This is a genomic window from Gottschalkia purinilytica (assembly GCF_001190785.1).
GTDB classification, from domain to species: domain Bacteria; phylum Bacillota; class Clostridia; order Tissierellales; family Gottschalkiaceae; genus Gottschalkia_A; species Gottschalkia_A purinilytica.
This window is the reverse complement of sequence record NZ_LGSS01000018.1, coordinates 1-57671: the sequence shown is the minus strand read 5'-3', so window position 1 is coordinate 57671 and position 57671 is coordinate 1. Positions and strand designations below refer to the sequence as shown.

Genomic DNA, 57671 nt, shown 5'->3' with positions numbered 1-57671 from the left:
TTTCCATAACTTCTTTTTCAATATATTTGCTGTTTGTAAATAAGTATAATGCAAGAGGTTTTGGATTTTCATTTATCTTTTCTACAATGTCCCTTATTTCTTCATATTCTATTACAGGTAGTATAGGTCCAAATATTTCATCTCTCATTATTTTATCTTCCCAACTTATATTATTAATAATAGTTGGCTCTATAAAAAGTTGTTCTTTTATATGGTTACCACCAATATATATATTCCCATCATTTAAGTTACTTAATAGTCTATCAAAATGTTTTTCATTAACTATTCTACAAAAATCATTACTATTTAAAGGATTCTCTCCATAAAATTTCTTAATATACTCTTTCATATTACTTAAAAGTTCTTCCTTTATACTCTTATGAACTAAGAGATAATCAGGGGCTACACATGTTTGTCCAGCATTTAAGAATTTCCCCCATACTATCCTCTTTGCTGCAATATCTATATTTGCGTCTTTATACACTATGCATGGACTCTTTCCACCTAGCTCTAACGTAATAGGAGTAAGGTTTTTAGAAGCTGATTCCATGACAACTTTACCTACTTTTACACTCCCAGTAAAAAATATATAGTCAAATTTCTCAGAAAGAAGAGATTGGTTTACTTCTCTCCCCCCTTCTATAACAGCTACGAATTCCTCCTTAAAACAGTCCTTTACAATTCTAGATACAACACTTGATGTATTTGGAGAATAAGCTGATGGTTTTATAATAGCACAGTTTCCTCCTGCTATTGATCCAACAAGTGGCAATATAGATAATTGAAAAGGATAGTTCCATGGAGATATTATAAGTGATACTCCATAGGGTTCAGAAACTGTATAACTTGATGATATAGCATGTATAAAAGGTGTCTTTACTTTTTTAGGTTTCATCCACCGTTTTAGATTCTTCATTATATAATTTATCTCTTCTATTACCATATATATTTCCGTTTCATATGCTTCAAATGGATGTTTATTTAAGTCTTCTTTTAATGCTTTTAATATCTCTTCTTCTCTTTCTAGTATACATTTTTTTAGTAATTTTAATTTCTCCATACGAAATTTAAGCTTCTTGGTTTCCCCATTATAGAAAAACTTCCTTTGTTTTTCTATAATGGATTTTATATTCGACATATTATTCTCTCCTAATATAGAAGTTTTTATTGTTTTGTTCGTTTATATATTATTTTATCATTATATCGGTTTTTTTTGTGTATATTAAAGCTATTTTATAAATATTAATATATCTTTTATATTAAAAGACTTTAAAGCTACAATCCTTATCATATTTTTTCTTCTTAAATTATTTGAATATTGCTATTTAACCATCATTTATTGTCTATAAAAAACTGTATATTAAATATATATTATTTTTTAGTTTACCTATAGTTATATTATGGTAACCTTCTAGCTAATATGGAATATACTGATATTGCTAGTATATCACTAGTTACTTTTAAAAAGTGAGGTGATTGTATTGACCGTTAGTATTGATAGAATTATTTCTCATACCTCTTGTAAGATAGGTGATACAATAACATATATTACAAAGGTAACTGTTTCTTCTGGTAATATCGTATATAATCTATCATTTAAAGACGAATTTCCATCTTCTAATCAAGAATACGTTTCAACAAGTGCTACTGTAGATGGATTGCCAGCATTAGCTACAGTATCAAATGGAACTATAACTTTTCCAACTATGCCTAACATTACAGCAACACATTCAGATGTCACTGTAACTTTTTCTTATAGTGTAACTATAGTATCTACTAAACAAATACCACCTTATACTGAAATTCAAACATCTAATGGTACTGCTAGCTGGCAAAACACACTTTCTGGAACTATTAACTCACTATCTAAATCTATTGATGTAAATGTAGTAGTTCCTTTTTTAACAGGTATAAAAGAACAAAGAAATGTAACTAACGATGGGATATTTACTACATCTGATATTAGCTATAACACAAATGACACAATAGAATATAAAATTTCTATTAAAAATGAGGGAGCGTCTCCTGCTTTTAATATAATATTAACAGACAAATTAAACACACTTTTATCCTTTGACATTGAATCTTCATCTGCTAGTATTGGATCGGTTGTAGAATCATCAGGTGTTGTTAAATGGTCTATTCCTATTTTGAATGAAGGAATAACAGCTAATTTAACTTTCAGAGTAACAGCTTCATCAGATGTAGCTTCTAATAACCTAATTTCTAATATAGCGAGTTGTATTTATAGTTCAAATAACAATGATTTGTTAGATGAAACTTACAATTTTGACCTAAATACTATCAACTTAATAGCTCATAATTTAACTATGACTGAAACTGAATCTATTGTTGAAAATAATATAGACTCTAGTACTGCAATAGCTAATACTAATGATACTGATACTAATAATACTGATGATACTAATATAGAAAGTACGTCTACTAAAACTTATGAATCTAACAATCCAGATCTTAATTTGTATACAACAAGTCCTAATCTTGACACTATAAATGTAATTCCTATTGAGTTTACGAAAAGTGCATCTATTAATACAGCTGCTATAGGTTCTACAATAACTTATACTTTAACATTAAATATACCAAGTGGATTAGAAGTATATAACTTAAAAATAATTGAGGTCATTCCTCCACGCCAACAATATGAAGACGGTAGTTGGAGTCCTGGCACTCCTATTATTTCAGGTAATATACTAACTTTTGATGTAGGTGATGGTCCATTTACAGGTCCCTTAACTTTAACTTATACTTTTAATACTATAGTTACAAGTGGACTTACTGTATTCCCTTATATTGAAACTCAAAAAAACATTGCAAATATTCAATGGGATTTAACTCCTTCTGGGCCTAGTTCTTCCATAACATCTACCTCTGTAGATGTTAATGTAGCATCACCTCATATAACATCTTTAAAAGAGCAAAGAAATGTAACTAAAGGTGGTAGTTTTACTACAGGCCCTTTGTCTGATACGTCAAATGACGATATAATTGAATATAGAATTACTCTAAATAATGATGGTGAAAATACAGCTTATAACATTATTACAACTGATATAATAGATAATAATTTAGAATATATTGGATTAGTAGCTCCTATTCCACCAGGTTCTGTAGTTTCATCGGTTCCTCTTGGTACTCCTGATGGTACAATAACTTGGACCGAATCTACTTTGGATGCAGGTTCTTCTATATCTCTGACATTTCAAGTTAAAGTTCTTACAGATCCATCATCAGGAACAGATATAACAAATCAATCTTCTACTATATATGATACTAATGATGTTAACCCTCTAACTCTTGGTCCTATTTTAACTAACAAATTAAGCTTTAATTATGGAATTCCTTTAATAAGTAAAACTGCTGATGATTATTCTCCAATTGTTGGATCTATTGTAACTTATACAGTATCTATAAGTATACCTGAGAATAGTATAGCCTATAATGTTCAAGCATCTGATGTACTACCAGCAAATCAAAGTTATTTACCAGATTCATTAACTAGAAATAATATTCCTATACCTTCATCAACTTTATCCTTCCCCTTCGAAGGAACTATAGATGCAAGTAGCGGTACTGTAACCATAGTCTATACATTCCAAACTATAGTAGAAGATGCTACTTTACCTGAAGAACAACAGATTAATACTTCAACTGTTATTTGGGATATTGATCCATCTGGAACTCAGGGCATACCACAAACATCTAGTATAACTTTATTTGCGACACAACTTATTCTTGATTTATTAAAAGAACAAAGAAACTATACAGAAGATCCTTTAGGTTCATTTGTCAATACAGATATTCAAGTAAAACCTGGAGATATAATTCAATATAGATTTATAGCTAGTAATACTGATTCAACAACTACCTCATATAATGTAATAGTTGATGATCCAATAAATCCATTACTTCAATTTGATTCTATTTATTCTATTGATCAAGGTTCTCTTATTGTTGACTCATCATATTTAACATGGTATGTAGGTGATATTCCACCAAATACTAGCTATTCTGCCATTGTATCTTTTAGAGTTCTTTCTGGCGCTCCAGGAAACATTATCTCAAATAACTCAGCTGGATCGTTTTCTACGGTAAATGATTCACCTATAATATACGGTCCAATATCTTTTAACCATATGTATGCAATATTGTCCTCTAATAATATAATAAATCCTATAGATAATTCGAAGCATAAAAGATCAAGTGGGAGAAAAGCTTTACGATGTTTATGTTCAGAACATACAGAAGAAAATACAAATAAATGTTTATGTTCAGAACACATAGAAAAAAATACAAATAAATGTTTATGCTCAGAACACATAGAAGAAAGTACAAATAAAGATACAGATTTTTGGGATCCTCCTATTACTAAGTCTACTTGCATACTCACAAATAAAATATATTCTCAATGCCAAAAGAGAATTTGTTTTGCAGACTTGAAAATAGAGCTTCCTGCAGGATATGTTGTAGATAGTATTAAGTTTTCCACAGGAGTTATAGTTGAAGATAGTTTAGTAATAACCCCTATACCAAATAGACCTAACTTTAATAGAATAAGGTTTAGCATATCAGTACCTTATACTGCAATACTTTCTAGTGATTATAATCCTAATGTGGTTTCAAAAGGGGTATTACCTCTGTATGATATAGATACTGTTTTATTTATGCCAAACCCTAGAGATGAAATTAACTTTATTATAGATCTAAATACCAAATCTTTATTATTATTGCTTGACAAGAACACAGGTATATTTTCTGTAGGAATATTTAACGTGATATCTGCTGTGTTAAAAGTTCAACTTTTTATTCCTGAGTATGGATTTTGTCCAGAACCTAATGAATGTGAAGAATTTCCAGCAACTAGTGCATATGATCTATTTGAAGAAATTGATTCTAGCGAGGCTCTTAAAAATCTATATCCAAAATAAAATATATAATGAAAAAGAAAAGTGCTTTATCTATGTGATAAGCACTTTTCCCTTATTAGTAAATACACAAAGTTATTAATTATCAATTTAATCATTAAACAGATAATAATATACACGATGAAATTTAATAGAATTTAATTTCATTACTAAATATTATAAATAAAATCATATATACATCTAAATATAGCTTGATATCAACTATATAATTAAATATTAAGTTACTTATTTATATTTTTTTAAATGGTTGCTATTACTCAATTGGGATTTTCAGCTAATCACATTATTGACAGCCTAAAGATAAGTTTTATTGATTTGAAACATTTTCAAAAGACTTGGTTTGTAAATAAATTTTTCCTGTTCCTGTAAAAGTAGCCATAATGGTAAAATCATTCATTACCTCAATATCAATATTAAGATTTTCTTCAAACATCGTGACTTTACTAATATCAACTTTTAACTCTTGACCAGAGCTAAGTTCAATCTCTTCTAAATTATCTCTTACATTTATAAAAGCTAACCCTTTGCCACTAAGCTTATTCATCATAATACCTTCTTTAGAAAAATAACCTTTTCCTAACCTTTTAAATAAATACATTGAAGAATCTACATTAGACTGTAAAAATAAAAGTGCATTTTTTTGGACTATTATATTTGTTTCAGTATTTATTTCTACAGGTATTATTTTACCAGGTATTGATGATTCAAAACATATTTGTTCTCCATCATCATAAGATGTAAATTCCCATTTTTCCATCATATCTCCGAGAACCATTGTCTTTATACCACTGAGAAAGTCTCCCTCTAAATCATCATAACTCATTATATTTTCACTCATCCACTTTACAGACTTGGTCTCTGTATATACACTTTCACCCTTATTCAGTTTGGCTATTACATATGGCAAACTACCTTCTAAGATTTCGTATTGCATACTTTTCCCCCCTTAAGTTAGGGTATATTTAATTCCCTACGTATTATAATTATATTACTTTTTTTTGGATAATGAAACAGGTTAATAAAACTTTTTTATAGTTGCAAAAAATATATTTAATATTTTAATAATAGCTTCCTTTTTTAAGCAAAAAATAACAATGTTATATAGTTACTTTTATGCTTTATTTTTGGCAACTCCTTAGAATACCAAGACTATGGATTTAAATCCGACGACAATTAATAAATTAATCTAAATATATTGTCATGATTTGTATTAATAACAACTAAATAATAGTTTGATATTTGTTAACGTTAATGTTATTATATTAATGTTATATTAATTGTTAATATATTATCAATTAATAGCTATATTAAAATAGGAGATTGTGAGATGAAAAGAAAAAGCACGATTATATGCATTTTATCCATTTCAGTATTTATACTAATGGGATGCTTAAGTAGTAGTTTGCATGCGAATACAAAGTTTAACATATTGTATTCAGAAGTTATAGGATTCAATAAAGAAGATCGTATTCTCCAATCTATTCCACAAAATGAAATACTCTTTACAAACAATGAAAATTATAAAGAATTCACTCGTAAATATTTTAATTCAAGTGAATTGCTTATTTCTAATACTAATATAGATGAAAATAAAGCAGTGTTATTTATACAAATACCGTCTTCTTATTCGCAAATTAATGTATACAGAATACACGATGTGGATATAAAGAACAATACTTTAACAGTTACCTTAAAAAAAGATGCAAAAATAGGTCTTGATCCCTTTTTTAAGTCTAAAGAAACATTCAGATGGGTTTCATTAGTGGAAATAGATAAAGAGCAAATATCTAAAAATATGAAAATAATAGTTAATAAAGAAAGTTAAAGCCTATATCATATAATATTGAGTTTATGATATAGGCTTTAGCTTTTAATTAAGACCCACTCACAGGTAAAAATGAAGCTATGTTATTTGCAAAGTTACTCATAGGCATGGATTGTAAGTAAACTTTTCCTGGCCCAGTAAGAGTAGTTAAAAATAATCCTTCCCCACCAAAAAATATATTTTTAAATCCTTTAACAGTCTCTACGTCCATGTGAACCCCTTCTTCAAACATTACGACATGTCCAGTATCAACTTTTATTTTTTGTCCAGGTTGGAGATTTACTTCTTTTAAAGATCCATCTATTTCAAGAAAAACTATGCCATCTCCACTAAACCTTTGCATTATAAATCCTTCTCCACCAAAGAATCCTGTTCCTAATCTTTTTTGAAAATATATAGAAAAGTCTACTCCAGACTCTGCGAACAAGAATGCTCTTTTTTGTACTATTATACTCTTTCCCCCACTAAGATCTACTGGTAAGATACTCCCTGGAAATGATGATACAAATCCTATTTCTTCTCCTTCACCATGAGAAGTAAAGTTAACTATAAACAAACTCTCCCCTGAAAATACTCTCTTAACTCCACCAAAAATTCCACCCTTCATATTTGTGTCCATTTTGATATTATCACTCATCCATGCCATTGCCCCTGATTCTGTATAAACACTTTCTCCACTGTTTAGTTTTACAGTTACATAAGGTAAGTTTCCTCCATCTATTTCATATCTCATATGTTTTCCTCCTTAATACAGTACATTTTAATTAAATTTATGTATATTTACTTTATAAGTAGTATTTGTATAATTCAATCTAAATAGTTACTTAATTAGGTTATTAGTAAAGTATACTAAATATATTATACTACCTTTATTATTTTAATATATTAAAATTTAATGTAATTTTTTTAAATTTATGCTTTAATCTATATTCATACCTAACTGAATCATTTCAATTAGTTAATAAGTTGATATGTTCTAATTAATAATGTAATATATAATTAACCATTTAATACCATATCAGTTGATTGATGTCATCATATTGTTATTCCCATATATAAATAAAATTAGGAGGTCTATTGTGAAAAATTCATTATCATTATTAAAAGTATACGTTGCATATTCATTAGCCTTAATGGTTTATATAGTTATAAGTTCTAATATCCTACATATGCTAGAAGTTCTTGCTTCAAACACTTACAATGCATTCATTACAATACCTGGAAATATTGTTGTTTCTTTATTATTTGGTGTGATACTAGGTACTGAGAGTTTTGTTAAAGAAAGAAGAAAATCAGGAAAGTGGAAATTAAATAAAGAAAAATTTCTACTCGTTGGATTACCTCCTTTAATATTTACTACACTAATATCTTTTACAGGTTTAGACATTCCATCATTTAATATTTTCGGTACGCTTAGTTCTACAAATTTATCAATGATATTATTAGGATTTATACTCATAACAAGTTTCCATAAAGATCAGAAAGAAGAAGTAAGCATTCAAACTCATAGTCAAATAGACTAATATAATTACTTAGTTTATAACATTTTATTAAATAAATAATTTACAGAACTAATTAGAATATCTGTTTTTTATAAAATACATTAAATATTAATTTGAATATCAACGATATTTAATATTATATAGAATCATTGTTGAAAGAGGTGATAACTAATGAATAAGCTATTATATATTACTATTATTTCTGCTAATATAATTTGGATTTTATCAATAGTCTTTGTTCTTATAATGACTCCAATAGTATTAAATAAAAATATTTTAGTTTTAATGATAGTTCCAATACTATTAAGTGCTATAATCTTGAAGACGTTTACCAGAAAAAGAAATGAACATTAATCTACAAATAAAATAATTAAAGTTTAGACTGTTTTTTAAAGTTATGTTACTATAAAAAATTTACCATAGTTAATAATAATTTAAAATTAAAGAAAGCTTTTAAATTACAATATATTGTAACTTAAAAGCTTTCTTTTGATTTTAAAATGTGTTGAATAATATCTTCAATAATTTATTTTATTACATCTTCAAGTGAAGCATCTATAACTTTGCTTAAATTATTTACATTAATTTCAATTTGAGTCCCTATTTTACCAGCACTTACTACTATTTTTTCTATATTTGATGCACTAGAGTCAATAAAAGTTTTATAACTTTTTTTCATTCCAATAGGTGAACATCCTCCCCTAATATATCCTGTCCACTTTTGAATATCCTTAACTGGTATCATTTCAATCTTCTTTTCACCTGCAACTTTAGCACCTTTCTTTAAGTCCAATTCTTCCATAACAGGTATAACAAACACATATATATTTTTACTATTTCCTTGTACAACTAGCGTTTTATAAACACAACTTGGATCTTTCTTTATTTTTTGTGCAACAGAAATTCCATCTATACTTCCATCACTACTATCGTATGTAATGATTTCATAATCTATATTTTTTTGATCTAATATACGCATTGCATTAGTTTTAGCTTGTGCCATGATGTTCCTCCTTCCAGTTAACATAATTATATACTTTCTATTATAGCTCAATTTAGTATTCAATTCATATATTTTGTATTATTCTACCAAGGTTCACTGTATATACTACATATAGTGTATATACTATGTCTGATAACCAATCTTACAATTATGTAATATTAAACTGTATTGTAAATTATTTACATAGTATATATAATTGCTCTAACAGATATATATCTATTATATAAAACTATTAAGGAGGAGAAAAATGAAAAGAGTACATCAAAGTATCTTTAAAAGAGTAATATCAACCTTATTAATCTTTTTTAATCTCTTAATACTATTCCCATTTAACAGCCTAGCAACAAATGAAGATACACTTAAAGTAGGTGGTGTTTACTCAGGTTTTAAACTTATCTCTCAGAAAAATATTAATGAAATTGACTCCAATACTATGGTTTTTAATCATGAAAAGACTGGTGCTAGGCTTATTTTTTTGAAAAATAATGATACTAATAAAACTTTCTCAATTAATTTTAGAACTCCACCAAAAGATAACACTGGAGTTAATCACATAATTGAACATTCTGTATTAAATGGTTCAAAAAAATATCCTGTTAAGGATCCATTTTTACAAATGAATAAACAGTCTCTAAAGACATTTTTAAATGCATTTACTGCATCTGACTATACATCTTATCCTGTATCTAGCAAAAATGAAAAAGATTTTTTCAATCTAATGTCAGTTTATTTAGATGCTGTATTTTATCCAAACATATATGATAATCCATATATACTTATGCAAGAAGGATGGCGTCATGAACTTACTTCAAAAGATGCTCCACTTAAATATAATGGAATAGTATATAGTGAAATGAAAGGCGCATTGTCGTCACCTGAATCAGCTCTACACAGTACAATAAATGCTTCACTTTTTCCAAATAGTATTTACAAATGGAATTCTGGTGGTGATCCTGATAGTATTCCGAATCTTACAAAAGAACAATTTCTAAATACTCATAAAGAATATTATTCTCCATCAAACAGCTATATATATCTATATGGAAATCTTGATATATTAAAGTCACTTAAGTTTATAGATGAAGAATATTTAAATAATTTTGATAAAACAAATATTAATACAAGTATAAAACCACAAAAATCATTTACTAAAAAACAAATAGTAGTAGATAAATATCCTATTTCTAAAGGATCGTCTACAAAAAACAAAACATTTTTATCATTAAATTATGTAGTTGACACAGTAAAAAATAAAGAAGATATTTTAGGATTTGCAATACTTGATAAACTACTTTTTGGAACAGACAATTCTCCTCTTAAAAAAGCACTTATAGAAAATCAATTAGGTAATACTGCCTATAGTCAACTTGATGTTCAAAAGCTCCAACCAACATATAGTATAGTTGTATCGAACTCTGAAGAATCTAAAAAAGATAAATTCGAAAAAGTTATTAAAAAAACATTAAAAGAAATTGTTAAAAATGGTTTTGATAAAGAATCCTTAGATGCAGCTTTCAACTCATATGAAATATCTACAAGACTTGAAAATTCTGGTGCTTCAAGAGGAATAGGATATTCTGGCTCAGTTATGTTAGGATGGCTATATGATCAAGATCCTACACTATACCTTGAACATAACAAAGATATAAATAATATTAAGAAGAAAATAGAAAAGAAATATTTTGAAAACTTAATTGAAAAATATCTTTTAAATAATAAGCATTCTTCACTTGTAATACTAAAGCCAAGTCCAGGGCTTGAAGAATCTAAGAATACTGAGTTGAAGAAAAAACTTGAAGATTATAAGAAAAGTTTATCTCCTAAAGAGATTGAAAACTTAGTAACTCAAACTAATGAGTTTAAAAAATGGCAAGAAACACCTGATTCAGAGGAAGCTTTAAATTCTCTACCTTCACTTTCTATATCTGATATTAGTAAAAGCATAGAAAAGCTTCCAACAGTTGAACGTGAAATAGATAATATTAAGATTTTAGATCATTCATTATTTACAAATAACATCACATTCACTAATATGTATTTTGATAGTTCTGGTATTCCTCAAGATAAATTGCTATATCTACATCTATTGTCAGATATGCTTGGAAAAGTATCAACAGAAAAATATGATGAAAAGACTCTTTCAAAATTAGTATCAAGTAACACAGGAAGTATTAGATTCAATCCTAAAACCTTTTCAAAGTATAAAGGTAATGGAGAATATTATCCTAAACTAGCTGTTTCTCTAAACTCTCTTGATGAAAACTTATTAAAATCATTTGAACTAGTTGAAGAAATTATAAATAAAAGTAAGTTTGATAATAAACAAAATATTAAAAAATTGATTAATGAAAAGATATCAGAGCTTGAATCTGTAGTAAACAATTATACTCACTCTATAGCTTTATCACGCGCTATATCATATATAAGTGAAGAGGGTAAATATAACGATCTAAGTATAATTGAATACTACAACTTTCTACGTGATTTAAATAAAAACTACGATAGTAAATTTAATGATATACAAAAAAATCTTAATGAAGTATCTAATATAATTTTTAATAAAAACAACTTGATTGTAAGTTACACAGGTGATAAAGAAAATTACTCTAAATTTGAAAAATCATTTAAGTCTATATCATCAAAAATAAAAGATGGAAAATTTGAACCTCAAAAATATGAGTTTGATTATTCTACAAAAAATGAAGGTCTTACTTTATCATCAAAAGTACAAAACATAGCTAAAGTATATGATTTTACTAAATTGGGATATGACTATTCTGGAAAAATGAAAGTACTTAACAACATTCTAAATAATGACTACTTATGGCAAGAGGTAAGAGTTAAAGGAGGAGCCTATGGTGGTATGTTTGATATCGCACCTACTGGTCGACTAGTATTCTTGTCTTATAGAGATCCAAACTTAAAAGAAACTTTAAATGTATTTGACAAAGCACCTGACTATCTTAGAAATTTCAAAGCAAATGATAAAGACATGACAAATCATATAATAGGAACAATAGGTAATATAGATGCCCCACTTGATCCTAACCAAAAAGGATCAATAGCAGATATGTATTATATAAGTAATATAACAGATGAAGATTTACAAAAAGAACGTGATGAAATACTTAATACTAAATCTGAAGATATAGTAAGTTATACTGATATGATAGAAAAAGCTATGAAAGAAAATTACTACTGTGTAGTAGGAAGTGAATCTAAAATAAATGAAAATAAAGATTTATTTAATTCTGTTAAAAGTGCTGTGAATAATGAATAGTTTATAACTTTATATAAATATTAATTTATTAATAAGGAGAGTACAGCAAAATACTCTCCTTATTTCTACGTCTATAGTGTAGATTAAATTATATTTTTATAATGATCATCACTACTACATTAATAATATTTAATATTAATTATTATTTGATATCATATTCCTTTATCCATGTATAGTCTTCATTTTGGAATTAAAATTATAAAATTTCTTTCTATGATAATTTTTATAACTATGTTCTAATATATTTTATAATATATAGATAAATAGCTTTTCTATACTTATTTATCTAATCACTATATTTTAGAAGAAGTCTGTACTCATTTTATGTTTTATTAAATTATATTTTTTAGGTTTGGCTTCTTATTTTTAATATCTTTACTAAATGGGAGATGAAAAAAATGAATCAGCATAAATTAAAAATGAAATTATTAAAAGGAAGTTTTGGAATATGTAGATTAGACTCTAATAGTTCTATTCCTAATTGGATAGACTATGAAAAATTCTTATCAATAACAAAGACTGATGATGAATTATCTATAGTTTGTTCTGAAGATGGTATACCTAATAACATAAAATGTGAAAAAAATTGGAATGTAATTAAAGTTGAAGGTCCTTTAGACTTCTCTTTAATAGGAATTCTTTCTTCAATAAGTACAATATTATCCAAAGAAAATATAAGCATATTTGCAATTTCTACATATGATACAGACTATATCCTTGTAAAGAATAAAGACCTGCAAAAATCAATAGATGCACTAAATAAACAAGGATATGAGTTTGTATAGAAAAAATGTGTTAACTAAAGTCTTTATTTAAATTCTATATTTTTAGTTCTATTGATTTATTAAAATTAACATATGTAAACTATAGCATAAGGAAGAAAACATAGAGTATAATAATTTTATAAACTTTAAAAACTTATGATAAAAGAACACAAAGGAGTGTATTTTTAAAATGGCTAGTCTAAAAACTGTTCTTGTAACTGGTGCTTCAAAAGGAATAGGACAAGCGACAGCAGATCTTCTTGCTCATGAAGGATATAATGTTATAATCAACTTTAATAAATCAGAAAAAGAAGCTTTATCTTTATATAATAAATTAAAGAACAAAGGACTATCTGTAAGAATTTATAAAGCAAATGTTTCTAAAAAAAATGAAGTTAAAGATATGATAGATTTTTGTATCAAAGAATTTGGAACTATTGATATACTCATAAACAATGCAGGAATATCTCAAGAAAAGCTATTTGTAGATATAACTGATGAAGATTGGGATAATATGATAAACACTAATCTTAAAAGCGTTTTTTACTGCACTCAAGAAGTCTTAAAACATATGATTAGTAAAAAGAGAGGTAAAATTATCAATATTTCTTCTATATGGGGAATGATTGGAGCTTCATGTGAAGCTCATTATTCTGCTGCGAAAGCTGGAGTAATTGGTCTTACTAAAGCCTTAGCTAAAGAGATGGGACCATCTAATATTCAAATTAACTGCATTACGCCTGGTGTTATTCAAACAGGAATGTTAGATTCATACAATCAAAATGAATTAAATGTACTTAGAGAAAATACACCATTAATGAAATTGGGAAGTCCTAAAGATATTGCAAATTGTGTACTTTTTCTAGTATCTAATCGTGCGGATTTTATAACTGGACAAGTAATTAGTCCTAATGGAGGATTTGTGGTTTAATCTATTTTATCATTTACCTCTTCTAATTCTGAATCATCATAATTTCCAAACCAGTCTCTCAATTTGTTCTTAGCTTTTTGTTTGACATCATCATCTACATACATAGCAGCAGTTGTTAAAGCTACTCCTAATGCTCCAAAATCATCAGTGAATCCAACCATAGGTATAATATCTGGTATAGCATCTATTGGAGTTATAAAGTATCCTAAAGCACCAATTATCGTTAATCTAACTTTTACTGGTACTTCAGGTTTTTGTAAAACATAGTAAAGTAATAAAGCACAGTATATAACTTTTTTACCTGCTTTTTTAGAAAATTTTTTAAATTTTTCCCAAAGGGATTTTTCTGAATAGTTGTTAGAATATTTATCATCAAGTGGCTGTTGCATCTAACTTTCCTCTCTATAATAATATAGTAATTTATATTCTATACTATAGCTGCTTAAAAGCTTTTATAGCTATGAAATGTATTATACCGTATATTAGTTAATTTTATTAAAATAAAAATTCTAGAAAGTATTTTTTATCCTTGAAAAGTATACAAAGGATAATAAGGAAACAAAAAAATAGTGATTAACTTTCGAAATGAGCCAATACATTTTTATTACTGCATTGGCTCAATTTCTTTTACTAACTATCTTTAAGGTTTAGATTTGTATGCCCAGATGCTACAATTTAAGTAGAAAAAATGCTAGATTAGGAGTGAATATGATGAAAAAGATTTGTGAAAATCCACCTGTTATCTTTCCTATTAAATTCTAATAGGAAGGAGTAATTTTCATGCAAAAGGTAACTTGGGATATACAGTATATATCCTCACCACCTGCAATTAAGTATTGTAAAAAGTGTAGTAAAAAGACAGAGTACCTTTGCTCCGGATTGTTCCGTATAAATGCACAACGCAAGTATTTAGATATATGGTTAATCTATAAATGTTCAGATTGTGATTCTACTTGGAATATGACTATCTACTCTCGTATCAGTCCTAAAAGTATTGCGCCTGAAATATTAGATGAGTTCCATAACAACAATGAAGAACTTGCCAAAAAATATGCTATGGATACAGAGTTAATGCGCAAGAATGGAGTCGAAGTTGGGCTTCCAAAGTATAAAATACTAGGAACCAATGTTAACTTCAATACTCCTACAGAATTGCATATAAAAAGCTCTTATCCATCTCGGCTTAAAGTATCTTCTTTGCTACGGGAAAAAATGAATTTGTCTCAAAGTGATTTTGAACAGATGATAACCATTGGATCAATTCGAAGTACTAACGGACTTGATTTAAAAAAATGCAGATTACAAGCAGATGTTATATTGATTATTGAAAATGTACAATTGAAAGTCAAACCACTTTTACATAATCATTGTAAAAATTGATGTTCAGTATAATACCAATATAATTAATAATATTTATAAAAAAATAAATAAAATAGGACTTACTTTTGTAAAGTAAGTCCTTGATTCATTTTTTAATAAAACGCTGATTAATAAATCTATTGCACATTATACTCACTTTTCATAAGACTATTATTTTTCATATATCTCTGTGCCCATGGGCAATTAACCAAACATTTTAAACAGGCAATGTAGCAGTGATACACATCAACTATTAAATCTCTATTCATATCTGGTTCCCAAACTATTAATATTATTCTTCTCTTTTTATTTCTAACGTATCATAATCAAAATTTTCTAATTTTTCATCTATTTTTATAGTACCTATAATAGATATAAGTATACTTATTGGTACAATATAAAATGATAAATAAGTACCTATAAGATCGTTTAACTGACCTATTAAAAAGTTGAAAATCATATTAATTGTTGATGCAAGCATCAGTATTGTTCCTAGTATATAAGAAGTATTTGTCTTAAATACATTATTTATTGTAGCTACAAAGGTCGGAAAAACTATAGAAAAAAACAATCCAGAAACTGATATTAAAATAGTTAGTTCTCTTTTACCTAATATACCTATCATTAACAATATAAAAGATACAGTTAAAGAAGCTAAAATAGATTTAAAATTCCCTAATTTATCTACTATAAATCCTCCCAAGAGTCTCCCTATTGTGAAAAGGAAGAAAAATATTGAAAGATAAAGTGATCCTTTACTTATAGTAAATCCATATGTCTCTGTTACAAGATTTACAAGCCAAGTAGATATTGCTACCTCACTACCAACATAAAACCCTATAGAAATTATATACAATATAGTTAATCTATTTGTTATTACATTTTCAAATTTTAGTTTCTCTTTTTTCTCTTCAAATGATATATCAGGAAACTTTGAAACTACAACTCCAGCAAGTAATATAGCAAAAGCTACACCACTCATTAAGTAAAATTGTCTCCAAACAACCCCTTTTTCCATCATGGTTCCAATAAATCTTTGTCCTATTATGGCTCCTACACCGTAGCAAAAGTGAGTTATGTTCATAATAATTGCTTGATGATTAGTGAATATGGCTGGCAACATAGTATTTGCACTCATACTAATTAGTCCAATACCACCATTAAAAAAGAACATAAAAATTAAGAGAACAATATATGTCTTAGAAAAGTATATTGATATGAATGAAATAATACACATCAATATACTTATTAAATAGACTTTTTTATGTTCTAGCTTTTGAATCAGTATACCCCCTATATATTGAAACAAAATATATCCTATAGTAGATAGTATAATCACATAACCAACTTGTCCATTATTTATATTAAATTCTGATTTAAATGAAGGGATAAAAAGCCCCTTCATATTATCTGTAAATCCCATAAATATCATGGATATCCACGCGAGTATAGCTGGTATCACAGCTTTTATCATTATGCCCCTTCTTTAACTAATCTACTTGGTTCAGTATTATAAATATACTTTCCTCTTAGTTCATCATTAATAAATTGAAATCCATAATTTCCATAAAATAAATCTCTTAGAACATATTTAGACTCTATATAATCATTACATCCTACCATATTGCCTTTAAAATCTATCTCATCTATTAATATTGGTTTACCTATATCTTCAATTAAGTCTTTTTCATTAATTCCTATTTCTACCTCATCAAATCTTTCCCTTGTTAAACTTGAATCCTCAACATAAAGAGACTTTAAATTATATTTAGGTACGTCTTTACCTTTACAAGCAATAAGTTTTTCAATAGGGTGAACATGTACTGGTATGTTAGGATGTTTGTCCCATTTTACATACATATCATAACGGAATATATTCCAGTCTTGATAAAATTCTTTTAATTCCTCTGGTTCAAATGAAAATTTATATCCAGCAGATACTATCTCATCTAATGCTGGGTACTCATCACTAAATATAAATAGTGTATATATATTAAATCCTCCGTCTACTGTACTTTCTTTAAGTACGTTTAATAATGACTTCCACTGTTCATTCGTAAGATAGTATAGAACTCCATGAGCCATAATCAAGTCATATTTCCCACTTATTCCTAGAGTTTCGATTTTTGAAAGATCTCCAACACGAGCATCAACATCTAATCCCAAATCTTTACTAGCAAGCTTGATTTTTTCTACAGCATGCTCTGAGTGATCAATACAAGTAACTTTACAACCATTTTGAGCTAAGTATATAGAATTTCTACCTTCTCCACATCCTAAGTCTAAGACTCTTGCTCCCTTAGGTAGGAATGGTAGTATTTCATAAATCTCAACACTAGGGCCACCCATTGTAGATACACTTTTATCTCTATATCCTTTTTCCCAAAACGCTCCAAAAGTCTCATCTTCATACCATTCTTTTACTTTTTCCATTTTTATCCCCCTTATCACCTAACTATTTAGCAACATAAGCTTCTTCGAGACTCATCATTATATCTGAATAAAATAATCTTCCTATTATACTACTATATTTGAATCCTTTTCTACTTAATAAAATATTTTCTTTTTCATCTATAGTAACGCAACATTCTGCCTTAAGTGCTTCAATTTCTTCATTAAAATCTTGCATTAAACTCGTGTCAAATTTTTCTTTTAACTTTGTATTATTTAATTTGTTAACAAGTAAATTTAATATGATATATCTTCTCATTTCTTCTTCCTCTTCTAAAAATATCCCATGTAACTTACCTTCTAACTGATTCCAACTAGTATCAATAAAATCTTGTATAATTTTCATCTTGTTATTATTCATTACAGCATAATCAGTACTATAGTGGAAGTTTTTAATATAACTTCTAGCACCTGCACCTAGCCCTATTAAAGGTATTCCTTCAAAGTCATATATTTCTTGAGCATAACTATCTTTATTAAACTTAGTAAATCTTGTTAAACTTTCTTGTCTGTATCCTTCACTTTCTAACAAGTCTACATTAAAATCATATATATCATACTTTTCTTGATTTTCAATAAATTCCCCAATTTCTTTTCTTTTGTCAATTCCTGATAAAGGTCTAAATACAATTGGATACAACGATATAGTTTCTGGTTCAAAACTTAATATAGTTCTTAAAGTATCCTCCCATTTATCTCTGGTTTGATTTTCCAAACCGTAGATTAAATCAATATTAAAGTTTTCAAATCCAACCTTTTTAATATTATTCATAGCACGTATTGAAGTAAGATAACTATGTCTTCTTCCTGTCTTTTCAAGTTCATCAGGATCTAGTGTCTGAATTCCCATACTAACTCTATTAACACCTAGCTTTTTCAAACTTTCTAATTTCTCTACAGTCATTGTTTCAGGTGATCCTTCTACAGATATTTCTATATCACTTCCTATTTTAGGAAATTTCTCATATATTGCTTTAAATATTAATTGAAGTTGTTCTTCACTGAGAATTGTAGGAGTTCCTCCTCCAAAATAAATAGAAGTAACCTCTAAATGAGATGCTAAGTTAGAATACATTTCTATTTGTTTAATTAAAGCAGAAATATAATTGTCAATCAACATATCATTTTGCTCGCTGGTCATAAGTAATGTACAATAACTACATTTGTAATTGCAGAATGGAATATGTATATAAAGATTAGTTTTCCCCTCTGTCTTACTCCAAAAGTCTACTAAATCAAAATTCTCTTCTATGGTTGAATATGTCCTTTTTGAAGGATATCCATAGATATACGTAGGCATTTCCCCTGAATTTATAGATTCTCTTAATTCCTTTAAAACATTACTCATGTTTTTTCCCCCTTTTGCTTATATTAACTTTATATTTAAAATAAAAAGTCATATCAATGTTATATAAAATGTCACCTCTAACCCTAACTACCTGTAAAATAAAGTACATGACGTCTATAGAGTTAAATCTCATAGGGATTAATAATATAATACTTATGTATTTTACATTTAATCAACTATACTTTACCCAATTTACAAATTAAAGTAATTTTTAACATATTATTACTTAGGTTATAAAGAATCTAACATATCTTTCATTTATTGTCAATTTATAATTTTAAATATTAAATTTTATTAACATTGCCATTAATGTATAAATTTGTAAATATAGAAATATTTTTAATACTAAATGACCTGCTTTATGGTTCATAATTAATTGTAATTTGTATCAAATTGATTACTAAATTTTTCAAGTTAAATCCCAACGTTTATATATTGAATAAATTTTTGTCATCTAAAACTTCATAAAAAATAGTGAACCATATGGTTCACTATTTGATAAAAGAAACTATGTTAAACTTATTAGTTCTCATTCAATATATTGATTTAAATCTTAATAGTTATATTTAATTACTTATCTTTATAATTTATATATAAATTAGGCTTGTGTTAACTACATCTTTCTCATAATATCTAAAAACTTATCTATATCTCCTTCAGTATGTTTAACTGATAAAAACATAGCTTCAAACTGTGATGGTGACATGTATATTCCATTACTTATCATATGTTTGAAGAACTTAGCATAAAGGTCTGTATCACATTTTTTAGCATCATCATAATTTTTAACTTTTCCTTCTTCATTAAAGAATATAGTCATCATTGACTTAAATCTATTAACTACAATAGGTAGTCCCTTTTCTTTTGCTATTTCTTCTACTCCTTTTTGAAGTTTTATAGCAAGATTTTCTATATAGTCATAATACGAAGGATTCTCGTATAACTTTTTAACAGTAGCATATCCTGCCGACATAACTATAGGATTACCAGACATTGTTCCTGCTTGATATACAGGGCCTACTGGTGAAAGATACTCCATTATGTCTCTTCTTCCACCATAAGCACCGCACGGAAGTCCTCCTCCCATTATTTTAGCCATTGTAATTAAATCAGGATTTATTCCATATATACTTTGTGCTCCCTTATAAGCTACTCTAAATCCGGTCATAACTTCATCAAATATTAATAACGCACCATACTTTTTACAAAGATTATCTAACTCTCTTAAAAATTCAGGTTCACTTGGAACTACACCCATGTTTCCTGAAACAGGTTCTATTATAACTCCTGCTATTTCTTCTCCATATTTCTCAAATATATATCTTATATTTTCTATATCATTAAACTGAGCTACAATAGTGTTCTTAATAATTTCCTCTGGAACTCCCTTGCTTCCTGGTATTCCTTCCGTAAGCACACCTGAACCTGCACTTACAAGAAATCCATCAAAATGTCCATGATAACATCCAGCAAATTTAACTATTTTATTTCTTCCTGTAAATCCTCTTGCAAGTCTAGCTGCACTCATAGTTGCTTCTGTTCCTGAGTTAACCATTCTAACCATTTCCATATTATCAACTGTAGTACATATGTGTTTTGCTAGTTTTAGTTCAAGTTCTGTTGTTCCTCCAAATGCTATTGCATTTTCTGCTGTAGATTTTATAGCATCTACCACATCTTTATCACAATGTCCAAGTATCATAGGACCCCATGCACCAACAAGGTCTAAATATTTATTATCATCTTCATCGTAAAGATATGCTCCTTCTCCTTTTTTAATAACAGGTGGTGTTACATCTACATCTTTATACGCTCTAACAGGACTATTTACTCCTCCTGGCATATAGTTTTTTGACTCATTAAATATCTCTATATTTTTCATCTTATTATTCATTGGACAAAGTATTAAGATTTTAGTCCAATCAATACTCACCTCCAAAATATCTTTAGCGTAGTTATTTTATTTTTGATTATCTTTATATTCTATTATAAATATAACTACATATCTTTAAGCCATTTACAAGCATCTAGAGCAAAGTAAGTTATGATGATGTCTGCCCCTGCTCTTTTTATAGATGTTAGTATTTCAAGTGCTATTTGTTTTTCATCTATAAGTCCCATTTTCCCAGCAGCTTTAACCATAGAATATTCTCCACTTACATTATAAGCCACTATAGGATGATCAAATTTATCTCTTGCCCATCTTATAACATCAAGATATGATAATGCCGGTTTCACCATTATAATATCTGCACCCTCTATTATGTCATCTTCTATTTCTCTCATAGCTTGTCTTATATTTCCTGGATCCATTTGATAAGTCTTTCTATCTCCAAACTGTGGAGACGAACCTGCTGCTTCTCTAAAAGGACCATAAAATGCAGAGGCATATTTAGCACTATATGCTAATATTGATACATTTTCAAATCCATTTTCATCTAGTATTTCTCTTATAGCCATTACTCTTCCATCCATCATATCAGATGGTGCTACCATATCTGCTCCTGCTTTAGCATGTGATAATGCTATTTTTTGAAGATATTCTAACGTCTCATCATTGTTAATTATTCCGTTTTCTATGACGCCACAGTGTCCATGGTCTGTATATTGGCACATGCATACATCTGTTATTATGAACAAATCTGGAGCCAATTCTCTTATTTTTCTTATTGCTTTTTGAACTATTCCATTTTCATCAAATGCTGATGAAGCTATGCCATCTTTTTCATCTGGTACTCCAAACAAAAGTACTCCTTTTATCTTAGCCTCAACTACGTCTTTTATAACTCCTTCTAAATTATCTAAAGAATAGTGATATACTTCTGGAAGTGCTTCTATTTCTCTTTTTATATTTTCTCCTTCAACAACAAATATCGGATATATAAAGTCATTAGGATTTAATACAGTTTCTTTTACTAAATCCCTTATACCCTGTGTTGTTCTTAGTCTTCTATGTCTTGTAAACATTCTTATTCTCCTCTACTTATAAATTAAACGTCTAGAATGTGCTTTAAATATATCAGAGTTTGTCTTTATTTTATCTCTAGTAGTTTTCTAACTAGTCCCTCAGTTGTATATTCATCACTTACATATGAATCTATATTCCATTTATCTAGCTCTTTTCTTGTTATAGGACCTATAGATATAACTTTTTTGTCTTTTATATCTTCTATTCCTATCATACTTATAAGGTTCTTAACAGTAGATGGACTAGTAAATAATATAATATCTACATCTTTTATGATCTCTTTATCATGGATAGTTCCTTCTACTATCTCATATATGTTTACTTCATCTACCATACATCCTTCATCAGTTAAAACTTCATAAAGATATGGTCTAGCATTTTTAGATCTAGGTAACAATATTTTATCTTCTTTTTTAACATGTTTTTTTAGCTCTTCAAATAAACTCTCTGCTACAAACTTTTCTGATATAATCTCAGGTATTATTCCCCTTTCTTTTATAGCTTCGAATGTCTTTGGTCCTATAGCTGCAAACTTTCCTTTAATGTTTCTTACATCACAATTAATATCTTTTAATCTATCGAAAAAAATATTAACACCATTAACACTAGTTAAGACTATATAGTCATACTCATTAAGTTTTGATTTATATCTATCTAAACTTTCAGAAGTATTAACTACTTTAAGTGTATTTATTTCTGTAACTTCTGCTCCCAAGTCTGTTAGCTTTTCTCTTAGCTCTCCTGCTTGCTCTTTAGAACGAGTAACACATACATTCATTCCAAACAGTGGTTTATTCTCATACCAAGCTAACTTTTCATGAAAGTCTACTACTTCACCTATTACTATTATACATGGTGATTCTAACTTATTTTCTTTGACTTTTTCATAAATATTTTCTAAGTTTCCTATAACTTTCCTTTGCTTTGAAGTAGTCCCTCTCATTATAACTCCACATGGAGTATTCTTATCTTTACCGTATTTCATAAGATTTTTAACTATACTTGGTAAATTTTCAAGCCCCATAAGAAAAATAAGAGTACCCTCTGTTTTCGCAGCTGATTCCCAATTCATATTTAATTTTTCTGCACTTTTCCCTGTATATACATGAAAACTTTGAGCTATTTTCCTATGTGTAGTAGGTATTCCTCCATAGTTTAAAACTGATATTGGAGAAGTAATTCCTGGTATAACTTCAAATTCTATACCTTCCTCATGTAGTCTTAATGCCTCTTCTCCACCACGTCCAAATACATATGGGTCTCCCCCTTTTATCCTACCTACTGTATATCCTTTCTTGGCAAATGATACTAACATATCATTTATTTCTTCTTGAGTTTTATAGTGACTTCCTGGTCTTTTTCCACAGTAGTATATTTCACAGTCCTTATTTACATGCCTTAGTATACTATCATTTGCTAATCTATCATATAAAATAACGTCACACTTTTTTAATATCCTAATTGCTTTCAAAGTAATTAATTCTTCATCTCCAGGTCCAGCACCTATAAGATAAACTTTTCCCATATAGACCTCCTAGTCATTTAATATCTTATTTGCTAAGTATTCTCCTAGCTTTATGTGATCTTCTTTTTTACCACTTATATCTTTTTTAATAAGTTTTCCATTTCGTTCAAATACACCTATTATATTTATATAATTTCCATCTAGTTCTGCATATGCTCCTATTGGTATATGACATCCTCCGTTAAGTGTCCTCATAAAACTTCTTTCTGCTTCTATACATATTCTAGTATTTTCACAGTCTATTTTTTTGAAAGTATCCTTATAAATGCTATCCACTAAAGTTTCAAAACCCAAAGCCCCTTGTCCTACTGCTGGGACAAATTCATCTGGTGTAAAATAGTTTGTTATCATATCTTCCATTCCTAATCTTTTAAGACCAGCAGATGCTAATAATACTCCATCTAAACCTTCTGTATCTATTTTACTTATTCTAGTTTGTATATTTCCCCTTATAGGAACTACTTCTATATCTGGTCTTAAAATATTTATTTGGCTTTTTCTTCTTAAGCTACTTGTCCCAACTTTAGCTCCTTTAGGTAAATCATAAAAGCTAACTCCATTTAACGATACAAACACATCTCTTGCATCCTCTCTTTCTGGAATAGCTACTATTTCAAATCCACTAGGCATTTCAAATGGAACATCTTTCATGCTATGCACCGCTCCGTGAGCATTTCCTAACTGTATCGCATTTTCTATATCCTTTACAAACACACCTTTTCCACCTATTTTATCTATAGTGACATCTAATCTTTTATCTCCAAGTGTCTGTATAAGTAATTTTTCGCATTCTATATTACATTTTTCTTTTAACATGTTAATAACTGTATCTGCTTGAGCCTGTGCCAATTTACTCCTACGAGTTGCTATCTTAAGATTCAATACTATTACCTCCATAAATCTTTATTTATACTTAATAAAGTACAATTTCATTCAGATGGATAGAACATTTCAAGTATTAATTTGTGTTTTCCTTTACTATAAAAAAAATAGAAATCATCTGTATTTATGAAGTTCATTATTTCATACTTGAGATTTCTATTATCTATTTTATTCCTAGTATCACATACAAATTCTATAAAGTCATCATATTTGCTTAAGTTTTCTTTCATTTTTTCTGCTAAGAATACAGATGTTTTAGGACTACCTGACTTTGTATGAATTGAGAACATAGTTTTCTCAGTACATCTTTGAGTAGGTGTTACAAATAGTCCATCTTTGAAATCTGATGTAGTTAAATATATCTTATAAAGACTATCACAGTCCTTTTTTATTCTCTCATTTAGTTTCATATCATCAGTAGCAATTATTATGATATGTTTATCTAGTATATATTCTCTCTCATAGCTTGATTTAATGAGGTCTATGTTTTCTTTATTTTTTACCTCCTCAAATTTATTATCAAACTTCTTCGAAAGTACAGATACATTACATCCTCTATCTAAAAAAGATTTTGCTTTTATAAATCCACTTTTTCCTCCACCAACTATAAGTACCTTGGTCTTATTTGATATAAGAGATATAAAAGCATAACCTAATAAAATATCTTCTCTATTATTCTTAGGCATTCTTCTCCCCTGCCCTCTAAATATTCTTCTTTCAACACTTCTATGGCCTTATTTATATAGGCATTTGATGTACTTTTAAGCATTATCTCTACTAGTTTCTCATTATCTTTAGTCTCTTTCTTGTTCTTAAAAGTAGTATATCTACTTTTGTATATATCTTCTCCTTTATCCTTTATCTTTACTATATAAGGAGTTATTTGTCTTATAGTCTGCCAATTTAAAAATTCGTTTATATGCTCATCTATAATATATCTGTTCTTATTCATTACTACTTTTCTTTTAGAGTGATTTTCATCATTTATATGACCTATCTTATCTATATCATACACTTCTACATTGCTAAGATCATATACATCTTCATCTACATCTCTAGGTACAGCAAGGTCAAATATAAGCATTTCTTTATTTGGTAAATCTTCTTTAGCTATAACAGTATGAGGTGCAGATGTACAAGATATTATACAATCTACGTATTTATAATAATCTGCTCTATCTTTAAAATTAATTATTTTTACCTTTTCATTTTTTATATCTACATTATCTTTATCTCTAACTACTATATATAATTTCTCATAGTCCCCTGAAAGGATATATTTAGAAGTAAGACTTCCAACCTCACCAAACCCTAATATCATAAAATTTTTTATTCCTCTTTTTCTACCTTCATTCACAACTATAGATGAAGATGATACTGGCACTTTATAAAGTTGAGACTTAAATCTAAATTTTTTTCCACAAGATATAGCTATTTGAAATAACCTTGAAAGTTCACTCCTTATAGTTCTAGATTTTAATGAAATATCATAAGCATTTTTAACTTGACCTAAGATCTGTTCTTCTCCGAATATTATTGAATCAAATCCACACACTACATTCATTAAATGCTCTATAGCCTTATTTTCTTTTAGATAAAAAGTATGTTCTACTAGGTTCTTATCCCATCCTAGTTTTGCAAATATTTCATCTATAATACGATCATCTTCATATGGAGAGTTAAAATAAATTTCCGTTCTATTACAAGTACTTAATATGACTACTTCGTCACAAACTTCTCTTAAACTATCAAGTGATCTTTCTAGCCTTTTACTTATTATAGATAGTTTCTCCCTTATATTTAGTTCAACATTATGACGAACTCCTATTAATTGTATCATTTTATCATCTCCACTAACTCCTCAATATCATGTACTCCATTTTCATCTTCCCTGCCTATTATAATTGGTTTTATTTGAGCTTTTAAGCAAGCAGATATTTTACTATGAGTTCCACCTATATCTCCACTATCCTTCATAACAACATAATCTGAATTAAATTCTTTAAACATAGACATATTAAATTCTTCTGAAAAAGGTCCTACACATGCTACTATATCTTTCATATTAATATTATTTATTATACATTCTTCTATACTAAATTTAGATGGTAATACACGATATATAAATCTATTTTTACCTCTAACTTTTTCAAAATCTTTTATATTTTTTATTCCCGTAGTAAAAAATACACATCCATCTACACTTTTTAGAAATTCACAACATTCTTGTATATTATTAAAGTATGTCACTCCATCTATATAAGTTTTTTCTCTAACATATCTAATATACTTTATATTACATTCTTTAGAAGCTGATCTCGCATTTGAAGTAGCTTCTATTGCATAAGGGTGAGACATATCTATTATGATATCTATATTTCTTTCTTTTATAAATTTTATCATATCTTCATAATTAAGTCTTGATACTATTACATTGTCATTATTTAACATTTCTTTTCCTGCATATGTTGCAACTGTAACCACATATTTTACTTTTTCTTCCATCTTATTTATTAGATATGATGTCTCTTTTGTCCCACCTATTATCCAAATCAAATTTTATAACCTCTAGGAGTAACTATACATCCATCTTTAATACTACTTTGGCTATTACCTATTATTACTACAGTCATCATATCTATAATGTCAAAATCAATATTTTCTAGTGTAGTAATTACTCTTTCATTTCCTTTCCGCCCAGAATGCTTAACTATTCCTACAGGTGTATCTTTGCTTTTATACTTTGATATGATTTCAACAGCTTTTTCTATATGTTTTACTCTGCCTTTACTTTTTGGGTTATATATTGATATTACAAAATCCCCTTGAGCCGCTGTTTCTATTCTTTTTTCTATAACTTCCCAAGGAGTTAAAAGATCACTTAAACTTATTGTACAAAAGTCATGCATAATAGGAGCTCCAAGTTCTGAAGCTGCACTAAACGCTGCTGTAATCCCAGGTACTACTTCAACTTCTATATCTTCAGCTAATTCAAGTATAGGACCTGCCATACCGTAAAGTCCAGCATCACCTGTACTTATTATACAAGTGTTAAGTCCTTCCTTAACCTTTTCTATAGCCATATTACATCTTTGTATTTCACCTTTCATACCTGTCTTTATGATTTCTTTGTTTTCTATAAAATCCTTTATAAGCTCTATATAATAAGTATATCCTACTATAGCATCACATTTTTTTATAGTATCTATAGCTTTTAATGTCATATGTTCTTTTCCACCAGGGCCTATCCCTATAACATACAGTTTAGCCATTTTCACTCCTCCTTGAAACTGCAACAGTTACTCCATTTAGAGCTGTTTTTTTAACTATAATTTCTCCACCTAAAAGATATGCACAAGGTTCACATACTGAAGTCACACCAACATTTGATAATACAAAGTTACTTTCAGTAAATTTAGACTGTACCTTTTCTATATCTTCTTTAGAAAATATCTTCATGTCACACTTTAACTCTCTTGAAGCTTCTATAATACCTTTTTCATCTTTCTTTATATCTATAGTCCCTATTGATTTTATAGAGTTAAGGCTTAAGTTATTTTCATGAAATACTTTATGTACAGCTTTAAGTATTTCTTCTTTACTTTTTCCTTTTCTGCAACCTATACCTAAGTAAAGATTCTTAGGCCTTAGAATACATATTGGTTTATTGTACTTTATTTTTTCATTTGAACTAATCATTATAAGTCCATCTTCATTATCTTCTACTATATTAGGATAGTTCAAATTAACATTAACTTCTGATAATAACTTTATATTCTTTCCTTCTACCATCATGGAAGTTAAAATTTTAGCCTGTTCCATATCTTCTATTTTAAGACCATATCTTTTAGCAAATACATCAACTGCATCTATTCCTCTACCATCTGACGCAGTAGTAACTATAGGTAGTGCTTTCAATACATTACTAACTTCTACTGCTAGTTCATTTGCTCCCCCTATATGTCCTGATAAAAGACTTATTGAATATTTTCCAACATCATCTACTACTACTACAGCTGGATCTCTTGTCTTATCTTTTACATAAGGAGCTATCATTCTAACTGCTATTCCAGTAGAAGATACAAATATAATACCTTCATAAGAGTTAAATATCTCTTTAATATGATTTTTTATTTTATCATCAAATGTTTCTTTGTTAATTTCTATAACATCATGCTTTAAATTCTTTTGAAGCTTATAAGAGATCTTTTGACCACTTGAAGTAAAACTTATACAAGCTAGTTTCATTATTTTCCCTCTCTAAACCCATGTGTAAACTCAGGATGATAAAGTAACGAACGTTCATATTCTCCTTCTATAAAGTTTCCAACTAAAATCTGTGAAAAGTTTTTTATTCCTTCTTTCTTTACCTTTTCACTGATGTCTTTAAGAGTTCCTCTTACTATTTTTTGTTCTGGCCATGTAGCTTTATATACTACTGCTACTGGAATATCACTACTTCCATAACCTTTTTCTAACTTTTCTACAACTTTATCTATATCTTGGACTGATAAAAATATAGCCATTGAACATTTATGGGAAGCTAGTCTCTCTAAGTCTTCATCTTCTGGAACTGGAGTTCTTCCTTCCATTCTAGTTACTATTACAGTTTGACTTACATTTGGAAGTGTAAACTCTCTTTTTAATGCACTACAACTTGCAGTAAAAGAGCTTACCCCTGGTACAACTTCATAGCTTATATTATGCCTATCAAGGTATTCCATTTGTTCTCTTATAGCTCCGTATATAGTAGGATCTCCTGTATGAAGTCTTACAACTTTTTTCCCTTTAGATATAGCTTTCATAGCAACATCTATTACTTCTTCAAGGGTCATTAAGGCACTATTGTGTATTTCGCAATCTTTTTTGCAAAACTTAAGATGTTCATTCCAAACAAGAGAACCAGCATATATAACTACATCTGCTTCTTCTAGTAATTTTCTTCCCTTTATAGTTATCAAGTCTACATCTCCAGGTCCAGCCCCTACAAAGTAAAACATCTATTTTCTCCTCCCTATTATAAGCGACATATAGTCATTCTCTTTTAGGATTTCTTCTTTATCATATAATATTTTTTCTTCTTCTTGAGTACATCTCTTTACATATGTATAACTGAATCCTTCTTTTTCTAATTTTGAAATAATATCTTCTTTATGCTTATTAGCCTTTAATATACATATGCTATCTACTTTTTTTAATATTTCTTCATCTACTTCTCCATCACATAAATAAAAGCTTTCATCCTTTAAGGTGAGTGGAGTGTTAAGTCTACTTGCACTAGCCCCAAATGATGTTATACCTGGGATAGTTTCTATATCCATATCATAGTTTTTAAGTTCCAACATTAAGTACATGTATGTACTATATGTCATAGGATCTCCTAATGTTAGAAATACAGCTTGTTGTTCTTCTCCTAGAATATCATCTATCTGACTTGCAACTTTCTTATATCTTTGTTTATTATCTTCTCCCATAGGAAATTCAAGTTCTATAATAGTTTTGTCTTCTATATATTCTGATACTATTGACCCTGCCGTACTCTTTCCCTTACTTTTAGGCATAAGTACATAGTCACTACTTCTTATAGCATTATATCCTTTTAAAGTTATAAGCTCTTTATCTCCAGGTCCTATTCCTACACCATAAAATTTTCTCAAGATTTTCTCCCCCTAACTATAAATATAGGATTTTGAGATTTTAAAAGTCCAGTTCTTTTATCAACCATTGAAGCCTGTATAAGTCTGGTTTCAATATCTTGATATCCTTTTTCTTTTAAAAGAGTTTGAAATCTGTATAAATTAGATAATGTTATGAAGTTTCCAGCTACTATTCCACCTTCTGATATTCTTAATGTAACTTCATCAACAATATCTTTTAATTTTTTTCCACTTCCACCTATAAAACATTTATTGAAATAAGGGACTTTATCAATTCCCGATGGTGCTATGTCATTTATGACATTAACACTTGTCCCAAATTTCTCAGCATTTTTATTTATAAGGTCAATACCTTCCTCTTCCTTCTCTATAGCATAAACATTTGCCCCTTGAAGTCCTGCTTCTATAGATATAGAGCCTGTCCCAGCCCCTATATCTAAAAAAGTATCTCCTTCTTCTATTTCAAGAAGACCTATTGTAATAAGCCTTACTTCAAACTTAGTCATAGGTATATTTCCTCTTATAAATTCTTCGTCTTTAATCCATTTCATTTTCTACCACCACCACTGCTAAAGAAGTATCTTCTCCTACTTCCTCTCCTATATTCACCATAACTATTTTTTCATTCTCATAAGATAAGTTAAATCCTACATATAACTTTCCTTTTAAGCCTTTTTCCTTTAACATCTTAGAAATGCTATTTGGAGTATTCCTACTATCTGTAAGTATAAATGACTTCTCACTTTTTAAAATCTTTTCTATACCTTCGTCTCTTCCATGAAGACTTACAAACGTACAGTCTTGCCAACTTTTTTTTACTTTCGCCATCATATATTGAAGTGATGATATTCCTGGTATGACTTTGTCTATATTTATTTCCTTTCGTTTTAGATAATCTAATATTCCAAAGAAGCATGGGTCACCAGATGCTAATATGACTAAATTCTCATCTTTTTTTGTAAATTCATTTATCTCATCTACTCTTTTTATACTTATAACATTACTATTAAATTCTTTAGCAGTATTTGATATTCTTCCAAATGACACTATCTTGGTTGCACCTTTTAGAATGTCAACTGCCTCTAATGTAAGACTCTTTATATCACCTGGTCCCATTCCTACTAAATAAATCATAGCATCCTCCTGTTACTTAATAACACCCCATAGTCCATAGAGTACATCACTACATCTATGTCAAACTCTTCATCTTTCAGATATCTCTTAATCCTATCAATACACCCTTTTGTCATATCACCTATAACTTTTTCATATCCATTTTCTATTATTATTTTAAGAGCCTCTTCTGATGTTAGACATTCATTTAACTTTAAAATAAGCTCCCTTGGTGCATTATTCATAGCAAGATAATATATAAATGATTCTATTCTAACATCACATGTTTTACTGTGAGTATTAAACACACCTATAGAAAGCTTACAAAACTTCCCTATATGTCCTACAAGAGTAATTTTCTCAAAGCCCTTATTATAGCAGTACAAAAGTGAATCTCCTATAAAATTAGATATTTTAACACCATCATCTTTTATACTTAGCTGTTCAGCTATTTTTTCTCCATAATTTCCAGGATATAACCCTATACTTCTTTTTCCACTGTCATATATATTATCTATTTCAAGGTATATACTCTTTTTAAGTGCATCTTCTGACATAGGTTCAACTATGCCTTTCGTACCTATTATAGATATTCCATCCTCTATACCTATATTAGAATTAAATGTCTTTTTACCAATCTCAACACCCATAGGTGAATATATTAAAATATCTAATCCTTGTTCTGTTACTTGAGAGACTTCTTTTGCTATCATTTTTCTAGGAACAGGATTTATAGCACTTTCTCCTGCTTTTCCCCAGAATCCATCTCTAGTTATCCTTCCTATTCCTATGCCACCACTAATAACTATATCTCTATCATTTCTTCTACTTACCTTCGCGAACACTTCTATGCCATCTGTACTATCTGGATCATCTCCAGCATCTTTTACTATACAACATTCCGCAAAGTCTTGTCCTATATTAGGCTTTTCAACTTCTAATTTTAAAGTTATTCCTGCTGGAGTATCTATCTCAATATATCTAGGAATCTCTCCAGTTAAGAGACCTATTGTTGCAGCCTTAGCAGCGCCAGTAGCGCAACTTCCGGTAGTATATCCACACCTTAATTTCTTTCCTTCTTTAATAACATACATGTCTAATTTTTTCATTTATCTTCCCACCGCCATGTATAAAAGTGCATTAACTATAGCTGCTGCAACATTACTTCCTCCTTTAGTTCCTTTAGTTGTAATAGTAGGTATATTAAATTCTCTTATATATTCCTTCGACTCACTTGCCCCTACAAAGCCTACAGGTACACCTATTATAAGTTTCGGTGAAACTTTTCCTTCATTTATAAGCTCACCTATTCTGAACAATGCTGTTGGAGCATTCCCTATAACAAATATATCTACTCCTTCTTGTAATGCAAAATCCATTGCAGCCATTGAACGTGTAATCTCTTTTTCCTTAGCCATTTTAAATACTTCTTCTCTAGCTATATAATTATCCATAGTACAGTTAGCCTTACTCAAAGCCCCTTTATTAATACCTGAGAAAGCCATCTTCGTATCAGTAACAATTCTACATCCTGACTTTATAGCTTCTATCCCTACTTCTATAGGATTGTTTTTAAACATAACTATATTTTGATAGTCAAAATCTCCTGTAGTATGAATTGTTCTCTGAACAACTTTAAGTTCCTGTTCTGTAAAGTTATGTTCATTCATTCCATCATTTATAATATCGAAGCTTTTATTCTCTATTGACATAGGATCTTTTATATACACTTTGCTTCACCTTCTGCTCTTTCTTTTAATATATCTATTAAACCCTCATGATATCCTATAGGATCTGCTACTGAAATTTTAATGTCTTCGTGCTTTTCTTTAGCTTTTTTTAATATTTCAGGTATATCTTCTTTTATATGAATACCTGGGAATAAGAAGTAAGGTAATATAGTGAAGTCTTTTACTCCTTCTTCATACATTCTCTCTATAGTTTCTGGTATATATGGCTTTGATAATTCCATAAAACAACCTTCTACTTTTGATCCTTCTAACTTATTTTTTAATCCTTCTACCACCTTAAAAAATATTTCTCCTGCATCTCCTGCTCTACTTCCGTGTCCTATTACTATTAATCCTTTCATGTATATTCTCCTTTCGTAAGTTAGTTTTTATTTTTATCTACTCATCATTGCATCATCATGAATACATTATTATTCGTATTTTAATTTTTTCACGTATAAATATTTTAGTTATCTATTAGCTTTATAATATAATTTTTAGATTAAAAATAATCATTAAATGATTAAATGATAACAAGTTATTTATAAGTATATATCTCACTCCAGAATATTTAACGTATATTAAAAATTGGCGTAAAATATAGATGTTACTAATATTATATTGTATAAGCATATACCAAGAAATCTTTTACCTGAAAATTTATAATCTCTTTCCATATATACAGTTTTTCCGCTATATCCTCTACTATCTATAGAATCTTTTATTTCTTTCCATCTGTTTAGTATATTTATAAAAAGTATTCCTAATATCTTACCAATATTTTTTATCTTATAACCAACAGAATTAAGCCCTAATCTAGATTCCATAGCTTTAGTTATTATAAAATATTCGTCTTCTACTAAAATTAAAAATCTTATCATATTTTTAGCTATATCATTTATCTCTCTAACCCCTTTTATATTTGAAGTTAAGTAAAAGACATCTTCCATCGGAGTCGTTATCACAAATGAAAATATACATAACACTCCTGATAAGCTTTTTAATATTAAAATAACTGTGTGCTTTATGCCATAGTCAAATACAACAGTTATGGAAGTAAGTAAAGAAAATATAAATATTCCTTTTACAAACTTTATTAATATATGTTTTGGACTTTCAATTATCATATTGAGAACAATCATTACAGCTATATTAAGTAATACTGGCATTGTGAGATCCCTCACAAATGCCAGTATTACAATTGGAAATAAAAATAATATAATCTTTTCTATAGGATGTACCTTTGATAGCTTATTGACTTTCGAAAGATTTATTATCGTTCTTAGCATTCTTCTTTACACCTATATAATAGCCTATCACCATTCCACCTATAGCAGCTTGTAGTGCAAATAATGCACTTTCTATTTCTCCAGAAGGTGGTTCCCATATATGCTCAAACCAAGGCTCAAAGTCTTTGTTTGATTCTAATATATGTTCTTCTGCTAAAGCATCTGCACCTTCTAAATCTCCTGTTCTCGAACCTATTACAAGTGAACTTCCAACTACCAAAACTAAAGCTAATATTAATAATATATTTGTTCTCTTATTTTCCATAGAATACCTCACCCCTAAGAGCATCTAATTCAGTCTTAGAATATTTTTCAATAACATTAAACATTAAGACTGTAAGTATTCCTTCTGCTATTGCAAGTGGTATTTGAGTTACTGCAAATATTGACATGAATTTAGTCCATGCACCTAATATACCTCCTGTTTTAGAAGGCATCGCAATAGCAAGTTGCGTAGCTGTTACCATGTAAGTTATAAGATTTCCAAGTGCTGAAGCAAAGAATATTCCTAGTTTCTTGTTCTTAAAACACTTGTAAACCAAATATGAAACAATAGGACCTACTACTGCCATTGAAAATGTATTTGCCCCTAATGTAGTCAAGCCACCATGTGCTAAAAACAAAGCTTGAAATAAAAGTACGATAAGACCTATGATTGTCATTACAAAAGGACCTAGTGTTATAGCTCCAAAACCTATACCTGTTGGATGTGAGCTACTACCTGTAAATGAGGGAAGTTTTAATGCTGAAAGAATAAAACAATATGCTCCTGCAAGTGATATAAAAAGTTTCATATCTTTAGTTATGTTAGCCTTTTTTCTAATATCTTTAATACCTAGATATGTAAAAGGTAAACACAGTAAGAAGTATGATAAACTCCATGCAGGTGGTAAAAAACCTTCTGCTATATGCATAGCATAAGCAAATTTGGGTATAAAGATTAATACGAGTAAACTATATAAAATTTTGTTTATTCTTTTTCCCAAAGTAACACCTCCTAGTAAATGCTTTAAAACAGAAAAGACTCTTGCCAAACGGCAAGAGTCTTTTTATGTTTATATTTATATAAGTATATTCATAATCTTAACCTAGTAGTTTCAAAAAATTGCCTTTAACTTATGTACTAGATTAAATATAACTGTACAAATATTACATCTCTTAAGCCATTTACTTCCCTCCGAAGTGTAGCGCACATTTTAGGCAGGTCTCCTGACTCACGTGTCATCCTCCTCTTTCCTTCCCAGTGTAAAATGTACACCAGTGGTTATTAAAGATTTGTCTCCGTATACAGTAGCGGGGGCTGTAGTGGCATCTCACCACTTTCCCTATTAAACCCTTACATGGTACCCAAAACGAGAACAGTATTCACTTGTTACTTAATTATATTATTATTCGGAGTTTATTTCAAGGACAAGTCTTATGATTAATAATAAAAAAGTCCTCTGTAGTTAGTGCTATTTTTTATTATTAATTACTTTCGTCTTCCTGTTGTTTAAAGTATCCCATCTTTTTCAAAGCTTTTTTTGCTTCATTTCTTTTCCAAGCTTCCTTATGATCTATAAAAGGTTCAATATATTTAATTAGTTTAGGATCTTTATAGTATCCTAAAGCTATTATAACATGTCCATTTACTTCTTCATCATCTAATAGATCTATTAGTATAGGTATAGCTTTTTCACTTTTTATTCTGCCTATGCCAATTACAACCATTTGTCTTGCACTTCCATGTTTTTTATTTTTAACGATTTCTATATACTCGTCTTCAAATCTTTTATCTTGAATCATGAATAAAGAATCTCCAATTGCCCATTTATAATATCTATCATTACTAGAACTAAATTCTTTAATTAATGTTTCAGTTGCTTCTGTAAATCCTTTCACTCCTAATGCTCTTACTATACCTTCTTTATAGTTACTTCCCTCAAACTTATCAAGGTATTTTAATAATATTGGTACTACCTCTTTATGACACGTCCTTAATCTTCCTATGTCATTAAAATCAGAGATCTCTGGAATTTTTTCTTGTAATTCTAAAACAAACTCATCACATAGCTGATCATCATTCATAGAATATTCTCCTTCGTCTTATAAAACTATTATTAATTCATATAGATACTCTTTTATATACCATTTTATCAGCTTTAATTGGATTTTTGATAATAATATTATCTAATATATTTTTTATATTTTTTATTATAAATTCAAATATGATTGCCTAATTATAACTAATAACACTTCTTATAAAAAAGACGAATACCTATAAAGATATTCGTCAAGATAATTATTCTTCTTCAGAATCCCATACTAAATCAAATTTAAACCCTGTTAATCCACTTTCTAGAACTTTTTCTCTAAATTTATCAGAAACGAATACCTTGCTCTTTGGTTCATCAACTATTTTGAATATGTTATTCCCCTTAACACATTCTTCTTTAAATACATATTTTTCAAATCTCATTATCTTCTTACTATCTTCAAATGTCTTGTATTCTGATTTTTCATAGTCTATACAGTTTAAAACTTTTATTACATTTATAGCGTGAAACTCACCTTCTTCACACCTTAATTCAAGTGCTTCTATACTATCATCTATTAAGTCTTTTAATATATTTAGAGCCTTATAATTAAATATAGGTATTGCAGGGTGAATAAATCCTGGAGCATCACTTAAAAACTCTTCTTCTTCCATTCTAGTTACAGATAACAGTTCCCAAGTATCTTTCTTCTTTGTGCCATCAAATTCAAGAAGTATTAAACAATCTTCTTCTTTTGTTACTTTCATCATATCATATTTTTCAAGTTCAAAATTAAGATGCCATATCCTCAATTTAATCATCTCCCGTATAAATAAAAAATTTCAGATAACTATTATAAGCCATCTGAAATGATATTTTAAATTTATTGTAATAAGAAAATTTCATTATTCAAATTTTTGCACTTATTTCCATATATATCACATTAAAATTATATTGAAATTAATCTGCTATAGTGATATAATTATCGAACGGTATTTAGACATATATTATATCATATTTTATGTCAAATGTCAATAACTTTTTATTTAATTTTAAAGGAGGATTTTAAATGGATAATAATAAAGCAAGTACAACTGCAATAATGTGTGCATTTTCTCGTGCATATCATTCAATGTATGACAGTCCAAAAATATTTGATGATTTTCTTGCACATCATATGCTTACAGAAGAAGAATTCTGTGGTATCTCAAAACATATGGCTAATGGTATTAATTTTTTCAATCCAGAACAGGCTCACTTATATCCTGACCAGGAATCAGCATTAAAATGGGTAATACAGTCACAGATTGCACCTACTACCTTAGCTAGAAGTAAATATACTGAGGATATGTTGGAAAATGCTATCAGGTTAGGAGTAGAGCAATATGTTATCCTTGGTTCTGGCTTAGATACTTTTGCATTTAGAAAACCCGAATTATTAAATCATATAAAAGTTTTTGAGATCGATCATCCTTCTACTCAGGCTCTTAAACTTGAACGAATAAAAAACTTAGGTTGGAACATTAGCCCTAATCTTAACTTTATACCTGTTGACTTTTCAAAAGATAGTTTTGAAAAAGCTCTTCTTAAATCATCTTATAGTCAACACAAACGAAGTTTTTTTAGTTGGCTTGGAGTAACTTACTATTTAACTAAAGATGAAATATTGAACGTACTTAAAACTATTGTTAATATATCCCCTAAAGGCAGCTCCATAGTCTTTGATTATCCTAATACTAACATATTCAATCCTCTTAATACAACTAATCGTGTTCGTAATATGGTAGAACTTGCTCGTAGTAGTGGAGAGCCTATGAAAACAGGATTTGAATATTCAGAACTTGAATCTGAATTAGAAAAAATAGGACTTCTTATTTACGAACATCTAACTCCTGAAGATATACAAGATAGATACTTCAAAGAAAGAACTGACTATTATTCTGCATTTGAAGATATTAATTATGCATTAGCAGTTGTTCAATAATAAAAATAAAGGGCTATATGTTGTTTATAGCCCTTTATTTTATAAATATATGTTAATAATATTTTTTATCATGATTTATGTATTGTATTAACAACTTAAAATATTAAATATTTGGATTTACACTGATTTACACTGATGTCCAACCACCATCTACAAATATTGTTTGTCCAGTAGTATAGCTTGATGCGTCAGAAGCAAGATATATAAGTGCTCCATCAAGTTCACCTTGTCTACCCATTCTTCCCATTGGACATCTAGATTTAACAAGTTGCTCAAAAAATTCATTGCCTATTAATTCAGCTGTCATTTCAGATTCAAAACATCCAGGTCCTATAGCATTTACTGTTATATTATACGGTGCCCATTCTGCTGATAATGCTCTAGTAAAGTTAACTACTGCACCTTTAGACGCACAATACGCAGTATTAGTTCCGCCTAAACTTCCTACATGACCATTTATAGATGCTGTGTTAATAACCTTACCATATTTATTCTTAATCATTGTCTTTCCAACTTCTCGTGCAAAAAGAAATACACCAGTAAGATTTGTTTGAATAACTTTATTCCATAGTTCAAGAGAGTGTTCTTCAACTTTTTCAACTACTGAAATACCTGCATTATTAACAAGGATATCTATAGTTCCATACTCATTTACTATTTTTTTAACTGCATTAATTATATCTTGTTCGTTAGTTACATCACATTTTACAGCTAAACACTTTCTACCCATTGAAGTAATTTCTTTAGAAAGAGATTCTAGTTTTTCTAGTCTTCTTGCTACAATTGCAACATCAGCTCCCTGTCTAGCTAATGCTTTTGCAAATTGTACTCCTAATCCAGATGAAGCTCCTGTAACAATAGCTATCTTTCCAGTTAAATCAAATAAATTCATAATTTACACTCCCCTTTAAGAATTGTTTTTGAATTTATAATTATGATCATTATTATTTACTGGCTTGAATTTGTAATGTAAATAATATTTATCCACATTATACCATTTATTTTAGTATTTAAGCTGTTATCTTTTTATATTTTAAGTATATACACAACAAAAAAAGCTCAATATATTTTCTACAGCTAGTTAATACTAGTAAAAACATTTGAGCTTTTAACTATTTTGATGTTTTTCTATAATATGAACTTATTAAATCTTTAAATTTCTTTTTTTGTTAAAATCGTATCCACTTAAAGAAAGTAAAACTTGAGAAGGTATATAAAAAATCCATATTAGTAGAAATGAAGTATTGTGTAATAATTTACCAAAGTCCCCTGAAACATTTATGAATCTATTTATATTAAATAAACCTACATTTATATCACATAAAAGAAACAATATCATGCCATAGGCTATCATATACTTATTTGGATATGGATATAAGTTATTCTTACAAGCTTTTATTCCTCTTACAACACTATCTATCAGACATATAGAATAAAACAAAGCTACTGCAAATAAAACATCAATTTTTATAACAAAAAAGTTAACTATCAAATAAATAACCATGACAACTAAGAATACAATCATGAATCTTACTAGTATTGGATGAAATTCATCAACTTTATATCTAATAGAATAAAATATTTGAACCATACAAAAAAGAGATACTCCTAAAATAAAATCATCAATAATAATAAGACATAAGTCTGCAAGAATAGTAATAAAAAATCCAGCCTTAAGTAAAAATAAGTCTCTTGGATTAAGAGAATCTTCTCCTGTTAGAAGCGTTATAAAAAAACATAGTATTATAGCTATAAATTTAATAACGTCTGATGATATAAAAGTCCTTACATTAAAAAAATCTATATATAAAAACGAAATATATAGTATAGAAATTATTACTAATAAAATTTTGAGAGCTAATGATTTATAACCTATACTTGTCACTTTTATCACCATACAATATACAAAATTTTTTCACTTTCTCTAATTCTCTGTTCTTATATTATTCCAAGTCACTTTCTTTTATGCATTATTAAAAGAACTGTTAATATTAATAATTAAATGTTTTATTAGAATTATCGTATGATAAAAGTGATTTAACTGTGAATACTTTACCACTTTTAATATTTTTTGCTACAATATGATTTATCTAAAAATATATAAAAGCCTTAGAATCATCGAGCCAATGATTCAAAGGCTTTTATTAAATTAAAGTATAATCCCTAAAAGCGCTTTAGCTTTTTCTCCACTATCAAAATTAGGATCATCTATATATAATGATATGAATGGATCTCTCGATCTTTCATTTAGATCTATTAACTTTTCTCCTGGTGCTATTCTTTCTATACATACTTCATCTGGTGCTTCCACATATACTTCTATGAAATTTTCTTTTCCAACTTGAGATTTTATATATTCTTTTTCTTCCCTTAAAAGATAGTTTGATGTAACTATGACTATATTTCCTACTTCTTGAAGTATACTTGCTACTTTAGTTACTTCCCTTATACCTTCACTATCATCTTTACTTTCTGCAACTTGGTTATAGTCTAAATAGTACACATTCTTTCCACTATCAAATAATTCTTTTTCTAGATTTACAGCTATTTCTCTTTTACCACATCCAGCTTTTCCTGTTAACCATATAACTTTACTTGCAGTTCCTAGTCTTTCTTCTCTATCTTTTCTCGTCACGAGTCTAGGTCTTATAGAGAGTACTTTTCCATCCTCTGATTTAAATTTCTTCTCAACTTCAAAGCTACTTCCTCTTGTTATGATTCCTCCACCACTAACATCTAAGTCATCTACAAGAACAAATCTTCCTGTACTTTGAATATTTTTAAATTCATCTAGTGCTATTGGCTCTTTTGTTTTTATAGTTATTTCAGCAACATCATTTTTCTTTACTCTTTCACCATTTTCAATAGTCTCTAAAGTAGAAGCATCTATAACTTTATCTATTTTAGCTATTTCACATTCTATCTCTAACGTAGAAAGTTTTAATTTATATTTTTTCCCTTTTTCTAAGTCGTTTTTCCCTAACCAAAATAGGTTTCCACCAAATGTATCAGTTACTACTGGTATATCATCTTTATGAGATATTATCTCTCCCCTTTTATAGAAGAATTCATCCTCTACTATTATTCCAACTGACATACCTGCACTTACTTCTTCTTTTTTATCTTTCTCTACCCAATATTCTATTGACTTTACTTTAGTAGTCTTATTACTTGGTAATATAACTATCTCATCACCAACTTTTAAGCTACCTGATTCTATTCTCCCTGCTATTATTCTTCTATGATCAAATTTATATATATCTTGTATAGGGAATCTTAAAGATTTTTCTTCTAATCCTTTTTCCTTTTCTAAGCTATCTATTGCATCTAATATACTTTCTCCATTATACCAAGGCATTTTTTCTGATTTTTCAGCTATGTTATCCCCATAAAAAGCTGATACTGGTATATATTTTATAGGATAAACTCCTAATGTATTTAAGAATCTATCAAAGTCTTTTCTTACTTCACTATATCTTTCTTCTGAATAATCTACTAAGTCCATTTTATTTACTGCTACGTATACTTTCTGAATACCTAAAAGAGATAGTATATATCCATGTCTTTTAGATTGTTCTTGTATACCCTCATTTGCATCTACCATTAAAATAGCTGCTTCTGCACTAGCTGCACCTGATATCATATTTTTTAAAAACTCCTTATGTCCTGGTGCATCTATTATTACGTAATCTCTTTTATCAGTTTTAAATTGAAGTCTTGTCGTATCTATAGTTATACCTTGTTTTTGTTCTTCTTCAAATGCATCTAATAGATATGCATACTCAAAATCTTTTCCTTTTTCTTTAGAAATTCTTTTTACCTTTTCTATAGCCCCTTGAGGCAATGAGTCTGTATCAAATAAAAGTCTTCCTATAAGTGTAGACTTCCCATGGTCTACGTGTCCAACTACAACTATATTTAAACTCTCTCTGTTCATCTAGTGCTACCCCCTTTTACATATATCCTTCTTTTCTTAGTTTTTCCATAGCATGTGCATCTTCTTGATCTTGAGCTCTTCCTGATCTTTCTGTTTCTTGAGTGTTTTTTAATTCCTCTATTATCTCATCTAAATTAGATGCATTTGACTCTATCGGATTTGTACAAGGAGCACAGCCTAAACTTCTATATCTCTTTCCATTTTTAGAGAAGTATAAGTCTATTATTGGTATATTCTCTCTTTTGATATACTCCCAGATATCTATTTCATTCCAATGTAGTATAGGATGAACCCTAATGTGATTTCCTTTTTTAAAGTCTGTTTTAAATTGATCCCAAAGCTCTGGTGGTTGATCTGCATAGTTCCATTCTGAGTCACTATTTCTCTCACTAAATACTCTTTCTTTAGATCTTGAACCTTCTTCATCTCTTCTTATTCCTAATATAAGTCCTTCAAATTCATAATTTGTAACCACTTGCTGAAGACCATCTGTTTTAAGAGCTTTACAGCAAACAAGCCTACCTTCATGTGGTCCCATTCCATTTTTTATAGCTTCTTCATTTGTATTAACTATTAGATCTAAGTTTAATTCTTTTGCTAGTCTATCTCTATATTCAATCATTTCTGGAATCTTATATTTAGTATCTACATGTATTAATGGGAAAGGGCAATGTCCATAGAAAGCTTTCTGAGCTAACCATAACATTACTGTAGAATCCTTTCCTATAGACCATAACATTCCTAATTTTCCTAACTTTTTATAAGCTTCTCTTAATATATAAATACTTTGTGCCTCTAATTTGTCTAAATGATCCATTCTAAATCCCCCTATCTGTTTGCTTCTAGTCCCCATCTTTGTCTTATACTTGCTTCAATTTTTCCAAAGACAGCTTTATCTAATAATAAACCCAATGCTATTATAATTAACATAACTGCCACCACTTGACCTATATCTGCAAGGTCTCTACCTACCATAAGTACATGACCTAGCCCCTTTGTTGCAGAAATCATTTCTCCTGAAATTAAGGCTCTCCATGCAAATGACCAACCTTGTTTAAGTCCTGATACTATAGTAGGAAGTGCAGCTGGAAGTGTAACATTAAAATATAGTTTCATTCCTTTAGCACCCATTGTTCTAGCTGCTTTTGTATATAAAGGTTGAATATTCTTTATAGCTGATTCTGTAGCTATGGAAATAGCGAACATAGACCCCATAGCAATTACAAATATAATAGACTCTTCACTTATTCCATACCAAAGAATAGCGAATGGTATCCAGCACACACTAGGTAATGTTTGTAAACCTAGTATTAAAGGTGTTAGGTTTTCATCTATATATTTATATCTAACTATAACTAATCCTAGTGCTAATCCTACAACTAGTGATATTGCATATCCTATTAAAAGTCTTTTCATACTAGTAAGTACTGCTATCCAGAGTATTTTTTCTTCCATCAATACATATATGCTTTTCAACACATTAAGAGGTGATGGAAAAGAATATGCTTTCCATACTTTAAATACATCTACACCTAACCTATAAACCAGCTCCCATATTATTATCAGTAGAATATAGAACGCTATCTTTTTCAATATTCCAGTCATTGTCATATTCTGATTTCGCAACCTTCTCCACCTCCTCTTTAAGCTCTTTCATAACTTCTGTAGCTACATATGCTAAATCTATACTGTCTGCTCTTCTTGGTCTAGCAAGTTCTATTTTAAATTCTCTTTTTACTCTACCTGGATTGGCTGACATAACAATTACCTTATCTGCAAGTAAAACAGCCTCTTCCACATTATGAGTAACGAATATTATAGTCTTTTTAGTTTCCCACCATATCTTCTGTACCTCTGCTTGTAAGATACTTTTAGTTTGACTGTCTAATGCCGCAAATGGTTCATCCATCAATAACACTTCTGAATCAAGTGTTAATGCTCTTGCAAGAGCTACCCTTTGTCTCATACCTCCTGATAGCTCATGTATAAATGAATTTTGAAACTTAGTTAAATGAACCATCTTTAGATAGTGAAGTGCTTTTTCTCGTCTTTCTTCCTTTGGAACTCCTGCTATTTTCATACCAAATTCAACATTATCTATAACTCTTAGCCAAGGAAATAATGCTGATTCTTGAAACATTACAGCTCTATCAACCCCTACTCCCTCTATTTCTTTTCCATTTAAATATACCTTTCCTTCTGTAGGAGTTTCCAATCCGGCTACTATATTTAGTAGCGTTGATTTCCCACAACCAGATGGCCCAAGTAAGCATATAAACTCTCCTTTCTCAAAAGAAAGATCTACGTTACTTAGTGTATGGGTTTCTTTATGTTTCGAATAAAACTTCTTACTAACCCCTTTTATAATTAGCCCCAATTTAAACACCTCTTTCTATAACTATCTATATGTTTGCATCTTAAAACATCCCTATTTTACTGATTCTAAGCCCTTTTCTTTCAACACTTTATTCAGTATATCTAAACTAAACAGATTAGATAAGTCAGGTTTTTCACGTAAAAATCCTGTTTCGCGTGACAAATCTACAATATCTAATATTGATTGTTTCTCTGGATCATTTGTTATAACTAACCTTTTAAATGATTCATCTAAAACATCTTGTGGTAATGATTTTTTAGTTAAGTTGTGTAATTCTTTGTTCACAACCTCTTTAGCCTCTTCTTTATGAGTATTTATATAGTCTGTTAAAGAAACATGTGCTTCTAAGAATTTCTCAACTATTTCTGGGTTCTTATTAATAAAGTCTTTTCTTGCAACAATAACAGCTGATGAGTATTTCCCGTCTCTCCATGTTTTATCATGTTCAAGCACTACTTTAGCACCAACTTCTTTTACAAGCTTAGATCCCCAAGGCTCTGGAACAAATGCAGCATCTATTTGCTTATTATCTATTAACGTCTTAATATCTGGATTTGGTGCTTGAACTACTTCTACAGTTCCTCCCCTTGTAGTATCTTTAAGTCCATTTTCTTTAAGTAGTCCTCTTAAGCATAAATCTTGAGTATTTCCATACTGTGGTATTGCTACTTTCTTTCCATTTAAATCTTTTACTCCCTTTATATTAATATCTTTTCTAGATATTAATATAGCTCCTGAGTTAGTAGCACCTGATATTATTTGAATATCTCCATTTGATGCTGAATATCCATTCACTGCTGGACCTGGTCCTATATATCCAATATCAAGTTCATTTGCAAGAAGTGATTCTATCTCTGCTGGTCCTGCATTAAATTGTTTCCACTCTATCTTTACATCTTTTCCTATATTGTTTTGAAAATCTCCATTTGCTTTTCCAAGCAAAGCTTGTGAGTGTGTTACATTAGGAAAGAATCCTACTCTTATAGAATCTGCTTTTCCAGTTGAAGTTTCAGATTCTTTTTTACCTGAACATCCTACTAATAATGCTCCTGTTAATAGTGCTAAGGAAATATACCTTAATACTTTTTTAGCCCTCATTTTTAGCCCCCTCTTATATTTTTTACTTAATATTTATTTGATTCTTTTTTATTTATAGTTATGACCCTTTTCTCTCCATCTTTATTTACTATGTGCCAGTATAAGTAGTCTTTATCTTTCTCAGTATAAAGATAGCCACCTTTTCCACCTATATCAGCACCTAAATAATAATTTATAGCCCCTACACCACATTCTTTCAAACATGCTGTACATCCCCAACAATCTCTAGGATATTTTATAAATGCTTTTTTATTTTTGTCTTTATATATTAGATTTCCAGGACATACATCTGTACATTTTCCACAAGAAACACACTTATCCTTATCTATTCTTATGCTCATATAAATCGTCCCTTCCAATTAGATCTCTATATATTATGTCTACTTTCCCATCTGAATACTTGGAATTAATATATTTTTTAAAGTTGTCATCATCCTTATTAGGATGGTCTAAATTTTCCTGATAGCATTTCCACCTAGTTTCTTTTCTAGCTTTAAGATGATGTATAAGAACCTTACATACTAAAAGTCTATCTAATAGTTCATATATAAATAGAAGTTCATGTAGATCATTAGCCTTAAGCTTTCTAGATATAGTTATAAGTTCATCTATCTTTTCAAGTGCTATATTAAGTTTATTTTTGTTATATCCATATTTACTAGAAATTCCACCAGCATATTCATCCATAACTTTTTGCATGGCTTCTTCTAATTCTTCTACTGAATAAAAGTCATCACTATTATTTAAGAATAATTCCAATTCACTCTTCTTTTTTTCTATTTCTGTATCTGATATATTTTCTATACTAACATTTTCAATGTATTTTAAAGCATCTATTCCAGCTAGTTCTCCTTCTACAAAGCAACCTGTAACATATTTTTTAGGGCTTCCACCTGCAACATCACCTGCTGCATAAAGTCCCTTTAATGTAGTTCTTCTATTTACATCAACCCAATATCCACTTGCTGTATGACCACCAACTATATATGGTTCTGTTCCTTCAATTTCTATATTCTCTTGTGAAGGTCCTGTGTTGTTCTCTATCCACTTTAAAGTTTGAGATGGGGCCATATTTAAATAAGCTTTAAAAAGTTGATCCTCTGTTTTTTTCATTATTCCTTTAGTCTTTAAATAACAAGGGCCACTTCCATTTTGATTTTCCATTATAGTTGCAAATATTCTCATCGGAGTAGTAGGTTTTCCATAGCTAAAAACGTATCTTTCTCCATATGAGTTCACCTGAGGCGTTTTTACTCCTTGTGCAACTGTTCCTGTTGGAGCAATAGTATCTTTACATCTTAGAGCTATAAATCTCATTTCAAATGATGTCATTTCAGCTCCTGCTCTTATTCCCATTGCATATCCTGCACCTGTATTAAAAGGGCTATACCACATTTTATGTCTTGAAAATCCTGGATTATTTGGTTTGTATAATCCGGCTGCCCCTCCAGTTGCACAGATAACTGCTTTAGCTTTTATCACAAGAAACACATTATCATCTAACGAAAATCCATATGCTCCTATTATCTTTTCATCTTTAACTATATAGTCTATGATGTTTACTCTATTAAGTATCGTTATATTTTTATGTTGTTCTACTGCACTTGCTAATATTGGCTTTATGTTTTCTCCATTTATTTTTATACTTCTTTTTCCCCTAGATACATAGTTTCCTTCTTCATCTTTTAATATAGGAAGACCTAGTTTCTCAATCTTTTCCGTAACCTTATTTAGCTTTTCTGCTATTGTATATACTAAATCTTCTCTTATAATTTCATCAAATTCCTCTTTAACATAATCAACAAATGAATTAGGTGTTTCTCCAGCTGTAATATATGCATTTAGAGCGTTTACTCCAGCTGCTAAGCATCCACTTCTTTTTATGTTAGACTTTTCCACTATGAGAACCTTAGCATTACTATTTTCTCCTATTGTAAGTGCGGAAAAGCAACCAGCAGTTCCGCCACCTATTATCAATATATCTGTCTCTATTTTTCTTGTCTCAAGTTTCACTATATCACCTTCTTATGAGAAACTAAATATTCTAATATCTTTTCTATACACTCATCTATACTAAGTTCACTTGTATCAACAGTAATCTCTGGATTTTCTGGCTCTTCATAGGGAGAATCTATTCCTGTAAAGTTTTTTATCTTTCCATCTCTAGCTTTTTTATAAAGCTCTTTTGGATCTCTATTTTCGCACACTTCTAAAGGACATTTTATATATACTTCTATAAAATCTTCATTTAGAAGTTTTCTAACTTGTTCTCTATCTTCTCTTAATGGAGAAATAAAAGTAGCTAGTGTAATGATTCCTGTATCTACAAATAGCTTTGAAAGTTCCCCTATTCTTCTTATATTTTCTTTTCTATCTTCTATAGTGAATCCTAGATCTCCATTAAGTCCATGTCTTACATTATCTCCATCTAATATATAAGTAAGTTTTTCTTTTTCATATAGCTTATTTTGAAGTGCATTAGCTACAGTAGATTTTCCTGAACCAGATAAACCTGTAAACCATATAAGTACTCCTTTTTGTTTTAACAAGTTTTCTCTATCGTCTCTTGATACACTCAACTTATGCCATACTACATTTTCTGATTTTAACTCTCCCACAAAAACTCCCCCTATATATTCTTATACTGAATATTTGCTAATTAGTTCTTTCAAATCCTCTATTCTATCATCTACCAACTTTTCAAAGTCTTCATATCCTAAATCCTTCTTTAAATTAGCTACATCATATAAGAATTCTGGTACTTTTGAGCCTATGATATCTCCATAGCGCTCTGCTAATGTTGCTACTCCAGCTCCAACTTTTCCTCCGAAATAAACTGAATATATAGGGACTACTTCTCCATCTATTTTCTTTATTTTACCTGAAAATGATATGATTCCCCTTTGGTGTTGACCACATGAGCTAGGACATCCTGAAATAAACACTCTTGGTAGCTGTGACTTGATATTATCATCAACATCTTTAAATCTATCAATAATACTTTTAAGTAAAGTTTGCGATGAATTCACCCCAACTCTACAAGTATCTGCTCCCACGCATGATATAGAGTTATCTATGTCATAAGTAGATACAAAGTCTTTTACTATGTTTAAAAGTTTCTCAGCATCTTCGCCATTTAAATCTCTTATATAAAATCCTTGAGTTGGACTTAATCTTATAGATACTTCATATTCTAGCTTATCAATAAAATCTATTATCTTATTCAAATTACTAGTACTTATATTTCCTCTCTTAGGATGTATATATATCGAATATAATCCTTCTATTTTATTTTCACTTACTATGTTACTATCTATTTTTTTACTTTTTCTCCAAGGTTTTTCTTCTTGCTTTTCTTCTATATTTAATTCTAGATTATCTAGTTTTCTAGCTTCTTCTAAATATCTATTAAATCTATCTTTAAATTCTTCTTCTCCTAATCTATGAACAATATGTCTTACTCTAGCCTTATGTCTATTTTCTCTATCTCCTTCTTCGTAAAAAAACTGTTTCATAGCTTCTACATAGTATAAAACATCCTTAGGTTCTATTGAGTCTTCAAGCTTAAGTGACATTCTTGGTCCACTACCAAATCCACCTCCACCATATACCTCAAATAGTTTCTTACCATTTTCTATCTTAGCTACAAATCCTAAATCAGCAAATGTAGCACTTCCTGTATCTTTCTCATTATTTGAGTAAGCTATTTTGAATTTTCTAGGAAACTTACAACTATTCTCATCTTTTACTACATAGTTAGTAGTTTCCATAGCATATTGTGTAACGTCAAAAGCTTCATCTTTTTCTACCCCTGAAAGTGGTGAACAAGCTACATTCCTAGCAGTGTTCCCTCCTGTTCCTACTGTATATACATTTACAGGTATAAGTTCTTTCATTATTTTTATAGTATTTTCTATTGTCACTTTATGAAATTGTATATCTTGCCTAGTTGTGAATCTAAACTCTCCATGTGAATATTTATCTGCTACTTCACTTACTTTTTTTAATTGTTTTAGTGTAATAATTCCTCCTGGCGTTCTAGGTCTTACCATATAGGTAGTTCCACTTCTTTCTTGATAAACTCCTGTAACTGCTCCGAAGCTTTTAAATGGTACTTCTTTTTCACCTTTTTCTTGGTACTCTTTAACTTTAGCTTCATAATTTTCTATATAGGACTTTGTATACTCTGGTGCTTTAAACATTTTTAACCTCCTTAAAATTGATTGTATAAACCCATTAAATTATAGGACACTATTATTGACTTTGGCTAGCCAATATACAATAACTCTTAAATATATGCTACTTTTTTATATTTAATTATAAGATATACTTTCTATTATATTTATATATCCTAATCTGTTTACTAGGTTTTAATCTATTATATAACTTATTTTTCTACATGACTAGAATAATTTTGAAAAGATGACAATTATTCTAGTCATATAAGTATATTAATCTTCTATTCCAAAAAATCTATTTGCTATTTTAACACTCTCTCTAGCATCCCTTGCATACATATCAGCCCCTACTAATTCTGTATACTCTTCGTTAAGTACTGCTCCACCTACCATTACACTACATTCTATTCCTTCTTTTCTTAAAGCTGTTATTGTATCCCCCATATTTTTAACAGTTGTGGTCATAAGTGCACTTAGTCCTACAAGCTTAACATCATTTTCTTTAGTAACTCTCACAACTTCCTCTATTGGAACATCTTTTCCCAAATCTATTACATCAAATCCATAGTTTTCAAGTAGCATTTTCACTATATTTTTACCTATATCGTGTATGTCCCCTTTAACTGTAGCAACAACTATTTTTCCTTTAGAAACTGTATTTTCACTATTAGTTATTAGATGCTCTTTTATAACTTCAAAGGCATTTTTAACTGCTTCCGCTGATTGAATTAGCTGAGGCAAAAATATTTTTCCCTTTTCAAATCTTTCTCCTACCAAATCTAGTGCAGGAATAAAGTAATTATCTATAATTTCCATAGGTTTCTTTTCTTTTAAAAGTTCTTTTACTTTAGGTGCCGATTCTTCTTTTCTACCTTCTGTTATAATATCTTTTAAATCTTTTTCTGTTTTTGTAGTTCCTTGTATTGATTGCTTATTTTCAACATTACCATATTGCTCTATATAATATTTTGACTCTTTATCTTCGTTATTTAGCACTCTAAAAGAATGTACCATTTTCATAGCTTCTTCAGAAAGTGGGTTTAGAATAGGTGCATCAAGTCCTGCTCCAAATGCTGCTGCTAAATAAGTACTATTTAATATTTCTCTATTTGGAAGACCAAATGAAACATTACTTACTCCTAGAACAGTTTTAAGTCCAAGTCTTTGTTTAACTAATTTTATAGTTTTTAAAGTCTCCATGACTTGATCCTGTTGAGCAGAAGCAGTAAGCACTAAGCAGTCTATAAGTACATCCTCTTTAGATATTCCAAACTCTTGAGCTCTTTTAAATATTTTTTCTGCTATCTTAAATCTTCCTTCCGCTGTATCAGGAATTCCATCTTCATCTAATGTAAGACCTACTATTAAAGCTCCATATTTCTTTACTGTTGGAAATACTTCATTCATAACCTCTTCTTTACCGTTTACAGAGTTTATCATAGGTTTTCCGTTATACCTTCTTACAGCTGCCTCTATTACTTTTGGATCTGAACTATCTATCTGTAATGGTAAATTTACAACACCTTGTACTTCACGAACAACCTTTTTACTCATTTCAACTTCATCTATTTCTGGTAACCCAACATTAATGTCAAGAACATCTGATCCTGCATTAGTCTGATCTATTGCTTCGCCTATTATATAGTCTAGGTTTCCAGTTCTTAAAGCTTCTTTTAATCTTTTCTTTCCTGTAGGATTGATTCTTTCTCCTATAACAGTAGTCTTATTATCAAGTATTACTGTCTTTGATCCTGAAGTAGTAGCAGTTATTATTTGTGGATCAACTTTTACCGGATTTAGATTATCTAATGTACTTCTAACTTCTTTTATAAAGTCAGGATTAGTTCCGCAACATCCTCCAAATATTCTAGCTCCACTTTCTGCTATATCTTTTATGTATCCTGCAAATTCTTCAGGATTTACATCAAAAACAGTCTCACCATCTCTTATCTTTGGAAGACCTGCGTTTGGTTGTATCATCACTGGAATTTTTGCATACTTCAGCATTTCATCAACAATAGGCTTAAGTTCTTTAGGTCCTAACGAACAATTGACTCCTAGCGCATCTACACCTAACCCTTGTAAAACTACTGTAGCAGTTAATGGATCAGTTCCAACAAATGTTCTTCCATCATCTTGAAAAGTTAACGTACAAAATACAGGTAGATTACTATTTTCTTTAGCTGCTAATACAGCAGCCTTAGCCTCGTATATGTCAGCTATTGTTTCTATTAGTATAATATCTGCACCAGCCTCAGCCCCTGCAACTACCTGTCTTTTAAATATTTCATAAGCTTCTTCAAAGCTTGTTGTCCCCATAGGTTCCATTAATTGCCCTAATGGGCCTATATCTAATGCTACATATTTTGGATTTGCTTCTTTAGCTATTTCTACCGCTGCCTTTATTATTTCTTCCACAGTATATGGACAATCTTTAAGCTTTAATTCATTTGCTTGAAAAGTATTTGTACTTATAACGTCACACCCAGCTTTTATATAGCTCTCATGAATACTTTTTATAAAATCTCTTTTAGTTATATTGTATACTTCAGGAAGCTCTCCTGTTTTAAGACCTAATTTTTGGAGCATAGTTCCCATAGCACCATCAAATAATAAAAAGTTTGATTTAATTAGTTCTGTAACTCCCACAACTGACACCGTCCCTTCTATATAAGCAATTATGAAACTTGCTACAATACTCGCAACCTTTTTTTACTACTATCTCGCTATTTTTATCAACAAAGCCTATTATAGCAGTGACAGACTTTCTCGGTAGTAATATACAGCTTTCTGTAGTAGTAAGACCTATTATTTTATTGGCATTTAGTATATTTATTATATTTTGTTGGATATCAATAGAGAGGTCACCATATCCAGGACTATATCTGTAGTTAGTTATGAATCCTTCTTTCATGGCTATCTTTTTAATTTCTTCTTCTGCTTCATCACATACTTTTTCTATACAATCCGTTCCACAAGAATCTAGTATCAGCGCCTTAGTCATATTAAATCTCTCTAATATTCTGACCTTATTGTCAAAAACAACCCCTAATGTCGCTGCCATTATAGCACACTTTTTAGCATCTTTAAGGTGCTCATATATGTCATTTCCTTTTAATGTTAAACTAGTTCCTAGTACATTTATTTCTTTTTTAGATTCATTTGGCTCTATCTCAAATATTTTATATGTGTATAAAGACTTTGACATAGCTTTGGCTTCGTCTATACAATCATCAATAAGATTATTCAAATCTTTATCTATTTCTTGATCTTTATATCCTAGATATCTTAAAACTTCCTCTCTATTGATATTCACACTATCAACTCCTACTAAATACTTTGTTTCAATAATTGTTCTTTTAAGCTCTCTATTCTTCTAACATTTTCTCTAGCTATTTCAGGTTGATTCATTGTATATATATGAACTCCATCTATTCCATTTCTTATAAGATCATCAATTTGTCTTGCAGCATGTTCTATACCTGCTTTCTTTAAACTTTCCGAATCTCCTTCATATTTATTTAATATTTTTATAATTCTTGAAGGTAATGAAGCTCCACACATAAAAATCATTTTTTCAACTTGACTCCTACTTAATATCGGCATAACCCCTGCAACTATTGGTACGTTTATTGAGTGTTTTTCTGCTTTTTCTAAGAATTTGTAAAATATATCATTATCAAAGAAAAGTTGAGTAATTAAAAACTCTGCTCCTGCATCGACTTTTTCTTTCAAGTGAATCAAACTATCATTTAACTTATCACACTCTATATGTCCTTCAGGATAAGCAGCAGCCCCTATACAAAATCCTCCAATTTCTTTTATATCTTTAATAAGATCCTTAGCATAACTATAATCTCTATCATCTTCCAGTTCAAATCCTTCTGGGATGTCCCCTCTTAAAGCCAATATATTTTCAATATTATGTTTTTTCAAGTCTTCTATAACTGCCTTTGTTTTTACTTTATCTGAAGTTATACAAGTGAGATGTGCCAAAGCCTCTATTCCATATTTGTTCTTCACTAAAGAAGCTATCTCAAGTGTCTTATCGCTACTTCCTACTCCCCCTGCTCCATAAGTCACACTTATATAATCTGGATTTAAATCTCTTAAGTCTTGTATAGTTTCATATACTGTGTCTATGTCATAATCTCTCTTTGGAGGAAATATCTCAAACGAGACAATAGGCTTCTTTTTATCATACAAATCCTTTATGAACATACATTTCACACTCCTTAAGTTCGTTATACCCCTTTTATAAATCTATATATTTTCGAGACTTTTACCTAAGTCTTCTATTAAATCATCAACATTTTCTATTCCTATAGATATTCTTATAAGCTCAGGACTAACACCTGCTGTTCTTTGTTCTTCCTCAGTTAGCTGTTGATGAGTAGTTGATGCTGGATGTATTATAAGTGACTTCGCATCTCCTACATTTGCTAAGTGAGAAAATATTTCAACTGATTCTATAAGTTTCTTACCTGCTTCATATCCACCTTTCACTCCGAAAGTAAATATAGCTCCAGAACCTTTTGGAAGATATTTATTTGATAATTCATGATATTTATTTGATTTAAGTCCTGGGTATTTTACCCACTCAACTTTAGGATGATTTTCTAAATACTCTGCAATCTTCTGAGCATTTAAAACATGTCTTTCTACTCTAAGAGATAATGTCTCTAATCCTAATATTAACAAGAACGAATTAAATGGTGATATACAAGCTCCTACATCTCTTAATAGAGTAGTTCTTAATCTAGCTATATATGCTGCTTCTCCAAATGCTTCTGAGAAAGAAAGTCCATGATAACTTGGTTCTGGATCTATTAGTTCTGGAAATTTTCCATTATTCCAATCAAATTTACCTGAATCAACTACTACTCCACCTATTGAAGTACCATGTCCCCCTATAAACTTAGTTGCAGAATGTACTACTATATCAGCTCCGTACTCTATAGGTCTACATAGATAAGGTGTTGCAAATGTATTATCTACTATTAAAGGTACATTGTTCTTATGAGCTATTTCTGCTGCTTTTTCAATGTCAACAACATTTATATCTGGATTCCCTATAGTTTCTATAAATACTGCCTTTGTTTTATCATTTATAGCTGCATCTAATTCTTCAAATTTATCAGGATGTACAAATTTTACTTTTATTCCAAAGTTCTTAAATGTATGTGCAAATAATGTGTACGTTCCACCGTAAAGTGTTGATACTGATACTATTTCTTCTCCTGTTTTAGCTATATTAAGAATCGCATAACTTATTGCTGCCATTCCTGATGCTGTAGCAACAGCTCCTACTCCGCCTTCAAGTTCAGCAATTCTTTTTTCAAATACATCAGTAGTTGGATTTGTAATTCTTGTATATATATTTCCTGCTTTTTTTAACCCGAATAAATCTGCCGCATCTTGTGCATCTTCAAATACATACGAAGTTGTTTGATATATAGGTACTGCTCTTGATTTTGTATCTGAGTCAACTAATTGTCCTCCATGAACTTGAATTGTTTCAAAATGTAATTTGTCTCCCATATTTGATTCCTCCATTTTCATATTATTTTGAATTTTCTAAATACTCTTATTTCTTCGTTCAACTGATTCATCTGCAAACTAACTAAAAAAACCTTCCTGCTAGATAAAACAGGAAGGTTTGAGTTCGTTCTCTGATCTTATCTTTCAGGATATACCTGCTGGATTTAGCACCTTCAAGGAAGTTTCCTTTGGGTTGCCGGGTTTCTCAGGGCCAGTTCCCTCCACCACTCTCGATAAGAGTTATATTAAATTACGTTTCTTTGTTAGGAATGATTATATCAACTGTGTATAAATATGTCAACATTTATTTATAAGTTTTTTCAGGATTAACAAAGGCTTTTGAATTTTATCTCTATTTACCACGCTTATTGATAGCATTTATCACTTTTATATAATTTTTAATTATGCAATAAAGTGAATTTATTTAATTAGTTACTTTGACTAATGTTGTCATAAATTATATATCAGTAATTTTATCTTTATTAAGACAAGTTATTATATTGATACCATTGTTAGTAATTCTTCCTAAGTTTTGGGGAGTAACAGGAGTTTGGATTAGTACACCTATATCAGATTTAATATCTTCTTTAATAACTATAGGTATCATGTTCAAATATCTAAAATTTTCAGATGTCAGTAGTTTATCGAAATCATAGCAACTAAATATTATTTAAAATACAAAAGCTTGTTGTATAACAGTTATAAATATCAAAATTAACATAGTTATCAACAAGCTTCTTAACTTTAATTAGAGCTATAGTTATAAGTTAGTTTCTAGTAATATTATATATACAATACTAAAAAAGTAGCCACTATAGAAGTTATAATAGGAAGTATTATTCCACCTTTATACCACGAAGCTATAGCAGCAGCTATAAATCCTACTACTGATGCCATAGGAACTTCTGGAGTTGCTGTAAATGCCCCTGGGATTGTTAATGCTCCTATTGCAGCAAATGGTACAAAGTTCAAAAATCTGTTAACCCAGTCTGGCATATTTCCTTTAGTCTTAAATAGAAATGGTGATAATCTAGGTATACCTGTAGCAATTATCATTCCTATAATTATTATCTTTGTATTACTCATCATCATTCACTCCTGAATTATTATCGTCCTTAAATAAAGAAGCTCCTATTGCTGAAGATATAACTATTGATAATATAAGTCCCCATCCTTGTGGTAAAAAATTAAAATAAGTAAACAGAGTATTTAAAATAGCAGACAATGCTACTAGAATTGCTATTTTATAATTCTTTTTAAATTGTGGAACTAGAATAGATACAAACATAGCATATAAAGCCATACCCATACTGTCTATCAAAATTTTAGGAAGTAGTCCTCCTGCTATATATCCAATTAACGTTCCAATTACCCAAGAAGAATAAGACGTAATTTGGAGAGGTATTACATAATCTTTTTTTATTTCTTTTTCTCTGAAAGAAATTATTGAAAATGTTTCATCTGTTAAAGTATGTCCTATAAACAAATTCCATTTTCCTAACTTTTCATTTAGTCTATTAACAAACGAAGCACTTATAAGAAAGAATCTAAAATTTATAAGTAATGTAGTAAAGATTATTTCTCCAGCTCCAATACCTGATATCATTAGATTTATGGCCATAAATTGACCTGCACCTGCATATACAAAGGCACTCATCAACATAGCATCTATAAAAGATACGCTTGAACTTTTTGCTAAGATTCCAAAAGTTATAGATATAGAGAGATACCCTATAACTATAGGAACAGAGCTAATAAGTCCTTCCTTAATATCTTTATTTTTAAGGATGTTTTTCACAAGCATTCCTCCTTATATATTAGTATATCTATAGTTGATCTATTTCTAATAATCAAAAGCTATTTTATTCTTAAAACTATTCTATGTCAGTGAACTACTCCCACTTATAGAAGTAGAAGCTTCTAAAAGGTTTGGTGTTTAAGTTTCCTCCTAAGATTTTAGGATACCCT

Annotated in this window: 56 protein-coding genes and 2 riboswitches (1 of these 58 running past the window's edge); of the genes, 9 read left to right on the top strand and 47 right to left on the bottom strand. The window is 29.4% G+C overall.

The window, feature by feature from the left end; genetic code table 11:
• Positions 1–1138, bottom strand: partial view of an aldehyde dehydrogenase gene (locus CLPU_RS14245; RefSeq protein ID WP_050356344.1) — the 5' portion only. The gene continues 233 nt to the left of window position 1, outside the view; the window shows 1138 of its 1371 coding nt (coding positions 1–1138); its start codon is at positions 1136–1138; its stop codon lies beyond the left edge, outside the window.
• 343 nt (positions 1139–1481) lie between these two features.
• On the opposite strand from CLPU_RS14245, the gene CLPU_RS14240 reads away from it, so the two are divergent.
• Entirely contained in the window at positions 1482–4949 is a 3468-nt protein-coding gene (locus tag CLPU_RS14240; protein WP_050356343.1) for a DUF11 domain-containing protein, read from the top strand.
• A 304-nt stretch (positions 4950–5253) separates the two neighbouring features.
• Here CLPU_RS14240 and CLPU_RS14235 read toward each other — a convergent pair whose 3' ends face one another.
• A complete protein-coding gene (locus CLPU_RS14235) occupies positions 5254–5880 on the bottom strand; it encodes an AIM24 family protein (protein ID WP_050356342.1) in 627 nt (208 codons plus the stop codon).
• 393 nt (positions 5881–6273) lie between these two features.
• On the opposite strand from CLPU_RS14235, the gene CLPU_RS14230 reads away from it, so the two are divergent.
• Positions 6274–6771 (top strand): hypothetical protein, encoded by a 498-nt coding sequence (locus CLPU_RS14230; protein ID WP_050356341.1) that lies wholly within the window; start codon positions 6274–6276, stop codon positions 6769–6771.
• A 49-nt stretch (positions 6772–6820) separates the two neighbouring features.
• Here CLPU_RS14230 and CLPU_RS14225 read toward each other — a convergent pair whose 3' ends face one another.
• The gene (locus tag CLPU_RS14225; RefSeq protein ID WP_050356340.1) at positions 6821–7504 is read right to left on the bottom strand and encodes a TIGR00266 family protein; all 684 of its coding nucleotides are present in this window, start codon (positions 7502–7504) and stop codon (positions 6821–6823) included.
• Positions 7505–7850: 346 nt separating this feature from the next.
• On the opposite strand from CLPU_RS14225, the gene CLPU_RS14220 reads away from it, so the two are divergent.
• Positions 7851–8294 (top strand): hypothetical protein, encoded by a 444-nt coding sequence (locus tag CLPU_RS14220; protein WP_050356339.1) that lies wholly within the window; start codon positions 7851–7853, stop codon positions 8292–8294.
• 150 nt (positions 8295–8444) lie between these two features.
• The gene (locus CLPU_RS14215) at positions 8445–8627 is read left to right on the top strand and encodes a hypothetical protein (protein WP_050356338.1); all 183 of its coding nucleotides are present in this window, start codon (positions 8445–8447) and stop codon (positions 8625–8627) included.
• Between the two features lie 172 nt (positions 8628–8799).
• Here CLPU_RS14215 and ybaK read toward each other — a convergent pair whose 3' ends face one another.
• Entirely contained in the window at positions 8800–9276 is a 477-nt protein-coding gene (ybaK, locus tag CLPU_RS14210) for a Cys-tRNA(Pro) deacylase (protein WP_050356337.1), read from the bottom strand.
• 247 nt (positions 9277–9523) lie between these two features.
• Here ybaK and CLPU_RS14205 point away from each other — a divergent pair, with 247 nt between their 5' ends.
• From CLPU_RS14205 to ymfI, 3 genes are all read left to right on the top strand, one after another.
• Positions 9524–12556 (top strand): insulinase family protein, encoded by a 3033-nt coding sequence (locus CLPU_RS14205; protein WP_050356336.1) that lies wholly within the window; start codon positions 9524–9526, stop codon positions 12554–12556.
• A gap of 398 nt (positions 12557–12954) precedes the next feature.
• A complete protein-coding gene (locus CLPU_RS14200; RefSeq protein ID WP_050356335.1) occupies positions 12955–13341 on the top strand; it encodes an ACT domain-containing protein in 387 nt (128 codons plus the stop codon).
• Positions 13342–13510: 169 nt separating this feature from the next.
• On the top strand, positions 13511–14251 hold the full coding sequence (gene ymfI, locus CLPU_RS14195; RefSeq protein ID WP_050356334.1) for an elongation factor P 5-aminopentanone reductase: 741 nt from the start codon (positions 13511–13513) through the stop codon (positions 14249–14251).
• Here the strand turns inward: ymfI and CLPU_RS14190 are convergent.
• On the bottom strand, positions 14248–14640 hold the full coding sequence (locus CLPU_RS14190; RefSeq protein ID WP_050356333.1) for a YkvA family protein: 393 nt from the start codon (positions 14638–14640) through the stop codon (positions 14248–14250). The genes ymfI and CLPU_RS14190 overlap by 4 nt on opposite strands.
• Before the next feature lie 391 nt (positions 14641–15031).
• On the opposite strand from CLPU_RS14190, the gene CLPU_RS14185 reads away from it, so the two are divergent.
• On the top strand, positions 15032–15631 hold the full coding sequence (locus CLPU_RS14185) for a DUF1062 domain-containing protein (RefSeq protein ID WP_050356332.1): 600 nt from the start codon (positions 15032–15034) through the stop codon (positions 15629–15631).
• Between the two features lie 271 nt (positions 15632–15902).
• Here the strand turns inward: CLPU_RS14185 and CLPU_RS14180 are convergent, their stop codons facing one another.
• The 24 genes from CLPU_RS14180 to CLPU_RS14065 form a co-directional block, all read right to left on the bottom strand.
• Positions 15903–17084: an MFS transporter gene (locus tag CLPU_RS14180; RefSeq protein WP_050356331.1), complete on the bottom strand. Its 1182-nt coding sequence runs from the start codon at positions 17082–17084 to the stop codon at positions 15903–15905.
• The gene (locus CLPU_RS14175; RefSeq protein WP_050356330.1) at positions 17084–18043 is read right to left on the bottom strand and encodes a methyltransferase domain-containing protein; all 960 of its coding nucleotides are present in this window, start codon (positions 18041–18043) and stop codon (positions 17084–17086) included. Before CLPU_RS14175 ends, CLPU_RS14180 begins: the two co-directional genes overlap by 1 nt.
• A gap of 22 nt (positions 18044–18065) precedes the next feature.
• Positions 18066–19409 (bottom strand): STM4012 family radical SAM protein, encoded by a 1344-nt coding sequence (locus CLPU_RS14170; RefSeq protein ID WP_050356329.1) that lies wholly within the window; start codon positions 19407–19409, stop codon positions 18066–18068.
• 613 nt (positions 19410–20022) lie between these two features.
• Positions 20023–21342 (bottom strand): glutamate-1-semialdehyde 2,1-aminomutase, encoded by a 1320-nt coding sequence (gene hemL / locus CLPU_RS14165; RefSeq protein WP_235436192.1) that lies wholly within the window; start codon positions 21340–21342, stop codon positions 20023–20025.
• 65 nt (positions 21343–21407) lie between these two features.
• A complete protein-coding gene (gene hemB, locus CLPU_RS14160; protein ID WP_050356328.1) occupies positions 21408–22376 on the bottom strand; it encodes a porphobilinogen synthase in 969 nt (322 codons plus the stop codon).
• Positions 22377–22441: 65 nt separating this feature from the next.
• Positions 22442–23902 (bottom strand): uroporphyrinogen-III C-methyltransferase, encoded by a 1461-nt coding sequence (cobA, locus tag CLPU_RS14155; protein WP_050356327.1) that lies wholly within the window; start codon positions 23900–23902, stop codon positions 22442–22444.
• A 9-nt stretch (positions 23903–23911) separates the two neighbouring features.
• Positions 23912–24784: a hydroxymethylbilane synthase gene (gene hemC / locus CLPU_RS14150; protein ID WP_050356326.1), complete on the bottom strand. Its 873-nt coding sequence runs from the start codon at positions 24782–24784 to the stop codon at positions 23912–23914.
• A 47-nt stretch (positions 24785–24831) separates the two neighbouring features.
• Entirely contained in the window at positions 24832–25470 is a 639-nt protein-coding gene (locus tag CLPU_RS14145) for an NAD(P)-dependent oxidoreductase (protein ID WP_050356325.1), read from the bottom strand.
• Complete coding sequence (gene hemA / locus CLPU_RS14140) at positions 25437–26624, bottom strand: glutamyl-tRNA reductase (RefSeq protein WP_050356324.1); 1188 nt, start codon at positions 26622–26624, stop codon at positions 25437–25439. Before hemA ends, CLPU_RS14145 begins: the two co-directional genes overlap by 34 nt.
• The gene (gene cobK / locus CLPU_RS14135) at positions 26621–27340 is read right to left on the bottom strand and encodes a precorrin-6A reductase (protein ID WP_050356323.1); all 720 of its coding nucleotides are present in this window, start codon (positions 27338–27340) and stop codon (positions 26621–26623) included. The genes hemA and cobK overlap by 4 nt, the downstream gene beginning before the upstream one ends.
• Positions 27337–28056, bottom strand: coding sequence for a precorrin-3B C(17)-methyltransferase (cobJ, locus tag CLPU_RS14130; protein ID WP_050356322.1), 720 nt, complete (start codon positions 28054–28056; stop codon positions 27337–27339). Before cobJ ends, cobK begins: the two co-directional genes overlap by 4 nt.
• Positions 28049–29032: a cobalt-precorrin 5A hydrolase gene (cbiG, locus tag CLPU_RS14125; protein WP_050356321.1), complete on the bottom strand. Its 984-nt coding sequence runs from the start codon at positions 29030–29032 to the stop codon at positions 28049–28051. Before cbiG ends, cobJ begins: the two co-directional genes overlap by 8 nt.
• The gene (gene cobM, locus CLPU_RS14120) at positions 29032–29784 is read right to left on the bottom strand and encodes a precorrin-4 C(11)-methyltransferase (RefSeq protein WP_050356320.1); all 753 of its coding nucleotides are present in this window, start codon (positions 29782–29784) and stop codon (positions 29032–29034) included. Before cobM ends, cbiG begins: the two co-directional genes overlap by 1 nt.
• Positions 29785–30441: a precorrin-2 C(20)-methyltransferase gene (gene cobI, locus CLPU_RS14115; protein WP_050356319.1), complete on the bottom strand. Its 657-nt coding sequence runs from the start codon at positions 30439–30441 to the stop codon at positions 29785–29787.
• On the bottom strand, positions 30438–30992 hold the full coding sequence (gene cbiT, locus CLPU_RS14110; RefSeq protein ID WP_050356318.1) for a precorrin-6Y C5,15-methyltransferase (decarboxylating) subunit CbiT: 555 nt from the start codon (positions 30990–30992) through the stop codon (positions 30438–30440). The genes cobI and cbiT overlap by 4 nt, the downstream gene beginning before the upstream one ends.
• Positions 30979–31575, bottom strand: coding sequence for a precorrin-6y C5,15-methyltransferase (decarboxylating) subunit CbiE (cbiE, locus tag CLPU_RS14105; protein WP_200898606.1), 597 nt, complete (start codon positions 31573–31575; stop codon positions 30979–30981). The genes cbiT and cbiE overlap by 14 nt, the downstream gene beginning before the upstream one ends.
• Positions 31572–32663, bottom strand: a complete 1092-nt coding sequence (gene cbiD, locus CLPU_RS14100) for a cobalt-precorrin-5B (C(1))-methyltransferase CbiD (RefSeq protein WP_050356317.1) — start codon at positions 32661–32663, stop codon at positions 31572–31574. The genes cbiE and cbiD overlap by 4 nt, the downstream gene beginning before the upstream one ends.
• On the bottom strand, positions 32664–33284 hold the full coding sequence (locus CLPU_RS14095; protein WP_097677581.1) for a precorrin-8X methylmutase: 621 nt from the start codon (positions 33282–33284) through the stop codon (positions 32664–32666).
• Positions 33275–33646 (bottom strand): sirohydrochlorin chelatase, encoded by a 372-nt coding sequence (locus tag CLPU_RS14090; protein WP_050356316.1) that lies wholly within the window; start codon positions 33644–33646, stop codon positions 33275–33277. Before CLPU_RS14090 ends, CLPU_RS14095 begins: the two co-directional genes overlap by 10 nt.
• A 219-nt stretch (positions 33647–33865) precedes the next feature.
• Positions 33866–34573, bottom strand: coding sequence for an energy-coupling factor transporter transmembrane component T family protein (locus CLPU_RS14085; RefSeq protein ID WP_082154253.1), 708 nt, complete (start codon positions 34571–34573; stop codon positions 33866–33868).
• Positions 34536–34838 (bottom strand): energy-coupling factor ABC transporter substrate-binding protein, encoded by a 303-nt coding sequence (locus tag CLPU_RS14080; RefSeq protein WP_050356314.1) that lies wholly within the window; start codon positions 34836–34838, stop codon positions 34536–34538. The genes CLPU_RS14085 and CLPU_RS14080 overlap by 38 nt, the downstream gene beginning before the upstream one ends.
• On the bottom strand, positions 34828–35559 hold the full coding sequence (locus CLPU_RS14075; RefSeq protein WP_050356313.1) for an energy-coupling factor ABC transporter permease: 732 nt from the start codon (positions 35557–35559) through the stop codon (positions 34828–34830). The genes CLPU_RS14080 and CLPU_RS14075 overlap by 11 nt, the downstream gene beginning before the upstream one ends.
• A 196-nt stretch (positions 35560–35755) precedes the next feature.
• A riboswitch (cobalamin riboswitch) is annotated at positions 35756–35939 on the bottom strand.
• Between the two features lie 101 nt (positions 35940–36040).
• Entirely contained in the window at positions 36041–36640 is a 600-nt protein-coding gene (locus CLPU_RS14070) for a HEAT repeat domain-containing protein (protein ID WP_050356312.1), read from the bottom strand.
• Between the two features lie 214 nt (positions 36641–36854).
• Positions 36855–37400, bottom strand: a complete 546-nt coding sequence (locus CLPU_RS14065) for an imm11 family protein (RefSeq protein WP_050356311.1) — start codon at positions 37398–37400, stop codon at positions 36855–36857.
• A gap of 257 nt (positions 37401–37657) precedes the next feature.
• Here CLPU_RS14065 and CLPU_RS14060 point away from each other — a divergent pair, with 257 nt between their 5' ends.
• The gene (locus tag CLPU_RS14060; RefSeq protein ID WP_050356310.1) at positions 37658–38572 is read left to right on the top strand and encodes a class I SAM-dependent methyltransferase; all 915 of its coding nucleotides are present in this window, start codon (positions 37658–37660) and stop codon (positions 38570–38572) included.
• A gap of 127 nt (positions 38573–38699) precedes the next feature.
• On the opposite strand, the gene CLPU_RS14055 is transcribed toward CLPU_RS14060, so the two are convergent.
• The 18 genes from CLPU_RS14055 to CLPU_RS13975 all read right to left on the bottom strand — a co-directional run bounded on the left by CLPU_RS14055 (position 38700) and on the right by CLPU_RS13975 (position 57501).
• Positions 38700–39464, bottom strand: coding sequence for an SDR family NAD(P)-dependent oxidoreductase (locus tag CLPU_RS14055; protein ID WP_050356309.1), 765 nt, complete (start codon positions 39462–39464; stop codon positions 38700–38702).
• Positions 39465–39716: 252 nt separating this feature from the next.
• The gene (locus CLPU_RS14050) at positions 39717–40457 is read right to left on the bottom strand and encodes a lysoplasmalogenase family protein (protein ID WP_050356308.1); all 741 of its coding nucleotides are present in this window, start codon (positions 40455–40457) and stop codon (positions 39717–39719) included.
• 264 nt (positions 40458–40721) lie between these two features.
• Positions 40722–42509, bottom strand: coding sequence for a GTP-binding protein (locus CLPU_RS14045; protein ID WP_050356307.1), 1788 nt, complete (start codon positions 42507–42509; stop codon positions 40722–40724).
• A gap of 16 nt (positions 42510–42525) precedes the next feature.
• The gene (gene cysD / locus CLPU_RS14040; RefSeq protein WP_050356306.1) at positions 42526–43326 is read right to left on the bottom strand and encodes a sulfate adenylyltransferase subunit CysD; all 801 of its coding nucleotides are present in this window, start codon (positions 43324–43326) and stop codon (positions 42526–42528) included.
• A gap of 11 nt (positions 43327–43337) precedes the next feature.
• The gene (locus tag CLPU_RS14035; protein ID WP_050356305.1) at positions 43338–44135 is read right to left on the bottom strand and encodes an ABC transporter permease; all 798 of its coding nucleotides are present in this window, start codon (positions 44133–44135) and stop codon (positions 43338–43340) included.
• Positions 44047–44886, bottom strand: coding sequence for an ABC transporter ATP-binding protein (locus CLPU_RS14030; protein ID WP_050356304.1), 840 nt, complete (start codon positions 44884–44886; stop codon positions 44047–44049). The genes CLPU_RS14035 and CLPU_RS14030 overlap by 89 nt, the downstream gene beginning before the upstream one ends.
• 51 nt (positions 44887–44937) lie before the next feature.
• Positions 44938–45984 (bottom strand): aliphatic sulfonate ABC transporter substrate-binding protein, encoded by a 1047-nt coding sequence (locus CLPU_RS14025; protein WP_050356303.1) that lies wholly within the window; start codon positions 45982–45984, stop codon positions 44938–44940.
• Between the two features lie 26 nt (positions 45985–46010).
• A complete protein-coding gene (locus CLPU_RS14020; protein WP_050356302.1) occupies positions 46011–46325 on the bottom strand; it encodes a 4Fe-4S dicluster domain-containing protein in 315 nt (104 codons plus the stop codon).
• Entirely contained in the window at positions 46306–47997 is a 1692-nt protein-coding gene (locus tag CLPU_RS14015) for an adenylyl-sulfate reductase subunit alpha (RefSeq protein ID WP_050356301.1), read from the bottom strand. Before CLPU_RS14015 ends, CLPU_RS14020 begins: the two co-directional genes overlap by 20 nt.
• A complete protein-coding gene (gene cysC / locus CLPU_RS14010) occupies positions 47997–48602 on the bottom strand; it encodes an adenylyl-sulfate kinase (protein WP_050356300.1) in 606 nt (201 codons plus the stop codon). The genes CLPU_RS14015 and cysC overlap by 1 nt, the downstream gene beginning before the upstream one ends.
• A 21-nt stretch (positions 48603–48623) precedes the next feature.
• Positions 48624–50186, bottom strand: a complete 1563-nt coding sequence (locus tag CLPU_RS14005) for a nitrite/sulfite reductase (RefSeq protein WP_050356299.1) — start codon at positions 50184–50186, stop codon at positions 48624–48626.
• A 249-nt stretch (positions 50187–50435) separates the two neighbouring features.
• Positions 50436–52820, bottom strand: coding sequence for a homocysteine S-methyltransferase family protein (locus CLPU_RS14000; protein ID WP_235436190.1), 2385 nt, complete (start codon positions 52818–52820; stop codon positions 50436–50438).
• Complete coding sequence (locus CLPU_RS13995; protein WP_050356297.1) at positions 52789–53478, bottom strand: vitamin B12 dependent-methionine synthase activation domain-containing protein; 690 nt, start codon at positions 53476–53478, stop codon at positions 52789–52791. Before CLPU_RS13995 ends, CLPU_RS14000 begins: the two co-directional genes overlap by 32 nt.
• A gap of 14 nt (positions 53479–53492) precedes the next feature.
• Positions 53493–54383 carry a methylenetetrahydrofolate reductase [NAD(P)H] gene (gene metF, locus CLPU_RS13990; protein WP_050356296.1) on the bottom strand — a complete coding sequence of 297 codons (891 nt, stop codon included), beginning with the start codon at positions 54381–54383 and terminating at the stop codon, positions 53493–53495.
• Between the two features lie 42 nt (positions 54384–54425).
• Positions 54426–55703, bottom strand: a complete 1278-nt coding sequence (locus CLPU_RS13985; RefSeq protein WP_050356295.1) for an O-acetylhomoserine aminocarboxypropyltransferase/cysteine synthase family protein — start codon at positions 55701–55703, stop codon at positions 54426–54428.
• A gap of 134 nt (positions 55704–55837) precedes the next feature.
• A riboswitch (SAM riboswitch) is annotated at positions 55838–55943 on the bottom strand.
• 217 nt (positions 55944–56160) lie between these two features.
• The gene (locus tag CLPU_RS17335; protein ID WP_157857738.1) at positions 56161–56310 is read right to left on the bottom strand and encodes a hypothetical protein; all 150 of its coding nucleotides are present in this window, start codon (positions 56308–56310) and stop codon (positions 56161–56163) included.
• Positions 56311–56486: 176 nt separating this feature from the next.
• On the bottom strand, positions 56487–56789 hold the full coding sequence (locus tag CLPU_RS13980; RefSeq protein ID WP_050356294.1) for an AzlD domain-containing protein: 303 nt from the start codon (positions 56787–56789) through the stop codon (positions 56487–56489).
• Positions 56782–57501, bottom strand: a complete 720-nt coding sequence (locus tag CLPU_RS13975) for an AzlC family ABC transporter permease (RefSeq protein ID WP_050356293.1) — start codon at positions 57499–57501, stop codon at positions 56782–56784. The genes CLPU_RS13980 and CLPU_RS13975 overlap by 8 nt, the downstream gene beginning before the upstream one ends.
• Between the last annotated feature and the right edge of the window lie 170 nt (positions 57502–57671).

Coding starts and splice junctions, on each gene's coding strand:
- CLPU_RS14235 (WP_050356342.1), bottom strand. CDS start 5,880: ATGCAATACGAAATCTTAGAAGGTAGTTTGCCATATGTAATAGCCAAA.
- CLPU_RS14230 (WP_050356341.1), top strand. CDS start 6,274: ATGAAAAGAAAAAGCACGATTATATGCATTTTATCCATTTCAGTATTT.
- CLPU_RS14225 (WP_050356340.1), bottom strand. CDS start 7,504: ATGAGATATGAAATAGATGGAGGAAACTTACCTTATGTAACTGTAAAA.
- CLPU_RS14215 (WP_050356338.1), top strand. CDS start 8,445: ATGAATAAGCTATTATATATTACTATTATTTCTGCTAATATAATTTGG.
- ybaK (WP_050356337.1), bottom strand. CDS start 9,276: ATGGCACAAGCTAAAACTAATGCAATGCGTATATTAGATCAAAAAAAT.
- CLPU_RS14205 (WP_050356336.1), top strand. CDS start 9,524: ATGAAAAGAGTACATCAAAGTATCTTTAAAAGAGTAATATCAACCTTA.
- CLPU_RS14200 (WP_050356335.1), top strand. CDS start 12,955: ATGAATCAGCATAAATTAAAAATGAAATTATTAAAAGGAAGTTTTGGA.
- ymfI (WP_050356334.1), top strand. CDS start 13,511: ATGGCTAGTCTAAAAACTGTTCTTGTAACTGGTGCTTCAAAAGGAATA.
- CLPU_RS14190 (WP_050356333.1), bottom strand. CDS start 14,640: ATGCAACAGCCACTTGATGATAAATATTCTAACAACTATTCAGAAAAA.
- CLPU_RS14185 (WP_050356332.1), top strand. CDS start 15,032: ATGCAAAAGGTAACTTGGGATATACAGTATATATCCTCACCACCTGCA.
- CLPU_RS14180 (WP_050356331.1), bottom strand. CDS start 17,084: ATGATAAAAGCTGTGATACCAGCTATACTCGCGTGGATATCCATGATA.
- CLPU_RS14175 (WP_050356330.1), bottom strand. CDS start 18,043: ATGGAAAAAGTAAAAGAATGGTATGAAGATGAGACTTTTGGAGCGTTT.
- CLPU_RS14170 (WP_050356329.1), bottom strand. CDS start 19,409: ATGAGTAATGTTTTAAAGGAATTAAGAGAATCTATAAATTCAGGGGAA.
- hemB (WP_050356328.1), bottom strand. CDS start 22,376: ATGTTTACAAGACATAGAAGACTAAGAACAACACAGGGTATAAGGGAT.
- cobA (WP_050356327.1), bottom strand. CDS start 23,902: ATGGGAAAAGTTTATCTTATAGGTGCTGGACCTGGAGATGAAGAATTA.
- CLPU_RS14145 (WP_050356325.1), bottom strand. CDS start 25,470: ATGCCTAAGAATAATAGAGAAGATATTTTATTAGGTTATGCTTTTATA.
- hemA (WP_050356324.1), bottom strand. CDS start 26,624: ATGATACAATTAATAGGAGTTCGTCATAATGTTGAACTAAATATAAGG.
- cobJ (WP_050356322.1), bottom strand. CDS start 28,056: ATGGCTAAACTGTATGTTATAGGGATAGGCCCTGGTGGAAAAGAACAT.
- cbiG (WP_050356321.1), bottom strand. CDS start 29,032: ATGAAACTAGCTTGTATAAGTTTTACTTCAAGTGGTCAAAAGATCTCT.
- cobM (WP_050356320.1), bottom strand. CDS start 29,784: ATGTTTTACTTTGTAGGGGCTGGACCTGGAGATGTAGACTTGATAACT.
- cbiT (WP_050356318.1), bottom strand. CDS start 30,992: ATGAAATGGATTAAAGACGAAGAATTTATAAGAGGAAATATACCTATG.
- cbiE (WP_200898606.1), bottom strand. CDS start 31,575: ATGATTTATTTAGTAGGAATGGGACCAGGTGATATAAAGAGTCTTACA.
- cbiD (WP_050356317.1), bottom strand. CDS start 32,663: ATGAAAAAATTAGACATGTATGTTATTAAAGAAGGAAAGAAATTAAGG.
- CLPU_RS14090 (WP_050356316.1), bottom strand. CDS start 33,646: ATGAAAGGATTAATAGTAATAGGACACGGAAGTAGAGCAGGAGATGCA.
- CLPU_RS14085 (WP_082154253.1), bottom strand. CDS start 34,573: ATGCTAAGAACGATAATAAATCTTTCGAAAGTCAATAAGCTATCAAAG.
- CLPU_RS14080 (WP_050356314.1), bottom strand. CDS start 34,838: ATGGAAAATAAGAGAACAAATATATTATTAATATTAGCTTTAGTTTTG.
- CLPU_RS14070 (WP_050356312.1), bottom strand. CDS start 36,640: ATGAATGATGATCAGCTATGTGATGAGTTTGTTTTAGAATTACAAGAA.
- CLPU_RS14060 (WP_050356310.1), top strand. CDS start 37,658: ATGGATAATAATAAAGCAAGTACAACTGCAATAATGTGTGCATTTTCT.
- CLPU_RS14055 (WP_050356309.1), bottom strand. CDS start 39,464: ATGAATTTATTTGATTTAACTGGAAAGATAGCTATTGTTACAGGAGCT.
- CLPU_RS14045 (WP_050356307.1), bottom strand. CDS start 42,509: ATGAACAGAGAGAGTTTAAATATAGTTGTAGTTGGACACGTAGACCAT.
- cysD (WP_050356306.1), bottom strand. CDS start 43,326: ATGGATCATTTAGACAAATTAGAGGCACAAAGTATTTATATATTAAGA.
- CLPU_RS14025 (WP_050356303.1), bottom strand. CDS start 45,984: ATGAGGGCTAAAAAAGTATTAAGGTATATTTCCTTAGCACTATTAACA.
- CLPU_RS14020 (WP_050356302.1), bottom strand. CDS start 46,325: ATGAGCATAAGAATAGATAAGGATAAGTGTGTTTCTTGTGGAAAATGT.
- CLPU_RS14005 (WP_050356299.1), bottom strand. CDS start 50,186: ATGTTTAAAGCACCAGAGTATACAAAGTCCTATATAGAAAATTATGAA.
- metF (WP_050356296.1), bottom strand. CDS start 54,383: ATGTTCATAAAGGATTTGTATGATAAAAAGAAGCCTATTGTCTCGTTT.
- CLPU_RS13985 (WP_050356295.1), bottom strand. CDS start 55,703: ATGGGAGACAAATTACATTTTGAAACAATTCAAGTTCATGGAGGACAA.
- CLPU_RS17335 (WP_157857738.1), bottom strand. CDS start 56,310: ATGATACCTATAGTTATTAAAGAAGATATTAAATCTGATATAGGTGTA.
- CLPU_RS13980 (WP_050356294.1), bottom strand. CDS start 56,789: ATGAGTAATACAAAGATAATAATTATAGGAATGATAATTGCTACAGGT.